We start from the raw sequence: 57,671 nt of genomic DNA, 5'->3' as shown, positions 1-57,671 counted from the left end.
GCGGAGGAAAGCACGGTGGAGTTCTTCTGCCGTGTGTTCGACCACGTGCTCAGCGTATTTCCCTCCCCCGTCATCTGTGTGGGAGGCGACGAGGTGCCGACCGATGAGTGGGAACGCAGCCCACGGTGCGTGCGACGCAGCAGGCAGCTCGGTCTCTCGGAACCCGCGAAGCTGCACGGCTGGTTCCTGCGCCGGATCATCGAACACCTGCACGCCAGCGGCAGACGAGCGATCGGCTGGGACGAGATGCTCGACTCCGGCGAATCGTTGCCGGCCAGTAGCATCGTCGCCTCGTGGCGTGACGAGCAGGGCGGAGTCCGGGCTGCCAGGGCGGGTTACGACACTGTCATGTGCCCCGAGCAGCGGGTGTACCTGGACCATCGACAGGCAGCGGGCTCCGAGGAGCCGGTTCCGGTCGGATTCGTGAACACTCTCGAGGACGTCTACGCCTACGATCCGGTACCAGCCGAGTCACCGAGTGCGTTGTCCCGGCGTGTGCTGGGAGCGCAGGCACAGGTGTGGACCGAGCACCTCGACTCGCCCTCCAGGGTCGACTACGCCGCCTTTCCCAGACTGTGCGCGTTCGCCGAGGTCGCCTGGTCGTCTACCGCCGTCCGGAACTTCTCGGACTTCCGGACTCGGTTGACCACGGAGCATCTCGCACGGTTGACGGCGGTCGGAGTACAGTTCCGGCCGTTACAGGGACCACTGCCCTGGCAACGGCGCCCGGGCGTACCCGGTAAACCGCGTTGAGCGGACCGCCGATCGACGCGACCGCGGCAAGGCACCAGTCGGTGGCGTCACCGATCGCCTCAGGTGTCCCGTCCGGCCGGCTCACCTTTCTGCCTGACCCCCCTGTCCGCGTCGGAGGCGTGCGAATCCCGCGAGTCCTCCTCTCCTGTGTTGGCGAGTCCCGCCTCGGAGTCCACGTAGTACGGCCGCGGGGCCCGGGAACGCAGTACCACGCGGCCGGCGTCGGCCGCCGCACCGAACTGGCGACTCTGTCCCACGTAGATCCCCACCGGGATTTGAACGGCGACCAGCAGGCACAACGAAAGCAACGGCAGTGTCCACGAGCCGGTGAGATCGCGCAGCGCACCGGTGAGTATCGGCCCGGTGGCGGCCACCAGGTACCCGGCCGTCTGCGACATCGCCGCCAGTGCTGCGGCTCCCCTCGCGTCAGCCGCGCGCAGGACGACGAGCATGAATCCGATCCCGATCGTCCCGCCGAGCCCCACCCCCAGCACCAGCACACAGAGCAGCGCACCGCTTGGTGGTGAGAGGGTCAGCCCGAGCAACCCGATCAGCAACATGGCGGGGAAGGTCGTGGTGATCCAGACCTGACGGCTGCTGCGGGCCGCCATTATGGGTGCCGCCAGCGAGAAGGGAATCCCGACGAGGTTGGCCAGTGAAAGCATCTGTCCACCGGTCGTGGGGTCCATACCGTTGTCGGTGAGTATCTTCGGCAACCAGGCGATGACGGTGTAGAACGTCAGTGACAGCAGAGCGAAGAAACCGGTGACACCCCACCCCAACGGACTCCGCCAGGCTTGTCCGCCCCGGGCGTCACCGATGGCGTCCGCCGTGGAACCCGTCGGATCACGGTGCTGGGGGAGCCACAGCACAACGGCCAGCACGGCGGGAACGGCCCACACCGCCAATGTGGCGCGCCAACCGAGGCCGGTGAAATGCTGCCAGGGAATCGTCAGTCCGGCTGCCGCCGCGGTACCGATACTGATTCCCATCGTGTACAGCCCCGTCATGACGCCGCTCTGCGCGCCGAAACGTTTCTTGATCACCGTGGGAAGGAGTACGTTTCCGCCGGTAATCGCGATGCCCACCAGTATCGTTCCACCGAACAACGCGGCGGAGGCCGGAACCACTCGCAGCAGGATTCCGGCGAACAGCAACAGCAGTGCCACCGCTATGGTGCGTTCCTCGCCGTAGCGCCTTCCCAATCGTGGCGCGGTGGTGGACAGCAGCACGAAGCACAGCAGCGGAACCGTGGTGAGCAGTCCGGTAGCGGTGTTCGACAAACCGGTATCCGACTGGATCTGCCCCACCAATGGCGCCACCGAAGCTATCGCGGGACGCAGATTGATCGCGACGATCAGTATTCCGGATGCGGACAGCAAAAACGAGAGGATGTTGATCTTGTTCCTGTTCGAAACGCCGGAGTGGTTCCCGGCGGATCCAGTAGTGTCATTCAACATGAATCACATTTCATTTTCCGGGAATTGCGAAGCGACATTACCAAATGAATTCTCTTCATAGAACACCCAGAACAAAGAAAACGGCCGGTCAGCACTTTGTCATTCTTTCGAGCGACCGTAGATAGAGGGAAAATTCAGTCCGAAATTAACGATTCTTCCCGAGAAGGAAACATCCGCCGAAGGCGATCAAGATCATCACTCGGAGCCAAAAAATACGAATTATACCGCTCTGTTGTTCGTATTTTCGGGGCGGCTGATCCCAACCCGGGAAACCGGAACACGGCCCACGGGGGCACGCGAGTGCAGCCATCGCACCGACGGTGGGATTCAAGAAGATCATTTTTATCCCCCTTCGGCATTCCGAAACAGGCGATGGAAAACCGGGGGATAACCGCGAATCAGGCGTGGAGTGCCAACGGTGGAAATCCTCAGGGAACGACGCGGGCCAACACGGCGCGGAAGGCGTCACGATGCACGCTGGCAGGATCCCGTGCCAGGTAATGCCCGATCTCCCGGACGAACCCCTCGGGGGTCATGGGAGGCGCGGGAGCGCTCGTCGGTGACTCACTCGCCGTGATCTCACCCGCTCGACTCGGATAGAGCACGAGCGCGCCCACGACCTCGATGTCGTCGAGCAGTTCCCGGTAAGCGGCGATGCCTTCCGCGAGCCTGGTTCCCCCACCCCTGAACTTGCCCCCGTTCCGACGCAACGTGCCGTCGGCATCGGCGGTGTAGTGGCCGGGCAACCACATCTTCGATTCGATCAGAACCAGTCGCTTGCCGCACAACACGGCGTGGTCGATGTCCGCGAAGACCGAATCGGGCCAGGACAGCCCGTGGAATACCTTGGCCCCCGGCAGTCTAGTGAAGTAGTCGGCCAATAACCCCGCGGTGAAACGCTCACCGTACTCGCCACGTACCCCCTCGGGTTGGCCGAAAACCACGGAACGGCCGAACTCGGACAGAAAGACCCGGTCTTCCGAGGCCGGGGGCAGGTATTCGGGAACGTGACGATACACCCCGGCCACAGCCACGGCGGGCATCAGCCACAGCACCAACATCAGGGGCCAGGCATCGCTGACCAACACCACTGGCAACAACAACGCCCACCCACCGATGGTGGTGAGCACTTCGCCTCGGCTGTACGTGGCACGGGGGAAGTAACGCACCGGCTGATCGGGGTTGACCTCGGTCCACCACTGCAGGCGTGCCACGTCGGGCTCGGGAACGGGCGGTACGAAACTCGGGTCGGCACCGAAATCACGCCTGTCGGTGTCCCGCGAACGACGGCGGCGGGCGGTAGGACCGCCACTGGTGTCACGCCCACCGGCGTCGACGGTGTCGCCACGATCGTATGCCGCGCGACGCACCGGATCACTGAGAGTCTCGTACGCCTCCTGCAGCGAGCGGAAAGTGCCCGCCGTCCCCCCGGCGTCGGGATGCATCACACGGGCAAGCGACCGATAAGCCGACTTGATCTCCGCGGCGGAGGCTTCACGAGTCACCCCGAGCAGCTCGTAGTAGTCGACCCCGCTCAAGCTGTCGCGCCCACCTTCCGTTCCGACACTGTGACGATGCGACCGCGCTCGATGGGCGTCCCGGGGATCGTCGAACGAAAGGCGTTTTCCCCTGAGGGTGCACACCGACACGCGGGGAAAGAGAGTACACAGTAGTCGATCTCGCCCGGGGTCCGGTTCCCGATTCGACGTGCTCCCCGCTGTGGGCGGCGGGGATGCCGGTGGCGGCATCGCGGTCGCGGTCGTGGACCACGCCGCACGGGCATCCCCATGCGCGTGCCGACAGTGGTTTGGGCCCGTCGACACGTCGTGCACGCTCTTGGCCAGTCGGTGCGAGTGTCGGCCACCTTCGCGTGCTGCCGGGCGATCTTCCGAGCAGGGAATCGGGGATTGCCGATAACCTGCCCGTGCTGGTCCACCGCGAACGCCGACAGCCCCGGCACCGGGTCAAGCTCCGGGGCAAGCTCGAACGTCGTGGCCGTACTCGTCGGTGGCGGGCGACAGGATCTCGTCGCCGCCTCATGCGACGGTGCTCCGTTGATCGTCATCCGGCAGTACGTGGCAAACCAACGGCGCCCTACGGGGCATGCCCGACCACAAGCACCACTGATCGACTCACTCCGGCCCGAGGGCCGGAGCGCGCACCGACGAACTACTGGTCAGTGCTCGGTCAGCGCCGGCGCCAGGAACCGGCCGGTGTAGCTCTCCCCGACTTCGGCCAGCTGTTCCGGTGTCCCCTCGGCGACCAGCGTGCCACCACCGTTACCGCCTTCGGGCCCCAGGTCGAGCAGCCAGTCGGACATTTTGATCACGTCGAGGTTGTGCTCGATCACGACCACGGTGTTCCCCTTGTCCACCAGACCGTTGACTACACCGAGCAGCTTGCGGATGTCCTCGAAATGCAGTCCCGTGGTCGGTTCGTCGAGAATGTAGACGGTCCGGCCCGTCGAGCGCTTCTGGAGTTCGCTGGCGAGCTTGACCCGCTGTGCCTCGCCACCGGACAGCGTGGGCGCGGGCTGGCCGAGACGTACGTAGCCGAGTCCGACGTCCACCAGCGTCTTCAGATACCTGTGAATCGCGGTGATCGGCTCGAAGAACTCGGCCGCGTCCTCGATGGGCAGGTCGAGAACCTCCGCTATGGTCTTGCCCTTGTAGCGGACCTCGAGGGTCTCCCGGTTGTAGCGAGCCCCCTTGCAGACCTCGCAGGGGACGTAGACGTCGGGCAGGAAGTTCATCTCGATCTTGAGGGTTCCGTCGCCGGCACAGGCCTCACAACGTCCCCCCTTGATGTTGAACGAGAACCTGCCTGGTTGGTACCCCCGGACCTTCGCCTCCGTGGTGGCCGCGAACAGCTTCCGGATCCGATCGAACACCCCTGTGTAGGTGGCCGGATTGGAACGGGGCGTACGCCCGATCGGGGATTGATCAACCTGGACGAGCTTGTCCACGTTGTCGACCCCCCTGATGCGCTTGTGCCTCCCGGGAACCGTGCGGGCACCGTTGAGCTTGTTAGCCAACGAGGAGGCCAGTACGTCGTTGACCAGAGTCGACTTGCCGGAACCGGAAACGCCGGTAACGCCTATCAGACAGCCCAGCGGGAACGATACGTCGATCTCCCGGAGGTTGTTCTCCCTGGCCCCGACCACGGTCAGTTGGTTCTTGGGGTTCCTGGGCCTGCGCTCGGCTGGGAGCTCGATGCGCTTGCGCCTGGCCAGGTAGTCACCGGTCAACGACTTCTCGTTGGTGAGCAGCTCGGTGACCGGACCCGCATGTACGACACGTCCGCCGTGCTCACCGGCGCCGGGTCCGATGTCGACCACCCAGTCGGCGCTGCGCACCGTGTCCTCGTCGTGCTCGACCACGATCAGGGTGTTGCCGAGGTCGCGCAGCCGGTTCAAGGTGTCCAACAGGCGGTGGTTGTCACGTTGATGTAGCCCGATCGAGGGCTCGTCGAGTACGTAGAGGACTCCGACAAGCCCGGAACCGATCTGGGTCGCCAGCCGAATCCGTTGTGCCTCACCGCCGGAGAGCGTGCCCGCGGGTCGATCCAACGAAAGGTACTCGAGCCCGACGTCGAGCAGGAAACCCAGCCTGGCCTGCACCTCCTTGAGGACTCGTCCGGCGATCATCTGTTCCCGCTCGCCCAGCACCAGCCCGTCGAGAAACGCCGAACACTCCCGCACGCTCAACGAACTCACCTGGGCTATGGACATCTCCCCCATTTCGGGGTTGTGCACGGTGACGGCCAGGATCTCCGGTTTGAGCCGAGTACCCGCGCAGGAGGGACAGGGCACATCGCGCATGTAGCCCTCGTACTTCTCCCGCGCGTAGTCGGACTCGGTCTGGTCCAGCCGGCGTTCCAGGAAGGGGATCACGCCCTCGTAGGCGGCGTAGTAGGAGCGCTGCCTGCCGTAACGGTTCCGGTAGCGCATGTGGATCTGGTCGGTGCTGCCGTGCAGCACGGCCTTTTTGACCTTGGTGGACAACCGGTTCCACGGGGTGTCCATCCGGAAACCGATCGACTCCGACAGCGCGGTCAGCATACGGGTGAAGTACTCGGCGGTGTTGCCTCCCGCCCACGGTGCGATCGCCCCCTCGGACAACGAGAGATCCTCGTCGGGAACGATGAGTTCCGGATCGACCTCCTTGCGAATACCGAGGCCGGTACAGTCCGGGCACGCTCCGTAGGGGGAGTTGAAGGAGAAGGCCCGTGGTTCCAGCTCCTCCACTCCGAAGGGGTGCCCGTTCGGGCAGGCGAAGTTCTCGGAGAACTTGCGTTCCCGCTGGGCGTCGTGCTCCTCGACGTCGACGAACTCCAGCGCTACCAACCCGTCGGCCAGCCGAAGCGCGGTTTCCACGGAGTCGGTGAGTCGCTGCTTGGCCTCGGGCTTGACGGTCAGCCGATCCACGACCACGGCGATGTCGTGCTTTTCCTGCTTCTTGAGCGTCGGTGGCGACTCGAGCGGATGTACGGCGCCGTCCACGCGCACGCGTGCGTATCCCTGTGTCTGCAGCTGTTCGAACAGGTCGACGTACTCGCCCTTGCGCCCCCGTACCACCGGAGCCAGCACCTGGAACCGGGTACGCTCCGGCATCGCGAGAACTTGATCGACGATCTGCTGCGGAGTCTGCTTGCTTATGGGGTCCCCGCACTCCGGGCAGTGCGGTTTGCCCGCCCGGGAGAACAGCAACCGCAGATAGTCGTGGACCTCGGTGATGGTGCCGACGGTCGACCGGGGGTTCTTGCTCGTGGACTTCTGATCGATGGATACGGCGGGGGACAGTCCTTCGATGAAATCGACATCCGGCTTGTCCATCTGCCCCAGAAACTGTCTGGCGTAGGCTGACAGCGACTCCACGTACCGGCGCTGCCCCTCGGCGAAGATGGTGTCGAAGGCCAGGCTCGACTTGCCGGACCCGGACAGGCCGGTGAAAGCGATCAGGCTGTTACGCGGCAGGTCGAGGTCGATCCCGGTGAGATTGTGCTCACGAGCGCCGCGGACGACTAGGCGGTCAGCCACTCGAAGATCCCTTCACAAAGTATGTGGTCTGCGGATGCACGTTGTGATGCGACGGCCGCCGTTGTCGCCGCTTCACCACGATCCCGCCCGCGGCTCCCGATACCCGAACAACCGTCGCTCGGTGGGCGCGGGGCGCGGTTCGCGCCCATGCTATTGCAGCGGGACGACAATACGGCTCGACGCGGTCCACCCCGAAGGGGGACCCGGACACCTCCGCACGCGGCGAACAACGTCACGAACGCGACGAGCATTCCGAACCGGTTCCGGGGCGGGGAACAACCACGCGAACTTCACTCTGGTGAGTGATATATGCGTATCGGCCCCAGCCACCAGCGGGCTCCGCGCCGACTTCACGGCCCCACGAGACTACCGCCACGGGTGCGGGCACGCCTATCCTCGTCCAAAGCCGGTACTACCACCCCGCCCCGATGACTCGGGACGACGACATCGAGGCCACGCGAAGGCGGGGAAGCATGACCGATCTCGAGTACGAGGAATACGCCGACGGTGAAGTGGCTCAGCGACACCCTCGCCGAAAAGAGCTGCTGACAGCCGTGCAGCAGGCCACTGCCGGGTTGCTGAGCACGGTGGAGGCAATGGACGACGCTTCGGTACACGAGCCCAGCCTGCTGCCCGGCTGGAGCAGGGCACACGTGATCTCGCACCTGGCCCGCAACGCCGACGGGTGCGTCAACCTGCTGACGTGGGCACGCACCGGTGTCGAACACGCCATGTACGCCAGCAGACAGGACAGGGACGCCGACATCTCCGAGGGCAGCCTGCGAAACCACCGACTGCTGCTGGAGGACGTGGCGGCCGCCTCGGGGCGGCTGGCGGAGGCTTTCCGAACGCTTCCGGAGCCGGCGTGGTACGCCGAGGTGGAAGTGGCCCCGGGAAAGTCGATCCCCGCGCACCGGATACCACGGATCCGCCTGTTCGAGGTACGGGTGCACTCGGTGGATCTGAATCACGGCTTCGGATTCGACGACATACCGCGCGAGGAGATCGAATGGCTGCTCAACGACGCCGTCCGACAGTTCGGCGGGCGCCCCGATGTCCCGCCGCTCTCCCTCGAGGTCGAGTTCACCGACGGAAGCAGCAGTGTGTGGCGGCTCGGCACCCCGAACTCACCGGAGCACCGGGTGCGGGGCACTCCGGCAGTCGCCCTGGGATGGCTGCTGGGCAGAACCGGTCCTCAGCAGCTGGCAGGCTCCCCTCCTGAGTTGCCACCGTGGCTGTGACCGCGCACCGCGCGGGCCAACGGTTCGGCCCGCCCGGAACCTCGGCGAACCGGGACGAGGGAGTCCTACTAGGCTCACCGTCGTGGAGATCCAGGAAGACTACACCGGACACGTGCAGCCGGGCGGTGCCGCCGCGCGGCGGAGGCTGGACGCGCTGACCGTCACCAAGATTTCCGTGGGGCGGATGGACAACAACGCGTACCTGCTCACCTGCAGGCGCACCGGGGACGCGTTGCTGATCGACGCGGCCGACGATCCGGAGCGGTTGACCGACCTGCTCGGCCACGACGAGGACCGTCCGCGACTGCGCACCATCGTCACCACGCACCGGCATCCGGACCACTGGCAAGCACTCGGTTCCATCGCCGGTCAGACCGGTTCCTACACCGTGGCTCATCCCCTGGACTCGGAACCGCTTCCGATCCCTCCCGATCGGGAGGTCGGACACGGCGAAACCATCCAGGTGGGCGAGTCCGCGCTGGAGGTCGTGCACCTGCGGGGACACACGCCTGGTTCGATCGCGCTGCTCTACCGCGACCCGGTGGGGCACCCGCACCTGTTCACCGGGGACTCGCTGTTTCCCGGTGGGGTCGGCAAGACGGGGACACCGGAGGACTTCCGCTCGCTGCTCGACGACGTGGAGAACCGGGTCTTCGGCGTTCTCACCGACGACACGTGGTTCTATCCCGGCCACGGTGACGACTCGACCCTGGGGAACGAGCGTCCGAAACTGTCCGAGTGGCGGGCACGTGGCTGGTGAGTACCGATCGGCCGACGAGCCGACGGACGAGGCTCGCCCATCGCGGGTTCCGGCCGGCCGAGAACACCTCGACCGGCCGCGCTCCCGAGCGGTAGCCCCCTGTCGAATCGCACCGGATCCGGCGACACACCGACGCTGAGCGCAGTGGACGACGAACTGGTCCCGCAGAGTGGGAGCGTGCTCCGCCACACCGTCATCGTGCTGAGCCTGTTGCTGGCAGCACCAGAGGTCCTGCCGTCACCACAAGCGACGGCGTCCTCGAGTTCGGTGTCCTCGAGTTCGGCAGCGGGTTGCAGGCAACCGAGTCCACACTTACGGGTGATGCAGTACAACATCCATTCGGGCCGTGACTCCCAGGGGAGGTTGAATCCGCGACGGACGGCTTCGGTGATCGAGCGATCGGGAGCCGAGGTGGTAGCCCTGCAAGAAGTGGATGTGCACTGGTCACGGCGCAGCGCCTGGCGCGACCAGGCGAGAGTGCTGGCGAGCAGGCTGGGGATGCGCGCGTTCTTCGCCCCGATCTACACTCTTCCCCCGCCACGGCCGAGTTATCCGAAACGACGGTTCGGCCTGGCGGTACTGAGCGAACACCCCGTGCTCTCCGCGACCAACCACCGGATGACCAGGCGAAGCACTCAACACCCCTCCGAGAGCACCGTCAGACTGCCGGGATTTCCCGAAGTGGTCGTGGATATCAACGGAACCGCCGTGCACGTTTACGCCGCTCATCTGGACTACCGAAAAAGCCCTCGGACGCGACGGATCCAGGTGAGGGAGATCGTGACCGCCCTGGATCGGAACGAGCCGGGTACGCCCCGACTGCTGCTCGGGGATCTCAACGCCACCTCGCGAGCTCCGGAACTGGCTCCGCTCTGGAAGCGGCTTCGCGACACGGCGGGACACACCGGCGCGCCGACCTACCCGGCGCGAGGACCGCGGGTGCGACTCGACCACATAGCGGCGTCCCGGGAGACGGAGGTCGTTTGTTCGACGACGGTGGCCAGCACGGCCTCCGATCACCTTCCGGTGCTCGCGGAACTGCGAATCCCGAGTTGAAAAGTTCGGTTTCCCGCTCGGGTCACGGGGTCCACGACACCTCTCGGGAACCCCCGTTCGTGTGACGTTCGGCGACGGTTATCTCACCGCGACACGCTTTGGCGATCTTGTGCCTGCGCCGAATCCGCTCCAACAGCCCGAGGGGACGGGACTTTTCGCCGGGTGTCCCCTCCCCGTGCGAGATTTCGAGCCCGCCACGCCGCAACGAACCGGAAAACCGCCAGCTTTCCCATCTTTCGAGGTCGGTACTGGTGTAGTCGTACCCGAATACCATTCCCGTCCCCCCGTCGGAGAGCAAAGCATCATCCAATGGGGTGATTTCCATACGGCCGGAGCTGCGCTCACCGAGTGCCACGGTACTAACCGCGGGGGTCTCCGACCCGTGAATCAACAACGCGTCTCGCGCGGGATCGTCACGGCGGGCGGATTCGACGACACGGTTCACTCCGGACAACTCCACGACCACTCGTGGCATCCACCACCAGTTCTCGCGGCGGAGCAGCAGGCTGTCGACGAGCGCACGCGAGGGCGGGTATTTGCGCAGCTCCTGTTCGAGCAGCTGTTCGCCGAACAACGAGCCCGACAGATCATCGATCACCCGGACGGGACCGAAGACCACCATGCCCCCCTCCCCCGTTCGCAGCGAACGTCCGTCCGTAACGGCGAAACCGACCTCGGTCGCCTCCGCCAACAGTCGAACGGTCGCACGATGGGAGTACGGCAGCGCCACACACGGCACCTCACCACGCAACAACGGTGTCACGGCGATCCCGTTCGGACGTCCCGCCGAGTCCACCCAGCAGAGTTCGCCGGTCAGCGCCTTTCGCCACACTGAACGGATTTGCCGCAACGGCTCTGTCCTTTCAACCTGGTGTGTGACCCCTGAATGGGAGATACTCTCCGTGGGTGGCTTATACCACGTTGTCGGACGCCGCAGCCACGCCGGAGGAGTGAGACATGCCCGCGATCGTTCCGGCCCTGGTGGTTCTGGGGATCTTCGCTCTCGGATACCGCTACTACTCGGCTTATCTGGCACGCCGTGTGTACGGTTTGGACCCCGAGTTCGTGACACCGGCCCACCAGAGGGGGGACGGAGTCGACTTCGTACCGACGAACAAGCACGTACTGTTCGGACACCACTTCACCTCGGTAGCGGGTGCCGCTCCGATCGTGGGACCGGCCATCGCGGTGTTCTGGGGTTGGGGACCGGCACTGCTGTGGATCACTTTCGGAACCATCTTCGCGGCGGGTGCACACGATTTCGGTTCACTGGTGGTCTCAGTACGGCACCGGGCCGAGAGTATCGGAACCCTGGCTCGTGACGTGATCAGCAGAAGAGCTCGCACACTGTTCCTGTTGATCATTTTCTTCCTGCTGACACTGGTCAACGCCGTGTTCGCCGTGGTCATCGCCAACCTGTTCGTGGCCAACCCGGCTGCCGTGCTGCCCGTGGTGCTACAGGTGCCACTGGCCATCGGTATCGGCCAGTACGTCTATCACACCAGGTCCTCGGCGTTCCTGCCATCGATCATCGGTGTGATCGTGTTGTATCTGACGATCCTGCTCGGCATGGCCTTTCCCGTCTCGCTGGGTCCCCTCGCCGCCACGCTCGGGGTGGAGCCCAGGACACTGTGGGTCGTCTTCCTGTTCGCCTACACCTTCGTCGCCTCACGACTTCCGGTGTGGGTGTTGCTACAGCCCAGGGACTACATCAACTCGCACCAACTGTTCGTCGGGCTCGCCGTGATCCTGGTGGGCGTCGTGGTCGGCTTCGACCGGATAGTCGCACCCGTGATCAACGACGTCCCCGCCGACTCGCCGAGCTGGTTCCCGTTCCTGTTCGTGACCATCGCCTGTGGGGCGGTGTCGGGTTTCCACAGCCTGGTCTCGTCGGGCACGTCCTCCAAACAGCTGGGCAGGGAAACCGATGCCCGATACATCGGATACATGGGGGCCGTGGGTGAAGGGTCGCTCGCGGTCGCCGCAGTGCTCGCGGTTACCGCGGGAGCGGTGGGCTCGACCGTCGAGTGGAACAACCTCTACGCCAGCTTCGCCACCGCCTCCGACGGGGCGACCCAGAACTTCGTACGGGGTGTGGCCGGATTCGCGAACAATCTGGGACTGCCGATCAGCGTCGGCCTGGTGTTCGCCACGATCATGGTGATCAGTTTCGCCGCCACCACGATGGACACGGGCGTACGGCTACAGCGTTACGTGGTGCAGGAGATCGGCGAGATCACCAGGGTTCGCCCGCTGGCGCGCAACATGACACTGGCCAGTACGGTTGCCGTGGTCATCCCGATGGCGATGGCGTTACTGCCCGGTGGAGGCGAAAAGGGCTACACCTTCGGGGTTCTCTGGCAACTGTTCGGTACCACCAACCAGCTCACGGCTGGGCTCGCGCTGGCCGTGGTGGCGGTGTGGGTGACCAAGAACAGGCGGAATCCGCTGGCGGTACTGGTACCGCTGCTGTTCCTGCTGGTGATGACCACATGGGCTCTGGCGCTGAACCTCGTCGAGTTCGTCACGCAGGGTCAGTGGGTACTCGCCCCGCTGGATGTGATCATCTTCCTGCTGGCGGTGTGGCTGATCGTGGAAGCGGCAGTAGCGCTGCGCAGAGCTGTGCGCAGCCGCGACGAAACCACCGATTCCCATCATTACGCCACGGAAGGATAAGGATGATGTGACGGGCTCCGACGGCAGGAGCCCGTCATCCGTCCACCCCGCCGGGCACGCGTGGGGAGGCCCCGCCCGGGACGGGCTCGACGCGCCGAGACGCCACAACGGAATCGATTCGGCCGATCGGGTGTCGTTCCCGAGTGCGGCTCTCCGGGGGTCGTGAACGGACCAAGGGACAGCCACACCACCTGAACAGCATGTTCGCGACACGCCCGGTTGGCACGGGGCCATCCGCTCCGCCCGACCAAGGCCCTGAACCGGATGGCCAGCACGTGATCAACCGTTGAACACCGGAGGTGGCATCGATCACACTCCAATGATCGTGGGAACTCCACACACGCCCAACCCGAACGGTCGGGTAACACCCGACCGCCGAAGACAGGAGCCGGTGTGTCCCGACGATCAACCGAGTCCACCCCCGTTTCCCGGACACGGGAGACGAACGAACCAAGGGCCCGCCAACGCGCGACGATACGTCCCGTGCTGTGGCGTGTGCATTTTCTCGGCGGAGTACTGGCCGCCCCGATCTTGTTCGCCATGGCGATTACCGGAATTCTGTACGCCTGGAATCCGCAACTGGAACACATGCTGCACCGGCAGGCCCTCAGCGCGACCGCCGAAGGCCCGGCGCGACCGCTGGACGAACAGATCTCCTCGGCGCGTGAAACACGGCCCGAACTGCGATTATCCTCTGTGACCCCTGCCGCTCCTGCCGCTCCGGCGGGCGAGGAGACAACGGCGGTAACCCTGGCCCCGGAAACAGCCGAGCAGAACAGGTTCGAAAAGCCGAAAGGCACGGTGACAGTCTACGTCGACCCGTCTTCGGCCGAAGTCACCGGCAGTATAACCGAATCGAACCGGCCGGACGAATGGCTGCGTAACCTGCATTCCAACTTTCGAATAGGGAAATTCGCGGAACCGATATCCGAACTGGCCGCGAGTTGGCTGCTGGTATCGATAATCACCGGACTCGTGCTGTGGTGGCCACGCGACAACCGAGCTCTCGCCAGAAACTTTCTGTTCCGGAAGCCGGGACGTCCCCGGTGGCGTTCGCTGCACGGGCTCGTCGGAGTCACCGCCGCCGCGGGGCTGGTACTGCTCATAGTCACCGGCCTGACCTGGACGACGTACGCGGGTTCCTGGGTCGACGTGGCACGAAGTCAGTTCGACTCGGACTCACCCGAGGTGTCCACGGTACTGCACCCGAACACCGGGACCGAGGAGGCCGGTGGAGCCACAGTAGACGAATCAGCCACGGCCGAGGTGACGACGGCCGGAGCAGACCGGGCGGCAACCGCGGCGCGGGAGGCCGGACTGAACGGAGTCGTGGTATTCGAGCCACCCGACTCCCCCGGACACGCGTGGAAAGTCGAGGAGGACGACAGCCGATGGCCGGTGAACCCCACAGCGCTGGCCGTGAACGGCGACACCGGTGAGATCGTCGACCGGGTGGAATGGGCGGAGTACCCTCCGCTGGCCAAGGCCACCTCGCTGGGGATCGACTTTCACCAGGCCCAGTTGTTCGGGCTGGCCACGCGGCTGCTGTTGACCGCGCTCGCGGTCGCGTTGCTGGTGCTGATCATCGCGGGTTATCGGGTCTGGTTGTTGCGCAGGCCCTCCGGCTCACTCGGCGCGCCACCGCGCCTGGGATCAGTGGTGCGCAACGCCCCGTTGCCGATACTGCTCGGATTCGCACTGCTCATGGTGCTGCTCCCCTTGCTGGGCATCACACTGCTGGGATACCTGGCCCTCGAGCGAGCGGTGCACGCGATCCGCACCAGCGGGAAGTAGCACCCGGCTCCGAGGCTGGTCACGTGCGGTCGGGTCGGTCGTTCGGCCCGACCGTGGTCCCGCACACCGGGGACGGGGACCCGCCCGTCCGCGCCGCTCCGCACAACCGGTCCGGAGCGATGCGGTTCGGGTGCCCTTCCGGGCGTGACAATGTGGACACGGCACACTTCGGAGTCCAAGGCTGTGTCGAATCATCACATCGATCACGTCGAGATCCGCGTCTAGCCTGATCCGACATGACGACGGAGTTTCCGGATCCTTCCACCGGGTTCGCCGATCTCTCCGGCTCGACCGCGCTGGTCACCGGCGCGGGAAGCGGAATCGGGTTCGCCTGTGCGAAGCGACTGGCAGCGGCGGGCTGTCTGGTACACGTACTGGATCACGACGAGCGGGCCGCGACGGCGGCCGCGAACGAAATCGACGGCCGGACACACGTACTGGACCTGCGGGAGGACTCGGGAGTCACACGATTGCCGACCGAGGTGGACATCCTGGTCAACAACGCCGGGATTCAGCACGTGGCGCCGATCCAGGAGTTCCCCACCGACGTTTTCACACAGATCCAGCAGGTCATGGTCACCGCCCCCTTCCTGCTGATGCGCCACTGCCTGCCGCACATGTACGAGCGGGGATGGGGACGCATCGTCAACATCTCCAGCGTCCACGGAGTACGGGCCAGTGCGGGTAAATCGGCGTACGTAGCCGCCAAGCACGCGTTGGAGGGACTGAACAAAGTGGCCGCGCTGGAAGGGGGCCCGCACGGTGTCACCAGCAACTGTGTCGAGCCCGGCTACGTGCGAACCCCGTTGTTGGAAGGCCAGCTCGCCGCCCAGGCACGCGAAAACGGCATCCCCGAGCACGAGGTGGCCGACCGGGTCTTCCTGCGACACAGCGCGATCAAGAGGCTCATCGAGCCGGACGAGGTAGCCACAGTGGTCGGTTGGCTCTGCGGGCCGGGCTCCGACTATCTCACCGGCGCCTCGATACCGATCGACGGAGCGTGGACCGCGCGGTGACCCTCACCCGGTTCCGGTTCCGCCGCACCACGTACCGGTTCCCGCCCCGGGCAACCGGGTATCCGCACAACTCGTGTCCCGGCACAACAGGAGTGAGACATGAACGCGACACGATCCGATTCGCCCTCCGGCACCTCACTGACCCGGATCGTCGGATCGAGCATGATCGGCACCACTGTCGAGTGGTACGACTTCTTCCTGTACGGCTCGGCAGCCGCGTTGGTGTTCAACACGGCTTTCTTCCCCACCGAGGACAAGCTGATCGGTACGCTGCTGGCGTTCTCCAGCTTCGCGATCGGCTTCGTGTTCCGCCCGCTGGGTGGCCTGGTGTTCGGTCACTTCGGTGACCGGCTGGGACGCAAGAAACTGCTGGTGCTGAGTCTGTTGCTGATGGGGGGTGCCACCTTCGCGGTGGGGCTGCTTCCCACTTTCGGGGCGATAGGCGTCGCGGCCCCCATCCTGCTGACCCTGCTGCGAGTGGTGCAGGGATTCGCCCTGGGCGGTGAATGGGGCGGAGCGGTGCTCATCGTGTCCGAGCACACCGACAGCGCACGACGCGGCTTCTGGGCCTCCTGGCCGCAAGCGGGGGTACCGACCGGCAACCTGCTGGCCACCGCGGTACTGGCCGTGCTGTCAGCGGTGCAGTCGGATGAAGCCTTCATGGCGTGGGGCTGGCGTGTCCCGTTCCTGCTCTCGGGACTGCTGGTGCTGGTGGGACTGTGGATCCGACTGTCGGTCAGCGAGTCGCCGGTGTTCCTGGACGCCGCCGACAAGGCGCAGCAGCGAAGCACTCCCGAGCAACCGCCCATCGTTCGGGTGCTGCGCGAGCAGTGGCGTGAGGTGCTGATCGCCTCGGGGGCACGCTTCGTCGAGAACGTCTGTTACTACGTGATCACGGCATTCGTGCTGACCTACATAACCGAACAGTTGGGGCTGTCCGAATCGATCGCGCTCAACGCGGTCCTGGTCGCCTCGGTGGTGCATTTCGTGGTCATTCCGATCTGGGGTGCGCTGTCCGACCGGTACGGCCGCAGAGGGATCTATCTGATCGGCGCCGTGGGAACCGGTTTCTGGATCTTCGCGTTCTTCCCGCTGCTCGGAACCGGGTCGTTCACCCTGATCGCGCTCGGGGTGACGGGCGGCCTGATCCTGCACGCGGCCATGTACGGTCCGCAGGCCGCTTTCATGTCCGAGCTGTTCGGCACCCGCGTCAGGTACTCGGGCGCCTCGATCGGCTACCAGCTGGCATCGGTGATAGCGGGCGGGCTGGCGCCCACGATCGCCACCGGCCTGCTGGCCGCGTTCGACAGCTGGGTACCGATCGCGGTCTATGTTGCCCTGGGCGCGGCGGTGACCTCCGTGGCCATTCTGTTCGCCACCGAGACGCGGGGAAGCTCGCTGCACACCGAGAGCACGGCGGAAACCGAAATCGCGCGGTAAAGGACGGGTGAGCGGCGGTGTCGGCGGGAAGCCCGTACCACCGGGACCAGGAACCGGCGGCGGAAACCGAACCGCGTTCGTCACTCGGTTGCCGTCGGGACCACCCCGCCCCGACCATGACGAGCATGCTCACCTGCTCGGATTACCTGCTGAACCTGTTCGAACTGCTCGCGGGCGACGGCACCAGTGAGCAGCTCGCGCAGGTACCGGTGGAAGCGCGTGCTCAGCTCCCCGCCCGGGACCTGCACCGCGTGGAGCGGGCGGGGAAGCTGGCGCTACGACTCCGCAACACCCTCGACGAACGGCGCCGCCACGAGTCGGAACTGGCCGCCCTCTTCGACACCGCGGGGGACCTGGCGCGGGTCCGCGATCCCGACGCGGTGTTACGGGCGATCGTGCACCGCGCGCGGATGCTGCTGGGAAGCCACGTGGCTTATCTCAGTCTCAACGACTCCCGGGCGGGTACCACTTACATGCGGGTCACCGACGGGTGCGTCTCGGCGCTGTTCCAGCAGGTGCGGCTCGGGATGGGAGAAGGTCTGGGCGGACTGGTGGCCCAGACCGCCCGGCCCTACGCCACCCCCTCCTACTTCGAGGACGAGCGGTTCACGCACACCGACGACATCGACCACGCCGTCGGTGACGAACGGCTCGTGGCCATCCTGGGAGTTCCGCTGTCGGTGGGTGGCTCGGTGATCGGAGTGCTCTACGCCGCGGACCGCTCGACACGCGACTACTCGCACGACGAGATCGCGCTGCTGTCCTCACTGGCCGACCACGCCGCTATCGCCATCGACAACTCACGACTGCTGGAGGAGACGCGGCACGCGTTGGTGGAGCTCAACACCGCGCACGAGACCATCCGTGAACACAACTCGGCGATGCGACGTGCCGAACGAGCCCACGACCGCCTCACGGATCTGGTACTGCGCGGCGGGACCCTGGAGGACATCGCGAAAGCCGTGGCAGACGTGCTCGGGGGCGGTATCGTGGTACACGACGAGGACGGCACCGAGCTGGCGTGCGCGGCGACGGACTCGTTGCCGTGGCCCGGCCGGGCGGTGCGGCAGTCCCGCAACAGCGGGAGATCGGTGCCGTGGCGGACGAACCTGGTGTGCGCGGCGTTGGCCGGCCCCGAACTGCTCGGCAGCCTGACGCTGGTGGGCTGTCACGAACCCGCCGATGCCGATCGGCGGTTGTTCGAACGCGCGGGTGTGGTTACCGCACTGGTGCTGTTGCTCCGACGCAGAACCGCCGAGGCGGAGGAACGCGTGCGGGGAGAGCTGATCACCGAGCTGCTCGGCGCGGGGGAACGCGCGTACGGTGGCCTGTCGGCCAGAGCGAGACGGGTCGGCTTCGATCCCGAGGGCAGCAAAGTGGTGCTGGTCTCTCGCTGCGGAAACGCGGATCGCGAGCGACTGGCTTCCACGGCCTCGCGCTATGTCGGGCAGCACAGCGGTCTCGCGGGTACCCATGGCGACCATCTGGTTCTCGTGCTTCCCGGTACGGATGCGGGAAGCGCGGCCCAGTACGCCGCCCGAGCACTCGGCACGAGCGCGGCACGTCCGGTCACGGTGGGCGGTTCCGGACCTGTGGAGGGGCTGGATGGAATCGCGGGCAAGTACGAGGAGGCGTGCCGCTGCCTGGAAGCACTGCTCGCGCTGGGCCGCACGGGTGAGGGGGCGGCCCTGGCGGAGTTGGGATTCCTGGGGGTGTTGCTGGGGGACCGTGGTGATCTCTCCGGCTACGTACGTCGAACCGTCGGGGCGGTACTGGACTACGACTCCCGCAAAGGCACCGATCTGGTCAAAACACTGCGAAGCTACTTCGAGCACGATGCCGGTCTCAGTAGAACGGCTCGAGCGTTGCACGTGCACGTGAACACGGTCGCCCAACGGCTGGAGCGGGTTTCGGCACTGCTCGGCCCGGACTGGCGGACTCCCGAGCGCGGCCTGGAGATTCAGCTGGCGCTGCGGTTGCATCGGCTGTCCGGCGACGAGCAGTAGGGCTCCCGCCCTGCCGCGACAACCGGCCACGCCACGACAGCTCGACGGGAAGTACCGGGAAATCGGGGCGCGGTCTTCGAGAGCGGATCTGTCCCCTTCCGGATCTGTACCGTTCCGGGAGCAGTCCGAGGCGCGTTCGACTCCGAATCCCGGTCATGAACCGTGCGAGTCACCAACATCGGCTGGGTGGTGCTGTTGCCGTACTCATCGCCCTGCTCGCGGTGGCGGCAGCCCTGACGGCGGGACACCTGGTCGCCGCGCTGACCGAACCGCTCGCCTCCCCTTACCTGGCGGTGGGCAACACGGCGATCGATCTGACACCGCAGCCGGTGAAGGAACTGGCGATCGACCTGTTCGGCACCGCCGACAAACTCGCGCTGCTGGTTGGCATGGGAATCGTGATCGCCGCGCTGGCGGCGGTGGGTGGACTGGTGTCACGCCGGACCCCGGTGCCCGGGATGACGATGATCACCGGCTTCGGTCTGCTCGGTATGGCCGCCACCGTGTCCCGCTCCAGTCTGGACCCATTGGCCCTGACAGCTCCCGTGACAGCCGCGCTGATGGGGGTGGCTGCCTTTGCCTGGCTGCACCGCGCTGCCTCCGCGAAACCCCAGGGAAGCGAGCCGGCGTCGGCGCGATCCGGGCAAGATGCCGAGCGGGAGGACGCCGAGCGGGAAGAAACGGCGACGGAAGGCGCGGCCGGCGGACGCAGGCGCTTCCTGATCTCGGGAGTCGCTGTCGCCCTCGCTTCGGGGACCGCGGGGGCTGTCGGACAGCTGCTGAGCGGGGCACGTCGGGTCAGCAGGTCCCGGCAAGCCATCGGAGCACTGGAGCCGGACGTCACGGCACCCCCGGTTGCGGCGGGGGCGGATTTCGCGGACTCGGGAACGCCGACCTTCATCACGCGCAACGAGAACTTCTACCGGATCGACACTGCGTTACGTGTGCCGCGGCTACCCGCTTCGGAGTGGGGTCTGCGAGTACACGGCATGGTCGATCGGGAGTTGAACCTCACCTTCGACGATCTGATGGACCGACGACAGCTGCAGAAACCGATCACGATGGTATGCGTGTCCAACCCGGTGGGCGGCTCCTACATCTCGACAGCCGAGTTCATCGGAGTGCCGGTCCGCGACATTCTGGCGGAGTCAGGGATACGGGACGGTGCGGAACAGGTGCTCAGTACCAGCGTGGACGACTTCACCGCCGGAACCCCGATCGACGCGCTCACCGATCCCAACCGGGACGCGCTGCTGGCGGTGGGGATGAACGGCGAGCCACTGCCCACTGAGCACGGCTTCCCGGTCCGCATGGTCACACCGGGGCTGTACGGCTACGTCTCGGCGACCAAGTGGGTGACCGATCTCGAAGTCACCACCTGGGACGCTCGTACGTACTGGGAAAAGCGGGGTTGGGCGGAACGCGCCCCCGTCAAGACCCAGTCACGCATCGATCGCCCTAAGGGGTTCGAGAAGACGCCTGCGGGCAGGATCACCGTGGCGGGCATCGCATGGGCGCCGCACACCGGGATCGAGCGTGTCGAGGTGCGAGTCGACCAGGGGGCCTGGCGAGCGGCGGAGCTTTCCGCCGCCGTCAACACGGACACCTGGCGTATGTGGCGGATCGAGCTGGATCTCCCACCCGGCGGCCACAATGTGGAGTCCCGAGCCACCGACCGCTCAGGCTACACCCAGACCGCGAAACGTGTTCCCACGGTTCCCGACGGAGCCACCGGCCGGCACTCGATCTTTTTCACCGCGGAATGACGCGAGTCACCCAATAAGCGGAAGAAAATTCGCCGAGACGCCAATCGAGACCTCACTCGACTCCGAATGCCGGGAAGAAATACTTCGGGGCCACCCCGGAAGCGAACCGAAGGGAAACGACCGATTCCGATGAACAACACGCGAGTGAAAACCGCCGTTACCGGCGCCGTGGCTTCCATGGCCCTGTTGCTGTCCGCATGCGGCGGAGGAGCCGAGAGCGGCGACCAGAATCAGAACGAGCAGAATCAGTCCTCGCAGTCGCAGCAGAACGGGGAACAGTCCGGGCAGGAACAATCCGGGCAGGACAGCATGAACGAGCAGGGTGTGACCACGGTCGACGACATCTACGGCCCGGCCGCCTCCAAGGTACCGACCGACCCCGGCAACGAGGGATCGGCCAAGGGCATGGTCGATGATCCCGTGGGAACGGCCGCGAGCAACAATCCGCTGCTGACCAGCCTGACCAAAGCGGTGCAGACGGCGGGCCTGGTCGACACGCTGAACAAGTCGGACGCCAGCTACACCGTTTTCGCACCCGCCAACTCGGCCTTCGAAAAGCTGGATCCCGCCACGTTGGAGGCGTTGCTCAACGATCCCGCCAAGAAGGAGCAGTTGACCAACATTCTCACGTACCACGTGGTTCCCGAGCGGATGAACGCCGAGGAACTCGGCAACGCCGGTGAGGTCGAAACGGTCAACGGAAAGACCGTTCCGATCAGCGGCAGTGGTGAGAACATCAAGATCGACGGGGCGAACGTACAGGTCGGGAACGTTCCCACCGCCAACGCCACGGTGTTCGTCATCGACGAGGTACTGATGCCTCCGAAGCAGTGATCGGTAAAATTCACCCAGGACTTCGGATCGGTGAATCGCGAGTTTTCACCGATCCGAAGAATCCTTTTCGCACCCGCTTCCCGGCCCACGAGGACCGGCTTTTTCGTGAGCCGACCGATGCCTTCATCGTCGGCCCGCCGCCGAAAACAGTTCCCGACTCCGATCGCGTGCCGTACGAACGGCCCCCACCCCGCGGCCGACGTCCTGAGTCGGTGGATGGACAATCACACACCGTTGTCGCAGTAGTCGTCCGCTCGGGAGGAACGGGTGCGGGTCCTGATCACCGGAGGGGCCGGGTTCATCGGCTCCCACGTCGCGGAACGGCTCATCTCCGCAGGGCACGAGGTCAGACTGCTCGACAATCTGCTGCCCAGCGCCCACGGAACCTCCACGCGGGAAGCGCACACCCACGCGGAGGACCTCGTTGTCGGCGACGTGCGGGATCCCGAGGTGATCGGGCCCGCACTGTCCGGAATCGACGCGGTTTGTCACCACGCGGCGATGGTCGGTCTGGAAACCGGCCCCGCGGACACACCCGCCTACGTCGAACACAACGACCTGGGAACCGCGCGGTTGTTGTCGGCCATGACCGAACGAAGGGTCGAGCGGCTCGTACTCGCCGGATCGATGGTGGTTTACGGGGAGGGGCGCTATCACTGCGCCGTTCACGGTGTCGTGCGTCCGGGGCCGCGCGCCGCCGAGGATCTGGACCGCGGCGTGTTCGAACCCCGTTGCCCCCACTGCGGCGGACTGCTCGAATCCGGGCGGGTGCCGGAGGACGCACCGACCGATCCGCGCAACGTCTACGCCACCACGAAACTCACCCAGGAGCACCTGGTCGCTTCCTGGGCACGTCAGACCGGCGGACACGCCACGGCGCTGCGCTACCACAACGTGTACGGCCCCCGCATGCCGCGGGACACCCCGTACGCCGGCGTCGCCGCGCTGTTCCGTTCGGCACTCGCACGTGGCGAGGCTCCCCGCGTGTTCGAGGACGGCGGACAGCGTCGTGACTTCGTGAACGTACGCGATGTCGCCGAGGCGAACCTCGCGGCGCTCGAACATCCTCCGCACGGTTTCGTCGCTTACAACGTGTGCTCCGGTGAGCCCCGCACCATCGGCGAAATGGCACGCGAGCTCGCCACTGCCACCGGCGGCCCCGAGCCCGTGGTCAGCGGACAGTACCGGCTCGGCGACGTGCGCCACATCGTCGCGGATCCAGAGCTGACCGCGAAGGAGATCGGTTTCCGCGCCCGGATCGGCTTCACCGAAGGGATCACCGAGTTCGCCAACGCGGCCCAACGCGGCACATCCGACTGAGCCGAGGAACTCACGGCGGTGCGACGCTACACGGCGCCCTCCCGTTCGACGCTCGCACGCAACGCCGCCGCGAATTCCGATTCGGGAACCGATTCGGCCACGCGATGCGCGTCCGGCACCGTGTCCACGTCGGAGAGTTCAACCAGTTCGTGGACCCGGAGTCCACGTTGTTCCAGGGCCGCTCCGGTCAGTTCCCCGGTCTCCGGTCGTGACATCGGGACGTGACCGAGCACTTCCGCGTCATGCGGTTCGCGCAGGCCGAGCGCCCACCACCCGCCGTCCAGCGCCGGTCCCAGAACCGCTTCCGGACCCTCGTGGGAACGCAGCGGCGCGGCCGATTCGGCGAGCAGTTCGGGAGTGACCTGCGGTGTGTCCATCCCGATCTGCAACACGGGCGAGCCGGGATAACGTTCCGCGACCTCGGCGTGCGCCGCGGCCAGCCGCTCGCCGAAATGCCCCCCGCGCTGCCAGACCAGATCCATGTCAGCCATGGCGTCCGTGATCGCGTCACGACGGCAGGCACGCTCTATTTCACCTGTCCAAGCGATCACCGGATGAATCCCGGGGACACCGCGAACCGCGGTCAGCGTGTCCAACAGGCTCGCGGCGGCCACAGTGGCTGCCTGTTCCGGGGAAAGTGGTGGTGTGAGGCGTGTCTTGGCCAGCCCGGTCTCGGGAGCCTTGGCCACGACCAGTACGACCGTCGGATTCATCGCAGCACCTTGATCATGTCACGTACCGCACGAGCGGTTCCCTTCATCGAGCCGGACACCTTGGATCTCGTACCGCTTGTTCGGGGGGAGTACCGGACCGGTAGTTCGCGTACCCGCCAACCCGCGCGTCCCGCTCGCAGCAACAGCTCGAGGGGATAGCCGAACGCGCGATCCTGGATGTCCAGGTCGAGCAGTTTCACACGATCGGCGACCCGAACCGGAGCCAAATCATGCACGGGCAGTCCGTTTCGACGGATCAGTGCCGCGATGGCGGCATTGCCCACCCTGACGTGCCACGCCATCGCCGAGCGTACGGTCGGCACCCGCTTGCCCACCACGAGATCGGCCGCCCCCTCGACCACGGGATTGATCAGCGCGGGAAGTTCGGTCGGCTCCACGGAACCGTCCGCGTCGAGTACGCAGATGACCCTGCCGCGCGCGTGCGTCAGCCCGGTGTGCACGGCCGCGCCGTAGCCAGGCCTGGACTCGCGGACGACTCGTGCGCCGTGCCGGGCCGCCACCTCCGGCGAGCCGTCGGTGGAACCGTTGTCCACCACCAGGACGGGCACGGCAAGCCCCTCGACGATCGAGTCCAGTACCGCGGGCAGGGCCGCGGCCTCGTCGAGGCAGGGCAGCACCACCTCGACGTCGACGGTTTCGTTCAGCGGTGGCCTGGGCATGGCTCCGAACTCCGGGTGGGGCTCACTCGCACGATCGTGCCTGATCACTGTGCCTGACTCCTTTCGCGTGACACACGTTCGCTCGTCGCCGCTGGTGGCGACGGCCGGGCGTACTGCCGCACACTGCCACCGAACACTGTTCGTAGGCCGTCGAGGAAGGGATTGGTAACGAGCGAGGATCCGCGTCCTCGGGCGGCCGACCGTGGAAGCCGCTCGGAGCGAGGCGACCGGTGATCCATCGACTCGTCGTCCCTCGTCGACAAGAACCGGTGATCCCGTCACGATGGCACAACCGTGTATATCGTTCGGAGCACGCGCCCGCCCCGCTCAAACCGAACACCTCACCCGAAGAAGTGATATCGCGAATTTGAAGGGATCCGAGTGGATTTCTAGACTGAGCCGCGACGAGCGGTTCGCCGTGAGAACCGATCCCTCGCCGAGCAACCCTAAGGAGCAACCCGCATGCGGACAGTCACCGGCCCCACCGAGCGTGTTGTCGTCGTGGGCGCGGGACTTTCCGGATTGACCGCTGCGCTGCACCTGCTCGGAGCGGGACGCGAGGTGACACTCGTCGAGGCGGAGGATTTCCCGGGAGGCCGTGCGGGGCGGCTGGACATCGCGGGATACCGCATGGACACCGGGCCGACCGTGTTGACCATGCCGGAGCTTCTGGACGAGGCGCTGGCGGCGGTGGGTGAATCGGTACAGGACCGGCTGGAGCTGATACCGCTGGATCCAGCCTACCGCGCGCGGTTCGCGGACGGTTCGAGTATCGATGTTCGTACCGACGCGGCGGCCATGGAACAACAGGTACGGGAGTTCGCGGGCCCCGAGGAGGCGACGGGTTACCGCCGGTTACGGCAGTGGTTGAGCAGGCTCTACTCGGTACAGTACGAGACCTTCATCAATGCCAATTTCGACTCTCCGCTGAATCTGCTGGAACCCAATCTCGCCCGGTTGGCAGCGCTGGGCGGCTTCGGGGGGCTGCACCGCGGGATCGGCCACTTCCTGCGGGACGAACGACTGCGACGCGTCTTCTCGTTCCAGTCCTTGTACGCGGGGGTGGCACCGCACAACGCGCTCGCCGCGTATGCGGTGATCTCCTACATGGACACGGTACGGGGCGTGTACTTCCCACGCGGCGGCATGCGAGCGGTGCCGGACGCGTTGGCCGCGGCGGCCGCCGGGGCGGGAGCGGTGTTCCGGTACGGCAACTCGGTGACGGAGCTGGAACGTCGTGGACAACGGGTCACCGCTGTGCACACCGATCACGGTGAACGCATTCCGTGTGACTCGGTGGTACTCACTCCCGATCTTCCCATCTCCTACCGGTTGCTGGGTCGTGCTCCGCGACGTCCCGTACGACTGCGCGCGGCTCCCTCGGCGTTGCTGATACACGCCGGGACGAACCGGGACCAACCGGAACTGAGTCACCACACGCTCTCGTTCGGACAGGCATGGAAGGGCACCTTCGACGAGTTGACACGTCACGGGAAGCTGATGAGCGACCCTTCGGTACTGATTACGAATCCCACTCGCAGTGATCCCTCACTCGCACCTGCGGGCAAGCATCTGCACCACGTACTGGTTCCCTGCCCCAACCTGGACCTCGCCCGCCCCGATTGGGACGCCATCTCGAACGGATACGCGCGAGAAGTGATCGACTCACTGCAGCACCGGCTCATGCCCGGATTCGAATCCTCGGTGGAGGTCAGTCGCATAGTTACACCGGCGGACTGGGCGGCACGGGGAATGCTCGCCGGCACCCCGTTCAGCGCGGCGCACACGTTCGCCCAGACCGGCCCCTTCCGCCCGAGAAACCTGGTCAGCGGTATCGAGAACGCGGTCCTGGCGGGCTGCGGAACCACCCCGGGTGTCGGGGTTCCCACCGTGGTGCTGTCCGGCAAGCTGGCAGCTCACCGCATCACCGGGAACGGCCGAGGTGCACGGGGGACTCGCCGTATACCGGGCGTCGGATCGGCCGCACGATGAGCGAGCGGGAGCTGGACGCGGCCGGTATCCACTCGCCGTGGCTCCGAGCTGCCTATCGTCGGAGTCGTGAGCTCAACGCGAGACACGGACGTACCTACTTCCTGGCCACACGGCTGTTGCCGCCGTCACGCCGTCCGGCGATACACGCGTTGTACGGTTTGGCGCGGGAAGTCGACGACATCGTCGACGAGCCACGGGGCCCCCTCGAACGACGGACCCGGCATGCCCGGATCGACGACCTGTGGAGGGAGCTGGACCGGGGATTCGCGGGTGAGCGAAGCCAGCTCGCGGTGGTGAGGGCGGTGGTGGACACCGCGAACCGCTACGGGATCGAACAGCGGCACTTCAACTCCTTCATGGCCTCGATGCGGCAGGATCTGACCGTCGCCGGGTACCGGAACCGCGCGGAACTGGACGAGTACGTCCACGGCTCGGCCGAAGTCATCGGTTTACAGGTGCTCCCCGTGCTGGGCACCCGGTGCCCGCCGGAGGAAGCGGCTCCTTACGCGGCGGCGCTGGGAAACGCGTTCCAACTCACCAACTTCCTGCGCGATGTCGGTGAGGATCTGCGCAAGGGACGCGTGTACCTGCCCGCTGACGAGCTGCTCGCTTTCGGCGTCGACGAGCCGAGACTGCGGCACTGCCTGGAGACGGGGAGAGCGGATCGAAGGGTTCGCAGCGCACTCGCCGACCAGATCGCCCGTACCAGAGCGATCTACCGGTATGCCGCCGAAGGGATCGAGATGTTGGATCCGATCTCACGTCCGTGTATCGCCACGGCCTACACGCTCTACGGTGAGATACTGGATCGGATAGTGGAATCGGGGTACGACGTGTTCGCCAATCGTGTCTCGGTGTCGCGGTCACGCGGATTCGGTGTGGCGCTGCGTGGCACTGTTCCCGTGGTCACTGCCCGGATTCGGGCACGGTTGACGGATGGTCTCGCTCAGGTGTCGTCCAGTTCTATGTTGGGTGGTAGGTAACCGATGGACTCGAGCTCCCCCGCTTCCGACGGGGAATTCGTGGTTCTGCTCGACGACTCGGGTGAGCAGGTGGGTACGGCACCGAAATCCGAAGTGCACCACGGTGACACTCCCCTGCATCTGGCCTTTTCCTGCTATGTCTTCGACGCCGCGGGAGAACTGCTGGTTACTCGTCGTGCGCTTCAGAAACGAACTTGGCCCGGTGTTTGGACGAACTCCTGTTGTGGGCATCCGGCGCCCGGTGAACCGATGGAGGCCGCGGTGCGACGCAGGGTGCGGGAGGAACTCGGGCTCGAGATCGGGACGCCGCGGCTGCGGTTGGCGAACTTTCGTTACCGAGCCGTCGACGTCACGGGGGTGGTGGAAAACGAGTGGTGCCCGGTGTACACGGCCGTCACCGACGAACCACCCGCGCCGGACCCGTCCGAGATCGCGGACTGGAAACGGGTGATCTGGGAGGACTTCGTGCTGCTGGCGATGCGAACCCCGTGGGCGATCAGCCCTTGGGCGGTCGAACAGGTTCCGCTGCTGAACACCGTGTTCGAGGAATCCTCGAACACGGTGGAAGCAGGCTCGGAGCCGAAGGGGACGGCGTGAGTTCGTCGACCGCGACCGCTGTTCGACACGACGGGCGAATCCGGCCCGAAGTGATCGGGATACCTAGCGAGACCGGACCGCTCACCACTCGCACGGTTACGCGAGAGCCGGTCAACCGCGGCAGGTCGCCGAGTCGAGTGTCCACACCCGACCACACACGCGATGGTTCTGCTACGAGTTCCAGGTAAGGACTGCTGATGTCTTCCCGGTACCCCGTCGTGGATGGTTTCGAGCAGAGCGCTCGACAGTACGACCGGCTGGTCGGAATCAATCCCGGATACCATCGCGCGCTGCGGCGATCGGCACGTCGGTTGCACCTGCCCGACGGTGGCCGCGGACTGCGGTTGCTGGATGCGGGTTGCGGTACCGGCGCGTCCACCGCGGCGCTGCTCCGAATCGCGCCGCACGCGCGCATCGTGGCCACGGACGCTTCCGCGAACATGCTGGCACAGGCCGAACGTAAGTCCTGGCGGGACAAAGTGGAGTTCGTTCACGCACCGTTGGGCGGCCTCGAAGAAGCGGGGGTGCGCGGACCGTTCGACGGGATCATGGCGGCTTATCTGCTCCGCAACCTCTCCGACCCCGATGCCGGGCTGCGCGTGCTGCGTGAGTTGCTCGCCCCCGGCGCTCGCCTGGCCCTACACGAGTTCTCCGTGCGGAACCGCCCCGTCTCCCGGCTCGTCTGGTCGGCGGTGAGCTGGAGTGTGATCATTCCCGCCGGTGAACTGAGTACGCGGGGCTCGGGGATTCACCCTTACCTGTGGCGCAGCGTGCTGCGGTTCGACTCGACCGAACAACTCGCCGCGCGGATGCGTCGGAACGGCCTCGTCGGAGTACGTCTCGGCTCGATGTCGGGATGGCAGCGCGGCATCGTGCACACACTGACCGGAAAGCGACCCGAGACGGCGGAAGCATGAGGCGCGGTTTCCCGACTTACCGATCGGCCGGTGACAACGGGCAAGTTGGGCACGGACCTCCCGGGGTGGACCGCAGGGCGGTGCCGCATCCCCCACACGACGGCACGCCGGACACGAGTCACCTCGCGCGTGTCCCCCGGGTAGCGGTGATCGGCGGTGGCATCGCGGGACTCGCGACGGCCACCTGTCTGGCCGAGCGCGGCGTCGGGGTCACTGTGCTGGAAGCACAGGATCGGTTGGGCGGACGTGTCGGTGGTTGGCGGACCACGCTCGCCGACGGCTCGGACGTCGGTATGAATCGTGGGTTCCACGCGTTCTTCCGGCAGTACTACAACCTTCGCGCACTTCTGCGGCGTGCCGATCCGGACCTTTCGGGACTGACCGCGCTTTCGGACTATCCGCTGCTGCACAGTGCCGGATATCGGGACACCTTCGCCGGGCTGCCCCGTACTCCACCGTGGAATGCCTTCGCGTTCGTCGCGCGAAGTCCCACGTTCAACTGGCGTGACCTCCCACGACTCGGAACCCGTGCCGCGTTGCCACTGGCACAGGTGTCTGTCCCGGAGATCTACGAGCGTCTGGACCATCTCGACGCGGACACGCTGCTCAATCGAATACGCTTTCCCGCGGCTGCCAAACATCTGGCGTTCGAGGTGTTCTCCCGCAGCTTCTTCGCCGCTCCCACCGAGCTGTCCGCCGCCGAACTGGCGACGATGTTTCACATCTATTTCCTCGGCTCCAGCGAGGGACTGCTGTTCGACGTGGCGGCGAACTCGTTCCCGGAAGCGTTGTGGAATCCGCTGGCAGAATACCTGATCGAACACGGTGTGACCCTGCTCACCGACACCCCGGTCAGGGCCTTGGAACGGGGATCCGACCGACGCTTCGCGGTACGTTCGGAGTCCGCGGGAGCACGAGAGGCCGGTATTCCGGAATTCGACGCGGTGGTGCTGGCCACCGACACCGCTGGGCTGCGGAACATCGTCGGCAACTCACCCGACCTGGGGACGTCACGGTGGCGAACACGGATAGCGGAGTTGCGCGAGGCACCGCCGTTTCTGGTCTCCCGGCTGTGGTTGGACCGACCGGTTCGCCGGGACAGACCCGGGTTCCTCGGAACGAGTGGCTACGGGCCGCTGGACAACATCAGCGTGTTGGAACGCTACGAGCACGAAGCGGCCCGTTGGGCGGGAGATCGCGGGGGTTCCGTGCTCGAGCTGCACGGTTACGCACTACCGGGTGAACCATCCCTCGACAGCATCCGATCGCGGATGCTGTCGGAACTGGCCAGGATATATCCGGAAACCGGAGTAGCGGGCATCGTGGACGAGCGCCACGAACTGCGAGCCGACTGCCCACTGTTCCCGCCCGGTGGTTTCGCGGAGCGTCCCGGCGTGCGAACGCCCGATCCGGCGCTGATGCTGGCAGGAGACCTGGTGCGTGTCGACCTACCGGTCGCCCTGATGGAACGCGCCGCCACAACCGGGATGCGAGCCGCGAACGAGCTGCTGCGCGGGTGGGGTGTGCGGGGACACACCCTGTGGAGCGTTCCCGACCGTGGCCGATTCGCCCTGTTGCGCGACCTGGGACGCTGAAGCTCGAGTCGGTGGACCACGAGGCGTACACACCTGCGACGGCCGGGAGCAGTGCGGCTCCCGGCACACTCAGCCGGGAAACCGCCCGGTGCTGCGCAGTTCGTAGCGCCGTTCGGCGTAGGCGAGGTCGTCGGCCCACAACCGCAGTGCCACCCGTCGCATCAACGGGCGCAGCAAGCCTGCCGCGGGCAGCGCCATCCGGAACCCGGGACGTCGGGAGTAGGCGACAGTGGCCTCGATGACGGCGGTGCGCGGCCCGCCGTCGGGGCCGGCTTCCAGCGGTGTGGCGTGGGTTTCCACCACGCTACCGATCCCCTCCCCCTCAACGATGCGCATCACCACGGTACGCGGGTCCGGGCAGTGGAAAGTGGCGGTTACCGGCACCCCGATCCCGCGGGACAGCCGGAACGAGACGAGCACCTCGAAGAAGTCCTCCTGCTCGCTGCTCTCGAAGTCCGGGGCGCGCCGCACGCTGAGGTTGGCGAACGAGTAGGGATGGAACCACGAGCCGTGCCAGGGATCCAGCCGATTGGCCACCACGTCGTCGGGTTCGCAGACACCGGTCGCGGTAGCCACTTCGGAGATGCTGTCCCGCAGCGGTGGGCGGCGTGGCACCACCGGACGTTCCAGCGGCTGTTCCCCACCGGAGTCGTCCAGGCGCACCCAGGCCAGTACACCGTCGTCGTAAGTGGGGAACGGCGTCCACCACGGACCACCCCGTTCGTCCAGTCTGAGCCCGTGCCAGCGACAGACCAACTGTCCGCAGTCCACCGCTGCCTGCCCGAGCGGCGCCCCCAGATGCGGGCAGGCCCCCGGGCCCGCGCGCAGCGCGCCGTCCTCGGTACGCCACGCGACCACCTCGGTGCCGGCCACGGTACGGGCGAAGGGGCTGCGTCGGTCGATCTGTGCGCTACCCGCCAGCACGAACCAGTTACCGGACGGACGTGCCTGGGCACGTTTGAGGGCGGCCGCGATCAGCGAAGGGCGGGCCTCGCGCCATGTTCCCTCCTGCCGAGCCCAGTCGGAAACCCGCAACCTGCGAAGTGGCAGTGCGTTGCGTACCGAATTCCCGTTCGAGAAGCCGAACATGCTGACTCCGTTGCTCGATTGGGGCGACGTCGCGCGAACCGGACGCCGGGAAGACTAACCTGCTGTCGGAGCCGAGGCACACAGGCTCACCGGGGAGACGTCCTGGCTCGAAAGCACCGCACCCGCGCGTGGAGCCGAGCTGCCACCGATGAACGGGACGACTTCGCCGCGAAGCCACGAAACCCTGGAACGAGCCGTTTTCGAGTTACTCGACCGGAGATTCCGCCCGGCATGCCCGTGCTTCACGGCACGACTCCGACACACTCGGTAATGTACGGTACGTCGAAACGGCGTGGAGATCGACCCGGTCAGTGTTCGTCCTCCAGAGTGCGGGCCGCACGGCGCGCACACTCCCCCAGGTCCTCGGCCGCGGCCGCCGCCTGGTCCAGCGCGAGGTGAACGGTGCGTTGCTCGGGCACACCGGGATTCTCTTGGCGCTTGGCCAACCCGTCCAACAGAGTCGCGAGACGTTCCCCTATCAGCGTAACCGCACGCAGCAGCTCGTGACTGAGCTCCTGACCCGACGATGTGTCGTGCCCGGTGTGGAGCTCGTGTACGGCCTGGTTGAGCCTGTCCGTGTCATGGGCTATAACGCTCCACGACGGCGTGCTGGTCGTTCGTTTCGGCAACGGGCTCTCCAAACAACCGTGCGACGGTGAACGATTCCGATCGACCACACGATCAGTTCCGCGACCGCGGACGATCCCCGACGAGCCGGTGCGCATCGAACGTGGTCGCGGCTCGACGTCGCGGCACGGCAGCACTACCGCCGTATCGCCGCGACCGGCCCACGCGGCGTATCCTCGCTCCGCTCCATCGAGGCATCGCGACTCCGGAAGTCGTGGCTTTCCGCCGGTGAGATGAACATACCCACGAACGATTCAGATCACACTTTCGTATCGAATCCCGTTACCGCACCACACCGGAAAGGAGCGGAACCGAGCGGACAAGGCGGATGAGTGGGACAGTCGAGGAACGCGAGAGCACACGCCGCTGCGGCACACACCACGACGAAGCCGCGATATCAAACGCCGGGGATGGGCGATGCGTGATGAGCCAGGAAAACCGGATCGTGGTCGGCATCGACGGCTCGGCCTCCTCATTGGCCGCACTGGACTGGGCCCTCAGTCAGGCCGAACTCACCGGCGCCACCGTCGAAGCCGTCACTGCCTGGGAATACCCGGCGTTCTACAGCTGGGAGGGTGGTGCGGTGCCACCCAGGGAATTCGAGAACGCGGCCAGTGTCACCGTGGAAGACGCCGTGGACAACGCGGTGGACCGCCGTGCTAATCCGCCCCGGGTGCGTACCCACGTCGCACAAGGGGATTCCGCGCGAGTACTGCTCGATACCGCGGAAGACGCCGAGTTGCTGGTGGTCGGAAGTCGCGGGCACGGCGGCTTCGTCGGAGCGCTACTCGGCTCGGTGAGCCACAAGTGCACTCATCACGCCGAGTGCCCGGTGGTCATCGTGCACGCTTCAACCGAGCGACAATAGCTCTCCGCACGCCCTTATCCGGCCGAACCCTCGACCCTTCGGCCACGTGGTCGACCCGATACGACCGCCACCGCGTGTCGAGCACGCCGAGTCCGGCCCGTCGGGTCGACCACGTTCGTCGACCACGTTCATCGACCACCTCGTCAGCGCCGACGGCGCATCATCACCAACGTACTCAGCCCCACACCGAGCAGCACGATCAGGCCGCCCGTGATCACATTGCTGAGCAGCATCCCCAGGCCGACTCCGCCTCCCAGGATGACGAACGGAGCGATGACGGCCCAAGCTCCCAGCAACGGGACCACCCAGGCAACGGTGTGGGTCCTGCTGTAAGCGGAGGCGAACCCGAGTGCCAGCACAGCCACTGTCAGCCCGACGACCAGATTGCCGAGCGCCACGTCGAAGCTGGTGGCGCTGAACTGGACAACCCACGGTGAGATCGCCAGATAGACCCCCGCGAGCAGGGTGGCCCCCTCCAGGAGCTGTCCCTGCGGAGTTTCGCTCGCCTCCTCGTAGCGTGCCCGCATCTCGACGAGATCAGGATGCCTCTCGATCGAACCGGCTTGTGTCATCTCGATCACCTCTACCGTTCGCTGTGGCAACCGGCCCCCCGCCGGCCACGTCGAACCCCTTGCGGCGCCGCGCCGTTCATCCGGGAAACACGGGCTGCCCTGCGCGGTCCGTACGGAGGGTCCGCACCAATACTGTGGACCCGAGTCCCGGAGATGTCCAGCGACGATGGTCCCTTGTATCGGGGAGTCCCCCACAGGCGGAACGGTGGCGAACCCAATCCCGAGGTATCACTCCGTCACGTCGCGTGGCCGCCCACTGGGCAGTTCCGGTTCCCTCGGTTGCGGGCGTTCCGGCTCCTCGGCCTCACGGCGTTCCGCCTCGCGCAACTGCTCGGTCTCCTCCGGAGGGTCGGGCCACAGCAGGCTGCCGGGAAGCGGGCGTCCGGCAGCACCGAGCTTGTTCATCTTCTTGGGAATCGGCGCTCCCTGGTAGGAGAGCGGTTCGGGGTGGCCGTGTTCGTCGGTGGGCCCGAGTGGCTGATGCAACTCGATGACCTCACCGTGTGGCAGTCTCTTGACGATGCCCGTCTCGATACCGTGTTCGAGCACCTGTCTATCGGCTCGCTGCAGCCCGATGCAGATGCGATAAGCGATGTAGTAGGCGGCCGGTGGAGCGAGCAGCACACCGATACGCCCCATCCAGGTCGTGGCTTCCAACGCGATGTCGAACTTGAACGCGATGATGTCGTTGGCGCCGCTGAGCAGCACGACCACGAAGAAAGTGATCGCCATGGCTCCGAGGCCGGTACGCACCGGAACATCCCTGGGCCGTTGCAGCAGGTTGTGGTGTGCCTCGTCACCGGAGAGCTTGCGTTCCAGGAAGGGGTAGGCCAGTGCCAGGGTGAACACCGCTGTCATACCGCCGATCAGCGGGAAGAACGGTGCCGGGATGGTTGCCTGTCCCCAGAGATAGACCTCCCACGGAGGCCACAGTCGGCCCAAGCCATCGGTCCATATCATGTACCAGTCGGGTTGCGAGGCAGCCGAGACCATCGAGGCGATGTAGGGACCGAGGTTCCAGATCGGGTTGATCTGGAATACCCCACCCATTATGGCGGTGACGCCCACGACCACCGCGAAGAAACCGCCCGCCTTCACCGCGAAGATCGGCATGATCCGCACTCCGACGACATTGCTCTCGCTACGGCGCACACCGGGAAACTGAGTGTGCTTCTGATACCAGACCAGAGCCAGGTGAACGGCGATCAGTCCGAGAATGATACCGGGGAGCAGAAATATGTGGATCATGTAGAAACGCGGAATTATCTCGTCTCCGACGAACTCGCCACCGAAGAGCAGCCAATGCAGCCAAGTACCGATCACGGGAATCGAAAGCGTGATCCCGGAGGCGATACGAACTCCGGTTCCGGAAAGCAGGTCGTCCGGAAGCGAATACCCGGTGAAGCCCTCGAACATTCCGGTGATGAAAAGCAGGATTCCCAGGATCCAGTTGGTTTCGCGCGGCCTGCGGAAGGCACCGGTGAAAAAAATGCGGAACATGTGCGCCACGATCGCCACCAGGAACAGCAGGGCGGCCCAGTGGTGGATCTGCCGTGCGAACATGCCGCCACGCACCTCGAAGGAGATGTTGAGTGTCGACTCGTAGGCACGTGACATCTCGACACCGCGCAGATTGGTGAAAGCGCCCTGGTAAGTCACCTCGGCCATCGAGGGATCGAAGAAGAACGCCAGGTACGTGCCGGTCAACAACAGCAGAATGAACGTGTAGAGCGCTATCTCGCCCAGCAGGAAGGACCAGTGCGTGGGGAACACCTTGTTCATCTGTCGTCGCATGCCGGATGCCAACTGCAACCGTTGATCGGCCTCGTTCGCCTGGGCCGCAGCGGCGCGGTACGCCCTGCTGGACTGCTTCGTAGGCCGCGTCAATCTGCTCATAGCGACGATCACGCCTGCCTTTCGGGCCCGTCCGGCGATTGACCTGACACTCGCTCGCCAGCGTAAACAGCCCTGTTCCACTACGCGAGCCAGGAGCGGCACCCCGCTCGTCCACACCGCACGGTTGCCGGTGCTCTTCGGCACGGGCGACGCCGAAAGGAGCAAACACCGCCCCTGACGGGGGCGAGGGAAACCTCGACGAGTTGCGGAGCGGGAGCGTACGGGTAGCGTCGGCGATGTGACTCGCAAGTCGGCCCAGCTCGACGAACAACTGCACGAGTACCTGCTGCGGCACGGACCACGCCCGGATACCCTGCAGCTGGAGTTGATCGAGGACACCCAGCGGTTGCTGCCCGACAGCGCGGACATGCAGATCTCACCGGAACAGGCTTCGCTGCTGACGCTGCTGGCCAAGGCGATTCGGGCGGAGTACGCGGTGGAGGTGGGGACGTTCACCGGTTATTCGGCACTGGCCATCGCGCGCGGTCTCGGCAAGGACGGCCGGTTGTTGTGCTGTGACGTGAGTACCGAGTACACCGATGTGGCACGGCACTTCTGGCACCGGGCAGGTGTATCCGAACGCATCGAACTACGGCTGGCCCCGGCGCTGGACACCCTGCGCGCGCTGGAGAACGCGGCAGTGATCGACCTGAGTTTCATCGATGCCGACAAGACGGGATACATCGCGTACTGGAACGAGATCGTGCCGCGTACCCGCTCCGGGGGCTTCATCGTGGTGGACAACGTGCTGGCCGGTGGGCGAGTGCTCCACGAGCGACAGGACGAGAGCACCCACGCCATCCACGAGTTCAACCGGTACGCGCTGCGGGATCAGCGCGTCGAGTTGACCATGCTGCCGATCAGCGACGGGATCACGCTGGCAAGGCGGCGCTGAGCGTTCACCGCCCCGTCCCCTGTACGGTCCGAACACGACAGACCGGCGCGGAGGCACTCGTGTTCCCCGACGCGGGGACTCCGCCTTGGGGTTTCGATCTCCGGTGAACCGGGTACGAAACGCTGAACGGTCACAGACGGTGGAAGGACGAGGATGGCACATCCGGAACCGGCCGGTCCGACCATGGCCAGCTTCCTGGAACAAGTCCGGCAGCGGGCCGAGTTGTCCGACGGCACCGAGGCAGACCGACTGACTCGTGCGTCGTTACGCGCGCTTTCCGAACGGCTTGCCGCGGGGCAGCTCTACGATCTCGCTCCGGCGCTGCCCCCGGAACTGCGGGAAGAGCTGTACCGGTTCGAGGGACAGGCGGTCGCCTTCGACAGGGAGACCTTCCTCGACCGGGTCAGCGGTGAAATCGACACGGTCGACCTCGACGTGGTGGAACGGCGGGTCGAGGCGGTGTTCGCGGTGCTGCTGTACTGGGCCCCCGAAGAGGAGATCGAGGACACCGTCGCACAGCTCCCTCCCGATCTCGCCGAGATGCTGCGCGCCGCGGGCGAGTAACGCGTCCCGGGACCGATGGTGTTCGCTCGTCGACCGTGGTGAGGTCGCCACGCGTGGCCTTCGTTCCGGTCCGGGGACCACCCGAACTTCGGGTCAGACGTTTCCGGTGGGTGCCACGGCCACATCGATCACGTCACCGGCGGCGGCGAGCAGTTCGGGGTCGACCCCGTCGTCGACGACGAGCTTGTCGTAGTCCCCAAGCGGAGCCATGCGGTGCAGCGCCTTGCGCGGCATCTTGCTCGAATCCATCAGCAACACGCTGGTGGCCGCCGCGTCGAGCATGGCTCGTTTGACCTGCACCAGCTCGTGCTCCTGGTGAAAGGTCATCGTCGCGTTCATCGCCGAGGTGGACACGAAAGCCATGTCCACCGACAACGCTCCCACAGCCTCGATACAGGGCAGCCCCAGAAAGGAATCGTGGGTGGCCGAGTAGTTGCCACCGAGACAGATCAGGTGCACATCGGGCAACGACTTGAGCTCCTGGATGACGGGCAGGTAGTTGGTGGCGACCGTGAGCGGCCCCACGCCCCCCAACAGTCCGGCCAGCGTCAGCGCGGTGGTGGAGTCGTCGAGCAGGATGGAGGCACCGGGTTCGACCAGCCGCAGCGCCGTCCTCGCGATCGCGTCCTTGAGTTCCCGGTTGGCTCCCATCCGGTACTCCGAACTGCCCTCGAAGACGGTGGAGGGTTGTGCGGAGACCCCACCGTGAAACTTGCGCAGCAGCCCACGCCTGGCCAGTTCGTCGAGATCACGGTGAACGGTCATCAGACTCACGCCCACGAGATCGGCGAGTTCGGCCGCGCTCGCGGAACCACGTTCCAGCACGTAGTCGACGATCTGCTGCTGACGCTGCTCCCGCGACCGCGCCCCTTTGGATGTCCTGCTCATTCCTCACGCTCACTCGAGGGCACCGCGAAGGTTGTTCGACCGCGGAGGTGCCCGGGATCCCGCCCCGAACAACGTATCAATCGCGACCACCGATCCCGGTGGTCGATCTCCGATCGGCATCGAACACGCCATCACGGGGTACGTCCAGCGGGCGGAATCACTTCCCCTCTGTCCCGGGAGAGCTCCTCGTGACCTACGTAATTACTCAGCCGTGCGTGGACGTACTCGACAGGTCCTGCATCGACGAATGTCCGGTGGACTGCATCTACGAGGGAGAGCGGATGCTCTACATCCATCCCGACGAGTGCATCGACTGCGCAGCGTGCGAGCCGGTGTGCCCGGTGGAAGCCATCTACTACGAGGACGACGTGCCGGACGAATGGGCCGAATACACCACGTTCAACACCGAGTTCTTCGAGATTACCGGCCTCGGTTCCCCCGGCGGAGCCGCCAAGGTCGGCAGGGCGGGACGCGACGTGACGTCCGTGGCGGAATTACCGCCGCAGGACTGATCCGTTGCCGGACGGAGCGGTGAAACTTTCGCGACTCACTGCGACCGCCTGATCGCCAAACGTGTCCGAGGGCGATACGGTCTTGCGGAGAAGGACGGTGCGTGCTTCCGGCGAGCCGACCAGCAACAGCGCCGTTGCCCCGCTACGAGACACCGAGAGCACGGAAGGACTTTGGCCGGTGACCTCCCATCACCCGAACGGTCGCTCCCCGGAACGAATACTGCTGGTCAGTGCCGATATCGGTGAGGGGCACAACGCGACGGCCCGGGCCATCGAGGAGGCAGCGCGACGGCTCTGGCCCGAATGCGAAACGGCACGTCTGGACACGTTGCGGATGATGGGTCCGGGAATCGGACCACTGTTCCGATGGATCTACGTCCGCAACGTGGAATCCACCCCGTGGTTGTACGACCTGTTCTACGACGCGCTGTGGCGGTGGCACTGGTTCGCCACCGCTTCTCGACGTTTCGTGGGAGCCTGGGTCGGACCACCGCTTCGCCGTCGAATCCGACGGTGGGAACCGGACCTGGTGATCTCGACCTACCCGATGGCCACTGCCGGGCTGGATCGGCTGCGTCGCCGTGGCGAGCTGGAAAAACCGGTTTCGGCCGTGGTTTCGGACTTCTGCCCGCACCCGTTCTGGGTGTACCCGGAGATCGACCTGCACTACGTGATGAGCGAAGCCAGCCTGCGAGCGCTCCACCGTGCGCAGCCCGACGCCACGGCGGCAGTGAGCGTACCTCCCGTTTCAGCGGCGTTCCGCCCTCGTGACAGGGAGGAGGCCCGGCGGTCACTGGGCATGCCGACCGAGGGTTTTCAGGTCCTGATCGCGTGCGGCTCGCTGTCGTTCGGTTCGGTGGAACGCGCCGTGGACACTGCGCTGGCCGAATCCCGCGTCGACCGGGTGATCGTGGCGTGTGGCCGTAACGAGCAGCTACGCGGGCGACTGGCGGAACGCGACACCACAGAGCGGAGCTTGTTGGCGCTGGGCTGGTGCGACGACATGCCGGGGTTGACGGCCGCGGCGGATGTGGTGATCTCCAACGCTGGAGGTGCCACCGCGTTGGAGACGATGGCCTGTGGCCGCACGGTGATCATGTTCGAACCGATCGCCGGGCACGGTCGAGCCAACGCGGAACTCATGGCACGAGCGGGTCTGGCGGAACTGTGCCCGACCTCCGACTCGCTGGCTGCGACGCTGCACGAACTCACCGCCAGCCCCGGACGACTACGACGTGACGAACAGCGTGCCCTGGGACAGGCGACCGCGGGCGAGTTCACCGAGCAGGTGGCCGCACTCGCCGAACTGCCCAGGCACCGCGGCGCGCGACGGTTGCGCTCCTCCGACCGGTTCTTCGTGCACGCGGCGGACGCGGTGGTATCCCAGCAGACCGGCGCCGTGCTGCGACTGCGGGAGGCACCCGAGGAGAGAACCGCCGAACAGTGGGCCGGACACCTCGCCGAGCTGATCGAACGACGTGCCCGAGCGCTACCGATGCTGCGCAACACCCTGGTCCAACGAGGCGCTCGCGGCCCGCGGTGGCACACCGTTCGGCGTATCGAGCCGTGGCAACATCTGGATCATCGCACCTCCCCGGAACGCGACGAGGTGGTGCGGGAGTTCTTCACCGCCGCGGTACCCACGGACCGCCCTCCCTGGCAACTGAGGGTGCTGCGCACGGACACCGAAACGTTGATCCTCGCGAAGTTGCACCACGCGCTGGGTGACGGCATCGCGGTCACGAACACCCTGGTGCGCTTGCTGCGTGACAGCGCCGACGATCGGGAACGGGATTCACCGCCTCCGCGCAACGAGCGAAGGGCCACGGCGTCCGCCGCGATCCGTTCCCTCGTCACTTCCCGGGGGCGCACGGCACTGACCGTGGCGCGGGGGATGTGGAAGCTGGCCACGGCGGGACCGGCGCCGCTGAGCCCGTTGGACGGGGACAGCACCTCCGGCCGGGTGTTCGACACCGCGGAGCTGCCCACCAGCGAAGTACGCGCACAGGCACGCGCCCGCGGCATCCCCAGCAGTGTGCTGCTGATCGGTTTGACCGCCGAGGCGCTGCACCGCACGCTCGCCGAACGAACCGGCACCGGTCCGGGACAGCACATGCGGGTGATGGTACCGCGTACCACGCGTTCACCTCGGGACACACCGACGGCGGAGATGTTCGGGAACCACACGGTAGCGGTCTCGGTGGACCTCCCGGTGGGTCCCATGGACGCGGAACAGCGCCTGCGTGAAGTGGCGGAACGGCTGAACGCGGGACAGCACGACGGGCAACCGGCGGCGGCGGGCATCGCCATGGCGGCGCTGGGGATGCTTCCCACTCCGCTGCACCGGCCGCTGGTGCGGACTATCTACCAGCGTCGATTCTTCAACGCGCTGGTATCCGCCATGCCGGGTTCGCGCCGCCCGCCACGGGTCTGGGGGGCGTTGGTGGCCGAGGTGCTGCCGATCCTTCCACTCGCTCCCGGCGTCGGAACGGCGATGGGACTGATCAGCTGGGGCGATACGGTGGGTGTGGGAATCACCGCCGACGCTCGGCTGGAGTGGTTGCCCTCCCGACTGTGCGAGCAGCTGCGCTCCTGCTTCCGGCAGTTGCGAGCCCGGACCGAATCCACCCCACGGCCGGGGACCACCCGTGAGGAAGCACAACGTTGACCGCGACGGGGGCCTGGTTCACGATAGCGGTTCCGGCGGCGCTGGTCGGCGCCGCGAGTTTCGGCATGGCCAGCGCGGTACAGCAGCGGGCCACCAAACAGGTGCCAAGTATCCGGACTCTCAACCCACGCCTGTTGCTGGAGTTGGTACGCAAGCCGATATGGCTGGCCAGTGTCGGCACGGTCATCGTGGGCCTGTCCCTGCAGGTAGTGGCGCTGGCCTACGGCCCCTTGATGTTGGTCCAGCCGCTGCTGGTGACCAGCGTGCTGTTCGCCGCCCTGCACGCGGCCTGGCTGGCACACCGCAAGCTGGACCGGATCGTCGTACTGGGCGCACTCGGGTGCATGAGTGGCCTCGCCGCTTTCCTGCTGCTGGCGCGTCCGGTGGGCGGCGACGAGACCATAGAGCCACAGGCGATCCCGCTCGCGGTGCTGCTCGGAGTGATCACGGTGGTGTGTCTGTTGGCCGCTTCGCGTTTCCCCGGCGAGATCCGGGTGATCGCGCTGGCGTTGGCGACCGGGGTGATCTACGGGGTGACCGCGGGGCTGATGAAGGTGGTGGCGAGTCAGTTCCGCGCGGGTGGCTTCGTCGAACCGTTCCAGCACTGGGTGCTCTACGCGGTGTGCCTCGTCGGCCCGTGTGGTTTCCTGTTGAGCCAGAATGCCTTTCAACAGGGAAAACTGATCTCCCCCGCTCTCGCGGTGATCACCACCGTGGACCCGCTGGTGGGGGTGGCGATCGGAATCGGCTGGTTCGGCGAGGAGGTGGTCTCCACTCCGGCGGTGTTGGGGGGCCAGGCAGTGGCCGCCGTGGCGATCGTCGGCGGAATCGTGTTGCTCACGCATCGGGGTGAGTCGCTGCGGAGGGAAATCGAGAACAACGACTCCCTCGGTGATGGTGGAACAGTGACCTGGGGGTAACCACTCCCCCGACCGAGGACGGTACCCGCGGGATCGGTTCTCTCTCACCCACGGGGATGGAGTTGCCGAAGGAAAGGCAGGTGAACGAATGCGGTTCGGTCTCGACGGGCGAACGGTGCTGCTGACCGGTGGATCCTCCGGGATCGGCGCGGCCACCGCGAGGTCGCTGGCACGGCGGGGGTGCGAACTGATCCTGGTCGGCCGCCACGAACGGGGGCTGCGGCACGTCGCGGAGATGACCGGAGCTCGGACTGTGACGGCCGATCTCACCCGGTCCGAAGAACTCCCCCGGGTCGCCGACGTGGCGGCCGGGGCGGACATTCTGATCAACAACGCCGGAATCGGTTGGGCCGGGGAGTTCACCACCATGCCGAGCGAGCACGTCCACCGATTGCTCGCCGTGAATCTGGCGGCGCCGCTGGAGCTGACCCGCCTGCTGCTGCCCGACATGCGGCAGCGTGGCGGTGGACACGTCGTTTTCGTCTCGTCGATCGCCGCCGTAGGAGTGCGCGACGAGGCCGTCTACTCGGCTACCAAGGCGGGTCTGCGTGCCTTCGCGACCGGGTTGCGGCACGAGATCGGCGATACCGGCATCGGAGTCACGACCGTATTGCCCGGCGCGGTACGCACTCCGTTCTTCCGGCGACGCGGCAGGGCCTACGAACGCGGGTTTCCCCGGCAGGTCTCGGCCGAGCTGGTGGCTTCCCGGATCGTGAGAGCGATCGAACAGGGCAGCCGGGAGAGTTTCGTACCCCGCTGGCTGGGCGCGGCGTCCCGGCTGCAGGGAGGTATGCCCGGCACCTTCAACCGGCTCAACGGACTGTTCGGTCGTGACCGCTGACCGATCGCGCGCTCCCGGTCCCCACAACAGCGAGAGTTCGCCCAGGACCCGCGGCAAGAGTGCTGTTGTGGGGTCCGGAGCATGCCAAGATCAACGCGCACCACTACCGAGCGGGTTCCAGATCGGCCGTAGCACGTTGGACAACAGACCGGGAGCCCCGTTCCCCATCCGCAGCCGGATTCCGTGGCCACGCAGCTCCCTGCGGAACCACAACAACGAGACGAGAGCGGCCGAAGCCACGAGTCCGTAGGACCCGATGGTGCTCACCAGCAGGAACTGCCCTACCGTGTGCTCGGCGAGCATCCAGAGCGCGGCGACCCCGTTGGCGATGAACACGGCGGCCCACAGCAACGACACTCGGCGGAAGAACCGTCGCAGTACGGCGTGGCCCATCAGGGCGGGCGGGAAGACGCAGAAGTCGTCGGCCAACCGTGCGAGGAAGGTTCGTTCGAACGGCAGCGTGGCCAGCAGCGCGGCCGCTATCAGGAAGTTCTGCAGGCTCGGCTGCAGGAAGTACAGGAAAGCGCTCTGCGAGAGCAGGCCGACAACGGTACGTACCGCCAACAGTGCCGTGGTCAACAGCAGCACCGCGGGGATCCGCGCGCGCAACACCAGTCGGCACACCACCGCCGCCAGCACCCATCCCAGCGCCGCCAGCAGCCCTCCCGTCAGATCGGTCAGCTGTAGCAGCAGGTAGAACAACCCCAAGGGCGCGAGGGTGGTCTCCAGCAGCTTCTTGCCCGCGTGTGAAAGATGAGTCCGGAGCCCGTCCAGTTGGACGGTCGTCGGATTGTGCATGTTGACCTCACGCGGCGCGTGCGGGGATCGGGGCACCCCGCACCGACGCCGTGGACGGTTACATCGCGCTGTTGAGCATGCGACGAGCCGCGCGATGGACTTCGTGTCGAGTTCCATTATAGCCCGAGGTCACGGCACTACACCGCAGCCGGTGACCACGGACACACCGTGCAGGCGGCTCAGCCGCGCATCGCCCGCAGCGACTCCCGTAGCGACCCCATCGTCGCCATCACCGCGGTGGGTTCGTAGCCGCAGTGTGCCATGCAATTGGCGCAACGGGAATCTCTTCCTCTTCCGTAGGACTCCCAGTCGGTCTCCTCGATCAGCTCGCGGTAGGACTGTGCGTATCCGTCCGCCATGAGGTAGCAGGGGCGCTGCCAGCCGTACAACGAGTACGAGGGGATCGCCCAGGCCGTACAGGCGAAGTCGCGCTTGCCCTCGAGAAAGTCGAGGAACAGCGGTGAGTGGTTCAACCGCCACTTCTTACGCCTCCCGTCGGCGAAAGCCTTCTTGAAAAGCTCCCTGGTCTCCTCGACCCCCAGGAAGTGCTCCTGGTCGGGCGCCTTGTCGTAGGCATACGCGGGGGACAGCATCATCTGGTCGACGTTGAGTTCGTCGTTGAGGTAGTCCAGCACGTCGATGACCGTCTTGGGCGTGTCGGTGCTGAAGAAGGTGCTGTTGGTGGTCACGCGGAAACCGCGACGTTGAGCGTCCTTGATGTTGTCCACCGCCTGAGCGAACACTCCCTGCTTGCTCACCGAGGCGTCGTGACGCTCCTCCAACCCGTCGATGTGCACTGCCCACGAGAAATAAGGGGAGGGCTCGATCTTGTCGATCTTGCGCGGCATGAGCAGCGCGTTGGTGCACAGGTAGACGAACTTCTTGCGTTTGACGAGTTCGTGGACGAGCGTCTCGATCTCGGGATGCATCAGCGGTTCACCGCCCGCGATGGAGACAACCGGAGCTCCGCACTCCTCGACCGCGGACAATGCCTGTTCCACCGGCATCCGCTGTTTGAGCACGTTGGCCGGGTGCTGGATTTTGCCACAGCCCGCGCACGCCAGGTTGCACGCGAACAACGGCTCCAGCTCGAGAGTCAACGCGAATTTCTTACGCCGCAGAATCTTTTGTTTGACCAGGTAGGCACCAACCTTGGCGGCCTGGCGGATCGGGATACCCATTGCGGCACCTCTTTGCTTCAGCGAGAACGGACAGTATCCAGCGAACCGGGTCCCGCCACAGCCTCGGCCCAGCGAAGCAGCGGCAGGCCGGTAGCGCGTAACCGCCGCAGCGCCCCGGACAGCCGAGCCGGCGAGCCGGGACCCAGCAGCGGTTGTCGGCGGGTGTCGAGTACGACACGCACGATCACAACGGGACGGTCTGCTGCCGCTGTCGCCAACACCTCCGATTCCATGTCCGCGACCAGCGCGCCGCCCCGTGCCCGGGCGGCGCGCTCCGCACCGAGAACCAACCGCTCGCTGGTCAGTACCGGACCGAGCCACACGCGCAGCCCGAGGCCACGCAGCCGGTGGGCCAACAGCTCGGGACGGTCGGAGTGCCGGCACGCGCCGTTCCCCGACCCGACGACCTCGGTTCCCACCACCACGTCACCGCTGCGCAGTCCTGGGTCGAGCCCTCCTGCCAGGCCGGCCACGGCCAACGCACCGAATTCGCGCGCGGTGAGTTCGGCCGCTGACCGGGCACTGCGTCGCTTGCCGTACCCGGTTCGCAACACCCGGTTCCCGCCCAGTCGGCGCAACGCGCGGGCCTCCACTCGCAGCGGGGCGCATACGAGCAGGTCCGATGTCATGGCGAGCACCTATTCGGCGTGGACGGCTTGTCGGTATCGCCCGAGAGCGGTCACCGGGAAGATCTGTCGGTAGAGGTGGTAGTTGATGTAGAAGTCACCCGGGAATCCCGTCCCGGTGAATTGCGGTTCCGCCCAGCTGCCGTCCGCCTGTTGCGTGTCCGCCAGAAAGGCGATGCCGCGCCGCACCGGATCGGTGTCATGACGTCCCAGAGCCAGCAGTGCCAGCAGGGCCCAGGCGGTTTGCGAAGCGGTCGAGTCCCCTACACCGATCCAGGCCGGATCGGTGTAGGAACGCAGGTCCTCGCCCCAACCGCCGTCCGGGTTCTGCCGCTGCTCCAGCCAACGGGCCGCACGGGTGAGCGCGCAGTGTCGTACCGATATCCCTGCCTCGACCAGGGCGGGAACCACGGCCCCGGTACCGTAGATATGGTTGGCTCCCCAGCGGCCGTACCAGGAACCGTCGTTCTCCTGCTGTTCGAGCAGCCACCTTATGCCGTCGCGGACGACGCGGTCGTTGGCGTCCCCGAGCTGGGCCAAGGCCTCCACCACGTGCGCGGTGACATCAGCGGAGGGCGGGTCGATGACCGCCCCGAAGTCGCAGAAGGGCAGCTTGTTCACCAGCCAACGCGTGTTGTCGGCGTCGAAGGCTCCCCAGCCGCCACCGCGGGACTGCATACCGCGTAGCCAGCGTCTTCCCCGGTCGGCGGCCGCGGCGATGCGGTCCTGTTCGACATAGCCGGTACGGGTGAAAGCCAGCAGTACTTCCGCGGTGTCGTCTATGTCGGGGTAACCGTCGTTCTCGAATTCGAAGGCCCACCCTCCCCCACCGGGTAGCTCGGGACGTCGTACCGCCCAGTCCCCTCGAACGGTGATCTCCTCGGAGCGGACGAACTCGACGGCGTCACGAATCGCCGGGTCACTGTCCGGTACTCCGGCATCGTGCAGCGCCTGGATGCTCAGCACGGTGTCCCAGACCGGCGACTGGCAGGCCTCCAGTCTGCGGAGGCTGCCCTGTTCCGACTCCTGTCTGACCAGGAAGCCCTCCAGCCCCCGAATACCCGCACGCATCACCGGGTGGTCGAGTTGATAGCCGAGCAGGTTCAGTGCGAGCAGGGAGTAAACCCAGGGCGGCTGGATACCTCCCCAGGAACCGTCGGCTTCCTGCCTCGCCACGATCCATTCGGCCGCCCGCCGCATGGCCTGCTCGCGCAATGGCCGGATCGGGTGCCGTTGATAGACGTGCAACGCCCGGTCGAGCCCGTTGAACACGGACTCCCAACGCGAGGTTCCGGCGTTCTCGCGCACCCGCCCCACCGGGTGTGTGCCGGTGCGCAGCTCGGCGGTGTCGACTCCCAGTTCACGCCGGGGACGCAGGGTGCTGACTATGGTCAGCGGAACGATGGTCTGCCGCGCCCAGCAGCCCCAGTCGGCCAGGTTCAGCGGTACCCAGCTCGGCAGCATGACGATCTCCGGCGGCATGGCGGGCAGTTCGTCCCACGACCACTGGCCGAACATCGCCAGCCAGATGCGGGTGAACACACGGGTGCGTTCGATGCCCCCGCAGCGTCGAATCCAACGCCGCGCGGCGACCATGTGTTCGTCGTCCACCTCGTCGCCCGCGAGTTTCAGGGCGATGTAGGCTTCCACGGTCGCGGACAGCTCTCCGGGACCACCGTGGAAGGACGCCCAGGTACCGTCCGCGCGCTGCTGGGAGCGAATCCAACGTGCCGCGGCGGCGGTCTCCGCCGAGGTCCGTATCCCGAGGAACTGACGCAACATCAGATCCTCTGCGTCCATGGTCACGTTGGTCTGCAGCTCTCCCTTCCACCATCCCTCCTCGTGCTGCAGCCCCAACAAGTGATCGCTGCCGGCTCGGAGTGCCTCCTCCCAGGAAAACCCCTGCCCCGGCGGCATCGAGGCCCGCTCGGAATCGACGTCCGCCGCGGACGGCCGCGGCGGGGCCATCGTCTCGGTGACGGGGTCGTCGGCTCGGGGTTGGTCGGCTTGACGGATGTCGCCGTTCTGGCGCAGCGATCCGGTCACTGGTTCCTCCGGAGAACGAAATCGGCGAGTTCGGTCAGTCCTTCGGTCGTTCCCTGGCACCCGGCGTCACGAAGTTGCCGGTGAGCGGCCGTCAACCTGCGTTCCGTCTCGGCCCTGGTCCATTCCTCCGAGCCCGCCGAACGCAGCAGTTCCGCCCCTCGGAGCACTTGGGCCTCGGTGGGTTCCTCCGGTTGGCGGTACAGCTCACGCAGCCGCATACCGGCGTCGGTGTCCGAATTGAGCGCGTGCACGACCGGCATCGACTTCTTGCGGGAACGCAGGTCGGAAAGCACCGGTTTTCCGGTCTCCTCCGGATCTCCCCAGATTCCGAGCAGATCGTCGACGAGCTGGAACGCCATTCCGAGTTCGAATCCGAAACCGCGCAGTCGTCGGACGGTTTGTTCGGAAGCTCCCGACAGCAGGGCGCCGAGGGAGCAGGAGCACGCGATCAGCGCGGCGGTCTTGCCCGCCACCATGCGCAGGCACTCGTCGAATCCGACCTCGGTGCGCTGCTCGAAGTCCAGATCCGCCGCTTGTCCCGCGATGAGTTCGCGAACGGTGCCCGACAGTTCACGAGCCGCCCACAACGCCCGCTGCGAATCGGCTTCGAGCAACACGCCGTTGGCGAGTCCGAGCAGCGCGTCCCCCGCCAGCAGCGCGGCGGACCGCCCGAACACGGTCCAGGCGGTGGGACGGTGTCTGCGGGAGATGTCACCGTCCATCAGATCGTCGTGCAGCAACGAGAAGTTGTGCACCAGTTCAACGGCCACCGCCCCGCTGCAGGCACTGCGTTCGTCGCCGTTGGCGGCCCGCGCCGACAACAGCACAAGTGCCGGACGCAGCGCCTTGCCCGGCCGGTTGTCCTCGGCACCCTCGGCATCGATCCAGCCGAAATGGTATTCGCTGACCCTGCGGGTGTCCGGATCCAATCCGGCGACAGTGTGACGCAACCGCGAGTCGATGGATTCCCGGGCGCTGGACAGCGCGGAGGGCATTGTCACTGTCATGCGTCACCTCCACGCCACATCGCTGTGGCGGTCGACGGTCCCGCTGACGACACTGGCCGCGGTGTTTCCGCTCCGTACGGCCCCTTCGAGGGTGTCCGGCCAACCGGTGTCGGTCCACGCGCCCGCCAGCACGAGTCCCCGTTCGGCCGTGCGCGCGGCCGGACGCGACGACCTCGCGCCGGGGACGGGCCGAAACGTGGCCGCGGGCTCTCTCGTGACGAAGAAATCCAGCAGTCGCGCTTCTCGAACCGCGGGAAACAGCCTTCGCAACTCCGGTAGGTACTGCTCACGCAGCAGTACGGAGCGCGTCCTCACCTCCTCGTGAGCCGCGGACAACGAAATCGCCAGATACTGGCCGCGTGGCGCGTCCGCGGCTTCCGTCCGGTCGAACAACCACTGCACCGGGGAGTCCAGGGCGGCGGCCATGGACAGGTCGGTGACCCTGCGGTCGAAATGGGCGTGCACGTTCACGATGGGCGCGCGCGACAACGCGGAGAGGTCTACTCCGGCGGGTGAGGTTCGGTCAGCCAGCAGTTTGGCGGCGGCCGGGTGCGGAACGGCGAGGACAACCGCGTCCGCGGTCAGTTCGTACTCTTGCTCGGCGCTCACCCGCACGCGGTATTCGCCCGGTTCGCCGGATATCTCCAACGCCTTGTGCCGGGTCAGCGGCAGCACGCCCGCCTCGGACAGTTTCCGCTGGGCGGGATCACCGTGCACTTCGCTCAGCGGACGACGGATCACCCCGATGTCGCCCCCGGTGGTGGTGTCCAACATTCCGGTACGGAACACTTTGACCGCCTGGGCCAGCGATGCCTCGTCGGGCCGGGAATTCAACGCCGCGACGCAGAACAGTCCCCACAGCGTCGCCACGGAGCGGTCCGATTCGCCACGAGAGCGCAGCCAACTCCCGAAGTCGGTGCGGTCCAGGGCCGGATCGTCCGGGTCCAGTCCGCGCAGTGCCAGCGCCGTCCGCGCCGCGGTGAGCCGTTGCAGTGGGGACAGCGCACGATGTCCCCACAGTGCGGGCAGCAGGTGTCCCGGCGCGGGCAGCTCGGCACGCCGCAATGCCCAGCCGGGACCGTGCGGGGTGATCACCGGGACACGGAATCTCGGTTGGATCCGCACCCTGTCGAGGGTGCCGAGACGTCGTAGCAGTGCGAGGTACTCGGTGTAGCAGCGCAGAAAGACGTGTTGTCCGGTGTCCACGGTGAGCTCGCCACGGGAGAACGAGTAAGTGGCTCCTCCCAACCGGGAGCGCGCCTCCAACAGGGTCACGTCGAAACCGGCGTCGCGACAGCCGAACGCGGCGGAAACACCGGCCAGACCACCACCGATGACCACTACCCGCCCACGGGTCATGATTTCATCCCCGCCAGTGAACGAGCCGCTACGATCATTTTCTGCCTGCCCGGCAGTGTGATCCTGCCACGAGTCACCGCGGCGGGATCATCCGCGATGTGCCGCAGCAGCTCGTGGTATATCCCCGCCATCGCCGCGCAACAGGCGCGGCTGCGGTGATCGAGCAGGGGAAGCAGCCGCAAACCCTCGGAGTACCACCCTTCGATTCGACGAGCCTGGAAACGCACGAGCTCGTTCAGGGCATCGGGCGGGTCGGTGAACATCCCCCGCGAGTCCAGTTCGAGTGAGACACCGAAACGACGCAGGTCCTCGGCCGGTAGGTAGACACGGCCGCCGCGGCGATCCTCCAGCAGGTCGCGCAGGATATTGGTCAGTTGCAACGCCACTCCGAGGGAATCGGCACGCTGGGCGGCAGGTCCGGTGACCTCGTGACCGAACACCCCCAGCGAGAGGCGGCCCACCGATCCGGCGACACAACGGCAGTAGTGCGTGAGTTGTTCGAAGGTGTCGTAGCGAGTGCCGCGTACGTCGGCCTCGCACCCGTCGATGAGTTCGTGGAACACCTCCAGCGGCACGGGCAGCCTGCGGGCGGTGTCGGCCAGTGCCACCAGTACGGGGTCCTTGGTGTCCGGGCCGACATCGTCGATATCCTGTCGTGCCTGTTGCAGGCGTAGCAGCTTCTGCTCGCTCGACAACGAACCGTCTCCGATGTCGTCCACCCTGCGGGCGAAGGAGTACACGGCGGAGAGCGCGCCACGTTTGACCGGAGGCAGCAGCCGTATTCCGTAGAAGAAGTTGCGTGCCTGGGTTCGGGTGATCCGTTCGCAGTACCGGTAGGCGTCACGGACTCGGTCGTGTTCGAGCCCTGCCGAGGACGACATCGAGAGGCGCACCCATTCGGAGAGGATCCTCCTCCGATTGGGACGCACCTCCACCGCCAGTGGGTCGTAGCCGGCCGGTTCGAAGGCCCGTGCCGTGGCCACCCCACCTGCCACGTAGCCCGCGACCGCCATCCGGGCCAGTCCGGACAGCCGCCCTATCAACGGTTGACCGGATCGCAGCAGTTCCAGCGCGCGATCCACTTCGAACCACACGGCCCCGCGCAGTTCGGCGGATGCGGTTGGGGCCGCGAGCTCCGATTCCGCACACCCGAAGTCCCGCAGGTCGTTGAGCGGCATATAGATTCTGCCCTGGCGAAAGTCCTCGCCGATGTCCTGGCAGTGTTCCAGGATCTGCAAAGCGGAACAGATACGGTCGGAAAGTCGGATCAACTCCGGCTCGGCCCGGCCGAAGATGTAGAGGACCAGTTCCCCGATCGGATTGGCGGCGTAGTAGCAGTAATCGAGCAGTTCCTCGAAAGTGGAATAACGACGTACGTGCTGGTCCCGCCGATTCGCCTCGATCAACCGGGAGGGGAGCGCACGGGGAATACCGCAGGCACGCACGGTCGGTGCGAACGCGCGCAGCAACGGAAGTCGTGGTGTGCCGTCGTAGGCACGTCCCAGATCCGCCTCGAGAAGTTCCAGCAACCCCTCACGGGGACCGCACGCCTCGTCCCCGGCGTAATCCACCAGTCGGGCGAAGCCGTACACGGCCATGAGGTGTTGTCGGATCCGGTACGGCAGTACTCGGGCGGCGACGGTGAAGTTCTCCGACTGGGCCCGCGCCAGCACCTCGCCCGCCTCTGGCAGCTGGCCGGGTAGCACCATCTCGAACGATCGCGCCGACTGCCGAGCAGGGCGGGCACGGTCCGGTATCGCAGCCATGACCACCTCCTACCCCGCACAGCTGATGAGGGCGTTCATTGTGGTCAGCGTAGATCGCTGAGCGACACAGCGCAGGCTTACTGACCTCGTCCGATTGAGTGACTTAGTGAATACTTCATGTCACTGAAAGTGCAACCCCCAGTGCAGTCGCTCCCAGCTCGGTCGCTCCGCATCGGGTGATGTTCAGTCCCTGACGGACCGCACTGTCAGTCGGCCGAATGCCGTGGCGGCAACCGCCACCACCAACGCGCCCACCGCGAAGAAGAATCCGAGCTGTGCGGCCACCCACATTCCCGGTGAACCGAGCGGGGCACCGATCGGAGTCGCGACGCCTTCCGTACCCCACAGCCTGCTCAGACTGGGACCGATCACCAGCCAAACTCCGCCCGCCATCGCCAGCACACTGGCCACACTCGCCAGAAACCGATTCCCGGTGGGCACCAACAACAAACCGCCGAACAGGATGGCCAGCGCGGGCAGCACGCACATCCACAGCCGGTCGATGGTGAAGCTCCACGGCTGCGTGTTACCGAAACCGTAACCGAAGTAGGGACCGACGAACGGGATCAGGCCGGTCCAGGCTCCCAACAGGACGAGCAGCACTCCGCTGAGCACTCCCCGGCTGCGCCGCACGCTCGACATCGAACCACGGGTGGTGTTCGGTGCTCCCGCGTAGTGCTCGGCCAGCCTTCCCTCCAACTCGGGGCGCAACTCGGCGTCCGCGGCGGCCGTGGGAGCGGATCGCACCTGGCGTTTGCTGGCCGTGATGCGTACCGCTCCCTGGCCGGGGTCGGCGTCGTGCAGCGGAACGAAACGTTGTTTGCCACCCGCGCGCACCACTCCCCACGTGGGTGAGCCGCTTCGGGGTCCCAGATAGACCTGCTCCAACTTGCCCAACCGTGAACCGTCACGGTCCACCACGGTCCTGCCCGACAGGTCCGGCCCCGATTCCGCCCCGGTGTGTTCGGGACCGGGTTCGGGGTCGTGGTGTGGTGTGGACACCGTGACCACCTCGCATTCTCAGGTCGCCCGGTATCAGGTCGTCCGGTAGGAGCCACCGCTGTCGTCGCCCCGCTCGGTCTCGGCGGGTGCTCCGCTCGGTTCCGGAGCGGTTCCCGCGCCCCGCACCGTCCAGTTCTGGGACTGTTCGGCGGTTTCCGCAGCCTGTGGGGAGGCGGCCTGTTCGGCGCCGGTGAAGTTGCGACGGTAACTCGAATTGATCATCTCCGCGGCGGCCTCCCTGCCACCGAGACCGAAGGCCAGTGCCGAACCCAGAGCTATAGCCCCGACCAGGGCCACATAAGTCACGGTGACGATCACCGGAGCGATACGAAGCTGCGTGAGAATCATGAACACACCGATCGCCATAACCAGCGCCGGAGCCGCGGTACGCGCCATGCGACCAGCGGGTGTGTCCCCCAGCGTGCGTCCGGCCAACGTACCCACGGCTCCCGCGACGGCCGCGGCGACGAGGAAAATCGCCAGCGCGGCGATCACACGCGGGAGATAACCGAGCACCACGTTCATGAAGCCGGTCAGCGCGGGGATACCGAGCGTTCCGATCGCCGAGGACAACACGAAGAGCATGATCACGGCGAACACGACGGTACCTATCAACCTCGAGGGGCTGCCTCGGGGACTGAGACGCTCCACATAACGGGCTCCCTGGCCGGCACGGGACATCCGGTCGTCCAGATGGAGCCGACGCAGCAGCCGCGTGACGAGTGCCCGAAGGAGCCTCGCGACGATGTAACCGATCACCAGCACCAGAAGCGCACCGATCAGCTGCGGCAGATAGCTGACCAGCTGTGTGAACCCGCTCTGCAGGCTGTCGAGGACGTTGAACCCGGTTCCTTGCGCTAGGACCATATCCATGGCACGCCTCCTACTGCAGGCATCGTGTGGGATCCGATTGCAAACCCGCACGGACCGGCGCGCAAATCCGGACGAACTCCTCCCCCGGATTTCCCCAGCGGTTCGCCGGAGGTGTTCACTCCGGCACGACTTCCAGACCCCTGGCCGGGGTTTGTGGCTTCGACCACCCGGGAACCCGCCTGGAGTGGAACGGATGAAATTCAGGCACGAACTGGCACAACAGCTGCGAGTGGACTCGATCAGAGCCGCCGATGCGGCGGGCTCGGGTCATCCCACCTCGTCGATGTCCGCGGCCGATCTGATGGCGGCATTGCTGGACGGTCACCTGAGACTGGATTTCGACCAACCGAAAGACCCCCGGAACGATCACCTGGTCTTCTCGAAGGGGCACGCCTCTCCGCTGTTGTACTCCTGCTTCAAGGCCGCCGGAGCGATCGACGACGCGGAGCTACTGACGTTCCGCGAATTCGGCAGCAGGCTGGAAGGCCACCCAACCCCCGCCCTGCCCTGGGTGGACGTGGCCACCGGTTCACTCGGGCAGGGACTGCCGGTAGGAGTGGGGCTGGCACTGACCGCCGCGAAACTGGACACGTTGGGCAACCGGGTGTGGGTGCTGTGCGGCGACAGCGAAATGGCGGAAGGATCGATCTGGGAGGCGTTCGAACACGCCGCTCACTACCGGCTGGACAACGTTGTCGCACTCGTGGACGTCAACCGTCTCGGCCAAACCGGCGAGACCATGCACGGTTGGGACCTGAAAGCCTACTCGGATCGTGCCCGCGCCATCGGTTGGCACACCGTGGAGGTGGACGACGGACACGATCCGGAACGGATCGAGGCCGCGCTGAACGAGGCGGAAGCGACACGGGGACGGCCGACAGCCGTCGTGGCTCGCACCAGAAAGGGCAAGGGAGTCAGCGAGGTCGAGGACCTGCCGGGTAAACACGGCAAACCACTGCAGGACCCGACCGCGGCCATCGAGGAACTCGGCGGAACGCGCGAGCTGCGCGTCAAGGTGAACCCGCCCGAGACGGTGGGCGACCCCCACACCTTCGCTACGGCCTACGAACCACCCCCCGTTTTCGAAGTCGGGGACACCGCGGCCACTCGCAAGGCTTACGGACAGGGGTTGCGAGCACTGGGATCCCGACGTGGCGAGGTGGTCGCGCTGGACGGTGAGGTGTCCAACTCCACGCATTCGGAGCAGTTCCGCGAAGCGCATCCGCAACGGTACTTCGAAATGTACATAGCCGAACAGCAGATGCTGGCCACAACGGTGGGGATGCAGGCACGGGGGTGGATACCGTTCGCCTCCACCTTCGCGGCGTTCCTGAGTCGTGCCTACGACTTCATCCGGATGGCCGCGGTCAGCCGTGCCGCGTTGAATCTGATGGGCTCACACGCCGGAGTCGCGATCGGCGAGGACGGCCCTTCCCAGATGGCGCTGGAGGATCTGGCCGCCATGCGTGCGGTGCACGGCAGCACCGTGCTGTACCCCTGTGACGCGAATCAGACGGTCGGCCTCCTCGAACCGATGGCCGACCGGGAGGGCATCTGTTACCTGCGGGCGAGCCGTGGTGCCACTCCGGTGATCTACGGGCCCGACGAGGACTTCCCCATCGGCGGTGCCAAAACTGTGCGGCAGGGTGAGCACGTGACCCTCGTGGCAGCGGGCGTGACCCTGCACGAGGCACTGGATGCCGCGGAGCGGTTGGCCGAGGAGGGTATCCGGGCACGGGTGGTCGACCTGTACTCGATCAAACCGATCGACATCGAAACCCTGCGCCTGGCGGCCGAGGAGACCGACGGGTTGGTGACGGTGGAGGACCACTGGCCCGAGGGTGGACTCGGCGACGCGGTGCTCGCCGCGCTCGCCGAAGCGGGAGCCAGTGTGCCCGTGACGAAGTTGGCGGTCACCGAGATGCCCGGTTCCGGTAAACCAGCCGAACTCCTCGCGCAGGCCGGAATCGACTCGGCGGCCATCACCCGCGCCGCCCGGGAGCTGGTACCCAGCTCGGGTACTCGCTGACACATTCCCGGTTCCGGTGGCGTACCGCCCTTCCGGGTGATACGCCACGCCGGGAAAGCCCTGGCCGGTACCCGTCGGGTACGGATGGGCGAGAATGCTCATCGCAACAAGGGATCAAGGCCGGTCGAAGGGCTGAACAGGATCGTGACGACGTCGATTCACCAAAGGATCGCCGACGAACTCGGCGTGGGCGCCGAGCAGGTCGAAGCCGCCGTGCGGCTACTGGACGACGGGGCGACGGTGCCGTTCGTCGCCCGCTACCGCAAGGAGGCAACCGGAGCGCTCGACGACGAGCAGCTGCGTACGCTGGAACAGCGGCTACGCTACCTGCGCGAGATGGAACAGCGGCGCAACACGATCCTCGAAGAGATCCGCAAGCAGGAAAAGCTCGACGACGAGCTCCACAGCCGGATCATGGCCGCCGATTCCAAGGCCCGGCTGGAGGATCTGTACCTGCCGTTCAAACCCAAGCGCCGAACCAAGGCACAGACAGCCCGCGAAGCGGGACTGGAACCGCTCGCGACCGGGCTGCTGGACGACCCGGGACAGGACCCCGAGACCTCGGCAGCCGCGTACGTGGACGCCGACAACGGTGTGCCCGACACCGCGGGCGCACTGGCCGGGGCACGTTCCATCCTGGTGGAGCGTTTCGCGGAGGACGGCGATCTCATCGGGCAACTGCGCGAACTGGCCTGGCAACGGGGCCGGTTGTCCTCGAACGCTCGCTCCGGTGCGGCCGAGAACGATTCGAAGTTCACCGACTACTTCGACTTCGCGGAGTCGTTGGGGACGCTGCCCTCGCACCGGGTGCTCGCGCTGTTCCGCGGCGAGAAGGAAGAAGTCCTCGAACTCACCCTCGATTTCGATCCCGACAGCTCTGACGGGCAGGGATCGGCCGACGGGCGGGCACCGAGTGACTACGAACGACGTATCGCCGCCAGGTTCGGCGTCGAGGACCGCGGCCGGGCCGCCGACGCGTGGTTGCGTGAAACCGTGCGCTGGGCGTGGCGCACCCGGATCATGGTTCACCTGGACATCGACCTGCGCAACAGGCTGCGGCAGCGGGCCGAGGACGAGGCCGTGCGGGTGTTCGCGGGAAACCTTCGCGATCTGCTGCTGGCCGCCCCCGCCGGACCACGTGCCACGATCGGTCTCGATCCGGGCTACCGGACAGGAGTGAAGGTGGCCGTTGTGGACGCCACCGGCAGGCTCGCCGAAACCGCCACCATCTATCCGCACGAGCCGCAGCGGCGTTGGGAGGAGGCGCTCGCGACCCTCCAGCGGTTGGTCGACCGACACGGGGCGCGACTGCTCGCGGTCGGCAACGGAACGGCCTCCAGGGAGACCGACAAACTGGCGGCGCGACTGACCGAGTCCCGCGACGGCCTGATCAGAGTCTCGGTCTCGGAGGCGGGAGCCTCGGTCTATTCCGCCTCGTCCTACGCGTCGCGGGAGCTCCCCGAAGTGGACGTTTCGCTGCGCGGGGCCGTCTCGATCGCCCGGCGGTTGCAGGACCCACTCGCGGAACTCGTCAAGATCGACCCGAAGTCGATCGGAGTCGGGCAGTATCAGCACGATGTTTCCGAGTCGAAGCTCTCGCACTCGCTGGACGCGGTGGTCGAGGACTGCGTCAACGCCGTGGGCGTGGACGTGAACACCGCCTCGGCGCCGCTGTTGAGCCGCGTTTCCGGTATCAACACCGGGCTGGCCGAGAACATCGTGGGCCACCGCGAGACGAACGGGCGCTTCCTGTCCAGGAAGGCGCTTCGGGAGGTCTCCCGGCTGGGGCCGAAAGCGTTCGAGCAGTGCGCCGGATTCCTGCGGATCACCGACGGCGACGACCCGCTGGACTCCTCCAGCGTCCACCCGGAGAGCTATCCGGTGGTGCACCGGATCGTCGAGTCGACCAACAGCTCGTTGGACGGGATCATCGGTAATCGCGGTCTGCTGCGCGAACTGCGGGCCGCGGACTTCGCCGACGATTCCTTCGGCCTCCCCACCGTGACC

The 57,671-nt window shown here is 66.2% G+C and carries 46 protein-coding genes (2 of these 46 cut by a window edge); 26 read left to right on the top strand and 20 right to left on the bottom strand.

The genetic code is table 11. From position 1 onward, the window contains the following. Nucleotides 1-753, top strand: the 3' end of a protein-coding gene (locus J2S53_RS03675) for a beta-N-acetylhexosaminidase (RefSeq protein ID WP_456239762.1). 846 nt of this gene lie to the left of the window's left edge; the window shows 753 of its 1,599 coding nt (coding positions 847-1,599); its start codon lies beyond the left edge, outside the window; it ends in the stop codon at nt 751-753. 59 nt (nt 754-812) lie between these two features. On the opposite strand, the gene J2S53_RS03670 is transcribed toward J2S53_RS03675, so the two are convergent. The 3 genes from J2S53_RS03670 to uvrA all read right to left on the bottom strand — a co-directional run bounded on the left by J2S53_RS03670 (nt 813) and on the right by uvrA (nt 7,251). Further along, entirely contained in the window at nt 813-2,210 is a 1,398-nt protein-coding gene (locus tag J2S53_RS03670) for a CynX/NimT family MFS transporter (RefSeq protein ID WP_456239761.1), read from the bottom strand. Nucleotides 2,211-2,641: 431 nt separating this feature from the next. Further along, nucleotides 2,642-3,751 carry a J domain-containing protein gene (locus J2S53_RS03665; RefSeq protein ID WP_456239760.1) on the bottom strand — a complete coding sequence of 370 codons (1,110 nt, stop codon included), beginning with the start codon at nt 3,749-3,751 and terminating at the stop codon, nt 2,642-2,644. Nucleotides 3,752-4,389: 638 nt separating this feature from the next. Next, nucleotides 4,390-7,251, bottom strand: a complete 2,862-nt coding sequence (gene uvrA / locus J2S53_RS03660) for an excinuclease ABC subunit UvrA (protein ID WP_456239759.1) — start codon at nt 7,249-7,251, stop codon at nt 4,390-4,392. A gap of 428 nt (nt 7,252-7,679) precedes the next feature. Between uvrA and J2S53_RS03655 the strand changes: the two genes are divergently transcribed. The 3 genes from J2S53_RS03655 to J2S53_RS03645 all read left to right on the top strand — a co-directional run bounded on the left by J2S53_RS03655 (nt 7,680) and on the right by J2S53_RS03645 (nt 10,308). Beyond that, the gene (locus J2S53_RS03655) at nt 7,680-8,492 is read left to right on the top strand and encodes a maleylpyruvate isomerase family mycothiol-dependent enzyme (protein ID WP_456239758.1); all 813 of its coding nucleotides are present in this window, start codon (nt 7,680-7,682) and stop codon (nt 8,490-8,492) included. A gap of 82 nt (nt 8,493-8,574) precedes the next feature. Next, a complete protein-coding gene (locus J2S53_RS03650) occupies nt 8,575-9,252 on the top strand; it encodes an MBL fold metallo-hydrolase (protein WP_456239757.1) in 678 nt (225 codons plus the stop codon). A gap of 144 nt (nt 9,253-9,396) precedes the next feature. Next, complete coding sequence (locus J2S53_RS03645) at nt 9,397-10,308, top strand: endonuclease/exonuclease/phosphatase family protein (protein ID WP_456239756.1); 912 nt, start codon at nt 9,397-9,399, stop codon at nt 10,306-10,308. Nucleotides 10,309-10,330: 22 nt separating this feature from the next. Here J2S53_RS03645 and J2S53_RS03640 read toward each other — a convergent pair whose 3' ends face one another. Next, nucleotides 10,331-11,140: a hypothetical protein gene (locus J2S53_RS03640; protein WP_456239755.1), complete on the bottom strand. Its 810-nt coding sequence runs from the start codon at nt 11,138-11,140 to the stop codon at nt 10,331-10,333. A 125-nt stretch (nt 11,141-11,265) separates the two neighbouring features. Between J2S53_RS03640 and J2S53_RS03635 the strand changes: the two genes are divergently transcribed. From J2S53_RS03635 to J2S53_RS03600, 8 genes are all read left to right on the top strand, one after another. Then, nucleotides 11,266-12,984, top strand: coding sequence for a carbon starvation CstA family protein (locus J2S53_RS03635; RefSeq protein WP_456239754.1), 1,719 nt, complete (start codon nt 11,266-11,268; stop codon nt 12,982-12,984). A gap of 483 nt (nt 12,985-13,467) precedes the next feature. Then, nucleotides 13,468-14,778 (top strand): PepSY-associated TM helix domain-containing protein, encoded by a 1,311-nt coding sequence (locus J2S53_RS03630; protein WP_456239753.1) that lies wholly within the window; start codon nt 13,468-13,470, stop codon nt 14,776-14,778. 236 nt (nt 14,779-15,014) lie between these two features. Further along, nucleotides 15,015-15,794: a 3-hydroxybutyrate dehydrogenase gene (locus tag J2S53_RS03625; RefSeq protein WP_456239752.1), complete on the top strand. Its 780-nt coding sequence runs from the start codon at nt 15,015-15,017 to the stop codon at nt 15,792-15,794. Nucleotides 15,795-15,893: 99 nt separating this feature from the next. After that, entirely contained in the window at nt 15,894-17,234 is a 1,341-nt protein-coding gene (locus J2S53_RS03620; protein ID WP_092980077.1) for an MFS transporter, read from the top strand. Between the two features lie 116 nt (nt 17,235-17,350). Beyond that, complete coding sequence (locus J2S53_RS03615) at nt 17,351-19,240, top strand: helix-turn-helix domain-containing protein (protein WP_456242691.1); 1,890 nt, start codon at nt 17,351-17,353, stop codon at nt 19,238-19,240. Between the two features lie 155 nt (nt 19,241-19,395). Then, entirely contained in the window at nt 19,396-21,006 is a 1,611-nt protein-coding gene (locus tag J2S53_RS03610) for a molybdopterin-dependent oxidoreductase (protein ID WP_456239751.1), read from the top strand. A gap of 129 nt (nt 21,007-21,135) precedes the next feature. Continuing rightward, nucleotides 21,136-21,840: a fasciclin domain-containing protein gene (locus J2S53_RS03605; RefSeq protein ID WP_456239750.1), complete on the top strand. Its 705-nt coding sequence runs from the start codon at nt 21,136-21,138 to the stop codon at nt 21,838-21,840. A 267-nt stretch (nt 21,841-22,107) separates the two neighbouring features. Next, nucleotides 22,108-23,160, top strand: coding sequence for an NAD-dependent epimerase/dehydratase family protein (locus J2S53_RS03600; RefSeq protein ID WP_456239749.1), 1,053 nt, complete (start codon nt 22,108-22,110; stop codon nt 23,158-23,160). A 26-nt stretch (nt 23,161-23,186) separates the two neighbouring features. Here J2S53_RS03600 and J2S53_RS03595 read toward each other — a convergent pair whose 3' ends face one another. Further along, nucleotides 23,187-23,873: a TIGR04282 family arsenosugar biosynthesis glycosyltransferase gene (locus J2S53_RS03595; RefSeq protein ID WP_456239748.1), complete on the bottom strand. Its 687-nt coding sequence runs from the start codon at nt 23,871-23,873 to the stop codon at nt 23,187-23,189. Beyond that, nucleotides 23,870-24,553 (bottom strand): glycosyltransferase family 2 protein, encoded by a 684-nt coding sequence (locus J2S53_RS03590; RefSeq protein ID WP_456242690.1) that lies wholly within the window; start codon nt 24,551-24,553, stop codon nt 23,870-23,872. The genes J2S53_RS03595 and J2S53_RS03590 overlap by 4 nt, the downstream gene beginning before the upstream one ends. A 462-nt stretch (nt 24,554-25,015) precedes the next feature. Here J2S53_RS03590 and crtI point away from each other — a divergent pair, with 462 nt between their 5' ends. From crtI to J2S53_RS03565, 5 genes are all read left to right on the top strand, one after another. Then, a complete protein-coding gene (gene crtI / locus J2S53_RS03585) occupies nt 25,016-26,545 on the top strand; it encodes a phytoene desaturase family protein (protein ID WP_456239747.1) in 1,530 nt (509 codons plus the stop codon). Beyond that, entirely contained in the window at nt 26,542-27,528 is a 987-nt protein-coding gene (locus J2S53_RS03580; protein ID WP_456239746.1) for a phytoene/squalene synthase family protein, read from the top strand. Before crtI ends, J2S53_RS03580 begins: the two co-directional genes overlap by 4 nt. Before the next feature lie 3 nt (nt 27,529-27,531). After that, nucleotides 27,532-28,125, top strand: coding sequence for an isopentenyl-diphosphate Delta-isomerase (gene idi, locus J2S53_RS03575; protein ID WP_456239745.1), 594 nt, complete (start codon nt 27,532-27,534; stop codon nt 28,123-28,125). A 197-nt stretch (nt 28,126-28,322) separates the two neighbouring features. Then, nucleotides 28,323-29,042 carry a class I SAM-dependent methyltransferase gene (locus J2S53_RS03570; protein WP_456239744.1) on the top strand — a complete coding sequence of 240 codons (720 nt, stop codon included), beginning with the start codon at nt 28,323-28,325 and terminating at the stop codon, nt 29,040-29,042. Further along, nucleotides 29,039-30,637 (top strand): FAD-dependent oxidoreductase, encoded by a 1,599-nt coding sequence (locus J2S53_RS03565; RefSeq protein WP_456239743.1) that lies wholly within the window; start codon nt 29,039-29,041, stop codon nt 30,635-30,637. The genes J2S53_RS03570 and J2S53_RS03565 overlap by 4 nt, the downstream gene beginning before the upstream one ends. A gap of 69 nt (nt 30,638-30,706) precedes the next feature. Here J2S53_RS03565 and J2S53_RS03560 read toward each other — a convergent pair whose 3' ends face one another. Together J2S53_RS03560 and J2S53_RS03555 are read right to left on the bottom strand one after the other, a co-directional pair. Further along, a complete protein-coding gene (locus tag J2S53_RS03560) occupies nt 30,707-31,726 on the bottom strand; it encodes a DUF5914 domain-containing protein (protein WP_456239742.1) in 1,020 nt (339 codons plus the stop codon). 308 nt (nt 31,727-32,034) lie between these two features. Further along, on the bottom strand, nt 32,035-32,355 hold the full coding sequence (locus J2S53_RS03555; RefSeq protein WP_456239741.1) for a hypothetical protein: 321 nt from the start codon (nt 32,353-32,355) through the stop codon (nt 32,035-32,037). Between the two features lie 422 nt (nt 32,356-32,777). On the opposite strand from J2S53_RS03555, the gene J2S53_RS03550 reads away from it, so the two are divergent. Next, the gene (locus tag J2S53_RS03550) at nt 32,778-33,221 is read left to right on the top strand and encodes a universal stress protein (RefSeq protein WP_092980180.1); all 444 of its coding nucleotides are present in this window, start codon (nt 32,778-32,780) and stop codon (nt 33,219-33,221) included. 143 nt (nt 33,222-33,364) lie between these two features. Here J2S53_RS03550 and J2S53_RS03545 read toward each other — a convergent pair whose 3' ends face one another. After that, nucleotides 33,365-33,793: an SPW repeat protein gene (locus J2S53_RS03545; RefSeq protein ID WP_245755579.1), complete on the bottom strand. Its 429-nt coding sequence runs from the start codon at nt 33,791-33,793 to the stop codon at nt 33,365-33,367. 228 nt (nt 33,794-34,021) lie between these two features. Continuing rightward, the gene (gene qcrB, locus J2S53_RS03540) at nt 34,022-35,689 is read right to left on the bottom strand and encodes a cytochrome bc1 complex cytochrome b subunit (protein ID WP_130467082.1); all 1,668 of its coding nucleotides are present in this window, start codon (nt 35,687-35,689) and stop codon (nt 34,022-34,024) included. 238 nt (nt 35,690-35,927) lie between these two features. Between qcrB and J2S53_RS03535 the strand changes: the two genes are divergently transcribed. Both J2S53_RS03535 and J2S53_RS03530 read left to right on the top strand, forming a co-directional pair. Next, nucleotides 35,928-36,584, top strand: a complete 657-nt coding sequence (locus tag J2S53_RS03535; protein WP_456239740.1) for an O-methyltransferase — start codon at nt 35,928-35,930, stop codon at nt 36,582-36,584. 153 nt (nt 36,585-36,737) lie between these two features. Beyond that, the gene (locus J2S53_RS03530; RefSeq protein ID WP_456239739.1) at nt 36,738-37,148 is read left to right on the top strand and encodes a DUF2267 domain-containing protein; all 411 of its coding nucleotides are present in this window, start codon (nt 36,738-36,740) and stop codon (nt 37,146-37,148) included. A 93-nt stretch (nt 37,149-37,241) separates the two neighbouring features. Here the strand turns inward: J2S53_RS03530 and J2S53_RS03525 are convergent, their stop codons facing one another. Next, entirely contained in the window at nt 37,242-38,036 is a 795-nt protein-coding gene (locus J2S53_RS03525; protein ID WP_092980045.1) for a DeoR/GlpR family DNA-binding transcription regulator, read from the bottom strand. A 188-nt stretch (nt 38,037-38,224) separates the two neighbouring features. Between J2S53_RS03525 and fdxA the strand changes: the two genes are divergently transcribed. The 4 genes from fdxA (at nt 38,225) to J2S53_RS03505 (ending at nt 42,977) form a co-directional block, all read left to right on the top strand. After that, nucleotides 38,225-38,548, top strand: coding sequence for a ferredoxin (gene fdxA / locus J2S53_RS03520; protein WP_456239738.1), 324 nt, complete (start codon nt 38,225-38,227; stop codon nt 38,546-38,548). A gap of 178 nt (nt 38,549-38,726) precedes the next feature. Further along, nucleotides 38,727-41,216 carry a WS/DGAT domain-containing protein gene (locus tag J2S53_RS03515; protein WP_456239737.1) on the top strand — a complete coding sequence of 830 codons (2,490 nt, stop codon included), beginning with the start codon at nt 38,727-38,729 and terminating at the stop codon, nt 41,214-41,216. Next, the gene (locus J2S53_RS03510; RefSeq protein WP_092928484.1) at nt 41,213-42,136 is read left to right on the top strand and encodes a DMT family transporter; all 924 of its coding nucleotides are present in this window, start codon (nt 41,213-41,215) and stop codon (nt 42,134-42,136) included. The genes J2S53_RS03515 and J2S53_RS03510 overlap by 4 nt, the downstream gene beginning before the upstream one ends. A gap of 88 nt (nt 42,137-42,224) precedes the next feature. Further along, a complete protein-coding gene (locus J2S53_RS03505) occupies nt 42,225-42,977 on the top strand; it encodes an SDR family NAD(P)-dependent oxidoreductase (protein ID WP_130467079.1) in 753 nt (250 codons plus the stop codon). Between the two features lie 90 nt (nt 42,978-43,067). Here the strand turns inward: J2S53_RS03505 and J2S53_RS03500 are convergent, their stop codons facing one another. The 9 genes from J2S53_RS03500 to J2S53_RS03460 form a co-directional block, all read right to left on the bottom strand. After that, a complete protein-coding gene (locus J2S53_RS03500; protein ID WP_456239736.1) occupies nt 43,068-43,775 on the bottom strand; it encodes a VC0807 family protein in 708 nt (235 codons plus the stop codon). 179 nt (nt 43,776-43,954) lie between these two features. Then, nucleotides 43,955-44,956, bottom strand: a complete 1,002-nt coding sequence (hpnH, locus tag J2S53_RS03495) for an adenosyl-hopene transferase HpnH (protein WP_456239735.1) — start codon at nt 44,954-44,956, stop codon at nt 43,955-43,957. 17 nt (nt 44,957-44,973) lie between these two features. Next, nucleotides 44,974-45,585: a phosphorylase family protein gene (locus J2S53_RS03490; protein ID WP_456239734.1), complete on the bottom strand. Its 612-nt coding sequence runs from the start codon at nt 45,583-45,585 to the stop codon at nt 44,974-44,976. Nucleotides 45,586-45,594: 9 nt separating this feature from the next. After that, entirely contained in the window at nt 45,595-47,499 is a 1,905-nt protein-coding gene (shc, locus tag J2S53_RS03485) for a squalene--hopene cyclase (protein WP_456242689.1), read from the bottom strand. Between the two features lie 125 nt (nt 47,500-47,624). Then, nucleotides 47,625-48,635 (bottom strand): polyprenyl synthetase family protein, encoded by a 1,011-nt coding sequence (locus tag J2S53_RS03480; protein ID WP_456239733.1) that lies wholly within the window; start codon nt 48,633-48,635, stop codon nt 47,625-47,627. Between the two features lie 3 nt (nt 48,636-48,638). After that, nucleotides 48,639-49,994: a hydroxysqualene dehydroxylase HpnE gene (gene hpnE, locus J2S53_RS03475; protein ID WP_456239732.1), complete on the bottom strand. Its 1,356-nt coding sequence runs from the start codon at nt 49,992-49,994 to the stop codon at nt 48,639-48,641. Beyond that, nucleotides 49,991-51,760 carry a squalene synthase HpnC gene (gene hpnC / locus J2S53_RS03470; RefSeq protein ID WP_456239731.1) on the bottom strand — a complete coding sequence of 590 codons (1,770 nt, stop codon included), beginning with the start codon at nt 51,758-51,760 and terminating at the stop codon, nt 49,991-49,993. The genes hpnE and hpnC overlap by 4 nt, the downstream gene beginning before the upstream one ends. 183 nt (nt 51,761-51,943) lie before the next feature. Continuing rightward, nucleotides 51,944-52,762: a PRC-barrel domain-containing protein gene (locus tag J2S53_RS03465; protein WP_456239730.1), complete on the bottom strand. Its 819-nt coding sequence runs from the start codon at nt 52,760-52,762 to the stop codon at nt 51,944-51,946. Nucleotides 52,763-52,795: 33 nt separating this feature from the next. Continuing rightward, entirely contained in the window at nt 52,796-53,635 is an 840-nt protein-coding gene (locus J2S53_RS03460) for a mechanosensitive ion channel family protein (RefSeq protein ID WP_456239729.1), read from the bottom strand. Between the two features lie 193 nt (nt 53,636-53,828). On the opposite strand from J2S53_RS03460, the gene J2S53_RS03455 reads away from it, so the two are divergent. Together J2S53_RS03455 and J2S53_RS03450 are read left to right on the top strand one after the other, a co-directional pair. Continuing rightward, on the top strand, nt 53,829-55,664 hold the full coding sequence (locus J2S53_RS03455; RefSeq protein WP_456239728.1) for a transketolase: 1,836 nt from the start codon (nt 53,829-53,831) through the stop codon (nt 55,662-55,664). 84 nt (nt 55,665-55,748) lie between these two features. Then, nucleotides 55,749-57,671 carry the 5' portion of a Tex family protein gene (locus J2S53_RS03450; RefSeq protein ID WP_456239727.1) on the top strand. It continues 537 nt past the right edge of the window, so only the first 1,923 of its 2,460 coding nucleotides appear in the window; its start codon is at nt 55,749-55,751; its stop codon lies beyond the right edge, outside the window.

It is taken from the genome of Actinopolyspora lacussalsi (assembly GCA_030803735.1).
In the GTDB taxonomy this organism is placed as follows: Bacteria; Actinomycetota; Actinomycetes; order Mycobacteriales; family Pseudonocardiaceae; genus Actinopolyspora; species Actinopolyspora lacussalsi.
The sequence above is the reverse complement of the archived record's forward strand: the minus strand, read 5'-3'. Positions and strand labels throughout refer to the sequence as shown.

Bases quoted from the DNA above. Each gene is read 5' to 3' on its own strand.
- J2S53_RS03550 (WP_092980180.1), top strand. From the start codon at position 32,778: ATGAGCCAGGAAAACCGGATCGTGGTCGGCATCGACGGCTCGGCCTCC.
- J2S53_RS03580 (WP_456239746.1), top strand. From the start codon at position 26,542: ATGAGCGAGCGGGAGCTGGACGCGGCCGGTATCCACTCGCCGTGGCTC.
- J2S53_RS03565 (WP_456239743.1), top strand. From the start codon at position 29,039: ATGAGGCGCGGTTTCCCGACTTACCGATCGGCCGGTGACAACGGGCAA.
- hpnC (WP_456239731.1), bottom strand. From the start codon at position 51,760: ATGGCTGCGATACCGGACCGTGCCCGCCCTGCTCGGCAGTCGGCGCGA.
- J2S53_RS03590 (WP_456242690.1), bottom strand. From the start codon at position 24,553: ATGCCCAGGCCACCGCTGAACGAAACCGTCGACGTCGAGGTGGTGCTG.
- hpnE (WP_456239732.1), bottom strand. From the start codon at position 49,994: ATGACCCGTGGGCGGGTAGTGGTCATCGGTGGTGGTCTGGCCGGTGTT.
- J2S53_RS03655 (WP_456239758.1), top strand. From the start codon at position 7,680: ATGACTCGGGACGACGACATCGAGGCCACGCGAAGGCGGGGAAGCATG.
- shc (WP_456242689.1), bottom strand. From the start codon at position 47,499: ATGCCGCCGGGGCAGGGGTTTTCCTGGGAGGAGGCACTCCGAGCCGGC.
- J2S53_RS03620 (WP_092980077.1), top strand. From the start codon at position 15,894: ATGAACGCGACACGATCCGATTCGCCCTCCGGCACCTCACTGACCCGG.
- J2S53_RS03560 (WP_456239742.1), bottom strand. From the start codon at position 31,726: ATGTTCGGCTTCTCGAACGGGAATTCGGTACGCAACGCACTGCCACTT.
- idi (WP_456239745.1), top strand. From the start codon at position 27,532: ATGGACTCGAGCTCCCCCGCTTCCGACGGGGAATTCGTGGTTCTGCTC.
- J2S53_RS03595 (WP_456239748.1), bottom strand. From the start codon at position 23,873: ATGAATCCGACGGTCGTACTGGTCGTGGCCAAGGCTCCCGAGACCGGG.
- J2S53_RS03635 (WP_456239754.1), top strand. From the start codon at position 11,266: ATGCCCGCGATCGTTCCGGCCCTGGTGGTTCTGGGGATCTTCGCTCTC.
- J2S53_RS03570 (WP_456239744.1), top strand. From the start codon at position 28,323: ATGTCTTCCCGGTACCCCGTCGTGGATGGTTTCGAGCAGAGCGCTCGA.
- J2S53_RS03500 (WP_456239736.1), bottom strand. From the start codon at position 43,775: ATGCACAATCCGACGACCGTCCAACTGGACGGGCTCCGGACTCATCTT.
- J2S53_RS03610 (WP_456239751.1), top strand. From the start codon at position 19,396: ATGAACCGTGCGAGTCACCAACATCGGCTGGGTGGTGCTGTTGCCGTA.
- J2S53_RS03490 (WP_456239734.1), bottom strand. From the start codon at position 45,585: ATGACATCGGACCTGCTCGTATGCGCCCCGCTGCGAGTGGAGGCCCGC.
- crtI (WP_456239747.1), top strand. From the start codon at position 25,016: ATGCGGACAGTCACCGGCCCCACCGAGCGTGTTGTCGTCGTGGGCGCG.
- J2S53_RS03525 (WP_092980045.1), bottom strand. From the start codon at position 38,036: ATGAGCAGGACATCCAAAGGGGCGCGGTCGCGGGAGCAGCGTCAGCAG.
- J2S53_RS03455 (WP_456239728.1), top strand. From the start codon at position 53,829: ATGAAATTCAGGCACGAACTGGCACAACAGCTGCGAGTGGACTCGATC.
- hpnH (WP_456239735.1), bottom strand. From the start codon at position 44,956: ATGGGTATCCCGATCCGCCAGGCCGCCAAGGTTGGTGCCTACCTGGTC.
- J2S53_RS03545 (WP_245755579.1), bottom strand. From the start codon at position 33,793: ATGACACAAGCCGGTTCGATCGAGAGGCATCCTGATCTCGTCGAGATG.
- J2S53_RS03530 (WP_456239739.1), top strand. From the start codon at position 36,738: ATGGCACATCCGGAACCGGCCGGTCCGACCATGGCCAGCTTCCTGGAA.
- J2S53_RS03605 (WP_456239750.1), top strand. From the start codon at position 21,136: ATGAACAACACGCGAGTGAAAACCGCCGTTACCGGCGCCGTGGCTTCC.
- qcrB (WP_130467082.1), bottom strand. From the start codon at position 35,689: ATGAGCAGATTGACGCGGCCTACGAAGCAGTCCAGCAGGGCGTACCGC.
- J2S53_RS03480 (WP_456239733.1), bottom strand. From the start codon at position 48,635: ATGACAGTGACAATGCCCTCCGCGCTGTCCAGCGCCCGGGAATCCATC.
- J2S53_RS03615 (WP_456242691.1), top strand. From the start codon at position 17,351: ATGACGAGCATGCTCACCTGCTCGGATTACCTGCTGAACCTGTTCGAA.
- J2S53_RS03460 (WP_456239729.1), bottom strand. From the start codon at position 53,635: ATGGATATGGTCCTAGCGCAAGGAACCGGGTTCAACGTCCTCGACAGC.
- J2S53_RS03625 (WP_456239752.1), top strand. From the start codon at position 15,015: ATGACGACGGAGTTTCCGGATCCTTCCACCGGGTTCGCCGATCTCTCC.
- J2S53_RS03505 (WP_130467079.1), top strand. From the start codon at position 42,225: ATGCGGTTCGGTCTCGACGGGCGAACGGTGCTGCTGACCGGTGGATCC.